Here is a 55,639-nt window from a genome sequence, read left to right as displayed (position 1 = left end):
ACGAGGTGCGGCTGCTCCGCCGCGGCGCCCAGGCCGCCGAGGTGCGGGCCTCGAACGCCGGGGTGATCGCCGGTCTGCTCAACGGCCTCACCCCGGCCCGGCTGTTGATCACCGCCAGCGCGTTCGTGCTGTTGCTGAGCGCCTACGTCACCAACGGCGGGGTCTGACCCCCGGCCCGGTCAGCGCTGTCCCCGCTGACCGGGCCACACCCAGGCCAGGCCCGCCGCTCCTCCTCGGGCCGGGATCAGCCGGCGAGCAGGGCGTCGAGGCGCTGGTAGCCCTGCCGCACCCCGCTCTCCATGCCGCTGGCCAGGAAGCCGTCCCGGCCCTCGAAGGAGTCGACGAGCGAGGTGGCGGTGAGCCGGGTGCGCCCGCCGGGGAGCTCCTCGAGCACGAGCTTCTCCAGCGCGACGCCGTCCGGGAAGCCCTCGTAGGTGAAGGTCTGCACGATGAGCTCGGGGGAGCGGACCTCGTGGAAGCAGCCGTGGAAGCCGTGCTCCTCGCCGCCCTGGACGTGCACGTAGCGGTAGGAGCCACCGGTGCGGCAGTCGTAGTGGTCGATCCGCGCCTCGAGGCCGTTCGGGCCCTGCCACTGCACGACCAGGGCCGGGTCGGTGTGCGCGCGGAAGACCTTCTCCCGGGGCGCGTCGAACTCTCGGGTGATCCGGACGAGCGGGACGTCGGGGTCGGCGACGATCTGGGTCTCTCGGGTGCTGGTGCTGGTCATGACGGGTCTTCCTGTCCAGGGGTGGGGGAGACGTCGTCCGGCATGGCAGCCAGGACGTCGTCCAGTCGGCGGTAGCGCTGCTCGGCCTCGCGGCGGTAGCGCTCGATCCACTTCGTCATCAGGTCGAAGACCTGCGCCTCCAGGTGCACCGGGCGGCGCTGGGCCTCCCGGCTGCGGCTGACGAGGCCGGCGTCCTCGAGCACCTTGAGGTGCTTGGACACCGCCTGCAGGCTCACGTCGTAGGGGGCGGCGAGTTCGTTGACCGTGGCGTCGCCGAGGGCGAGCCGGGCCACCATGTCGCGCCGGGTGGGGTCGGCCAGGGCCGAGAACACCCGGGACAGGGCATCTGCCGCCACTGCGCCTCCTCTCTTCCTCAACCAATCGGTTGATTGGAAGAGCGTGGACCTGTCTGCAGCACTTGTCAACCGGTCGGTTGATGAAGAGCCGTGAAGTCGAGGACCATCCAGCGCACCCAGCCGGCGGGGGTGGAGCGTTCCCAGCTGGCCGTCATCGACGTCCCGTCGGCCGCGGCGCGCAGGCGCGCCCGCACGCCGTCGGCGGAGAACACCCAGCGGTGCACCACCCAGCCCCCGCCGGGCATCAGCTCGTAGACGTCGGTGCCGGTGATCTGCGCGGTCGTCGCGCCGTCGTCGTCCAGGACGGCGCCGCTGGTACGCCACCGGCCGAGCAGGGGGGTGAGGGGATCGGTCCAGGCTGCTCCGGGCACGTGCACCTCCGACGACGACGGATGCTGACGTCAGCAGGGACCGGCGCACCCCGGGAGACTCATCGGCTCACGGTCAGTCCTGGTGGTCGCTGCCGGTGGCCAGGCGGAGGGTGTCGACGTCGAGCCGGCCGCTGATCAGGTCGGCGGCGACGTCGTCCACCACCTGACCGGTGGCGAAGGCATGGGCCTTGAGCACCGCCAGCGCGTCGGCGGTCTCCAGGCCCAGGGCGACGTCGACCATCCCGGTCGCCTGCCAGACCCGCGCCCGGCTCAGCGCGTCCGGCCCGTCCCACCAGCCGCGACGGCCCTCCGTGATCGGTGCACCGAGGGCCGCGGCCACCATGGCCCGGGTCAGCGCGATGGTCACGTCGGCGACGTCCTCCCGGTCGGTGGTCGGCAGCGCGGCGAGCTCGCGCACGTAGAGGTCCAGCACCACCAGCGGCCCCAGCGGCGGGAGCAGCGGCACCGACAGGACGGCGCGGAACGGCGTCTCGCCGACCAGCGCGTCGTGCAGGTCGGGCCAGTTGCGGGCGATCTCACCCTCGTCGAAGGCGATGGCGGTGCCGTCGTCATGAGCCCGCAGGCAGGGACCCGCGCCGTGGGTGAACTGCAGCCGCTCGGCCCGGGACGCGGTGGCGTCGCTGGCGCCGATCGGCGTCCGCAGGCCACTCGGGTCGTGGACGCTCAGCCCCGCTCCGTCGATCGGCAGGGCGGCCACGCAGGCCCGGGAGAGCCGGACGGCGAGCATCTCCGGCCCGCGCAGCTCCGGCGGTGGCAGCTGCTCGAGTGCGTGGGCGAACTCCTGTGCCGCAGGCCCGGGCCGGGTCATGACGCCTCCTGTCGGTGCCGGCGTCCGTCGTCAGCACCCCGGGTCACCCTGCCCGTGCCAGCGGTTGGGCACCACCCCGGGACGTCAGCCGAACGCGTCGAGCCCGAGGCGGACGGCGAGGGCCAGCCCGGCGACGGCGATCAGCCGGCGCAGCAGCGTCTGCGGCACCCGGCGGACCACCCGCGGGCCGAGCCGACCGCCGAGCAGGAAGCCGATCGCCAGGGGGAGGGCGGCCAGCCAGGCGACGTCGGCGAAGAAGGCGTAGCCCACCGCGGCCACCCCGTTGGCCAGCGCCAGGACGACGTTCTTCAGTGCGTTGCTGCGCGGCACCCCCTCGCCGGTGACCAGCAGGTACATCGCCAACAGCACGACGCCGGCGGCAGCTCCGAAGTAGCCGGCGTAGACGGAGGCCCCGAAGGTGCCCAGCACCAGGCCCCAGTGGTCGCGGTGCCGTTGCCCGGTCGCCGCACCCTCGGCGGCCAGCTCCCGGGGCGGGCGCTGGACGAGGATGGCGACCGAGGCCCCGGCGATCAGGAAGGGCACCAGCCGCTCGAAGGCCGTCGCCGGGGTGAGCAGCAGCAGGACCGCACCGGCGACGCCACCGAGCAGCCCGGCGGCCCCCAGCCGCACCAGCCGGTCCCGTTGGCCGGTCAGCTCCGGCCGGGACGCGCTCACCGCGCCGACGCCGCTGAGCACCAGCGCCACGGTGTTGGTCACGTTGGCCGTCACCGGCGACAGGCCCGTGGCCAGCAGCGCGGGGTAGCTGATCAGGGACGCCAGCCCGGCGATGCTGCCGATCAGCCCGGCACCCAGCCCGGCCAGCACCAGGAGCCCGAACTCCAGGACGCTCATCGGCGCAGCAGCACCCAGATCGCGATCAGCCCGAGCACCACGATCGCCGTCCGCAGCAGCGCCGCGGGCAGCCGCCGTCCGAACGTCGACCCGACGTACCCGCCGACCAGTGCGCCGCCGGCCACCAGGGCGGCCGCGCGCCAGTCGATCCGCTCCGTCGCCACGATCACGTAGGCCAGCGCCGCCACCGCGTTGACGGCGAGGGTCAGCACGTTCTTGATGGCGTTGAGCCGCTGCAGCGGCTCGCGGAGCAGCAAGCCGAAGATGCCGATCTGCAGCACCCCCTGGCTGGCGGCGAAGTAGCCGCCGTAGGTGCCGGTCGCGTAGGCGCCGGCGAACAGCCCGGCCAGCCGGCCGGGGCCGATCCCCTGCTCCTCCTCGACGGTGCCCGCTCGGGCCCGGCGCGCGGCCAGCCGGCGCTGCAGCAGCGGCTGCACGGCGACCAGGACGACGGCCAGCCCCACCAGCGCCGGCACGATGGCCTCGAATGCCGACGCGGGCAGGTGCAGGAGCAGGAAGGCGCCGGTGAGGGCCCCGAGCACCGACGCGGGGAGCAGTTGCAACAGCATCCGGCGCTGACCCTGCAGCTCCCGGCGGTAGCCGATCGCCCCGGTCAGGTTGCCGGGGACCAGGCCGAGGGAGTTGGTGATGGTCGCGGTCACCGGCGGCAGTCCGACGGCCAGCAGCACCGGGAAGGTGACCAGCGTGCCGGAGCCGACGACGGCGTTGATGCCGCCGGCGGCCAGCCCGGCGGCGGCCACCGCGACCATCTCCCACGCCGTCATGCCCGCATCGCCGCGAGGGTGTCACAGCGGCCTCGTGTGAGCCCGCGCACGGACGGTCAGGCCGGGGTGAGCGCTCCGGCGCTGACCGGCGGCGGGGAGCCGGCGACCCGCACCCGGTTCTTGCCCGCCGCCTTGGCGGCGTACATCGCCAGGTCGGCCTGCTGCAGCGTGCTGGTCCAGGAGACGCCGGGCAGCACGCACGCGGCGCCCACGCTGGCGCCCACCCGCGCCGTGCCGGCGGCCAGCTGGACCGGCGTGGAGGCCACCTCGACCAGTCGACGGCCCAGCGTCTCGGCGTCCCCGGCGTCGGCGGCGTGCACCAGGACGGCGAACTCGTCGCCGCCCAGCCGGGCACACAGGCCGGGCGCACGGACGACGCCGGCCAACCGGGCGCCCACCGCGCGGAGCAGCTCGTCGCCCGCGGCGTGCCCCAGCCGGTCGTTGACCAGCTTGAAGTCGTCCAGGTCGAGGAACAGCACCCACGGGTCGCCGTCCGTGCCGGAGGTCGCTGCCGCCAGCGCGGCGGAGAAGGTGCTGCGGTTCGCCAGGCCGGTGAGGGCGTCGGTGCGCGCCTGCACCTCCAGCTCGCGGTACGCGCTGGTCGCCCGCACGGCGAGGGCCGTCTGGGCCACCAGCGACTGGACCAGGGCCACGCCCTCGGCGTGCAGCACGCTGCCGCCCAGCAGGAGGTACCTGCCCGGCTCGTCCGGCATCGGGATCGCCGCCCAGCTGCGCGCTCCGCCGGCCGACGTCACGAGCTGCTGCGGAGCCGTGATGCGCCGGGGCTCGTGCGCGCCGGCGGCAGCGGCCAGGCCTGCGGCGGCCGGAGCGCGGTCGAGGGTGCCGGGCAGCTGCTGGACCGGACCGACGGACCGCTGCACGACCAGGTGGGCTCCGTCGTCCTCGACGACGACCACGGACAGCCCGGGGGTGATCCGGCAGATCTCCGCCGCGGCCTCCCAGCCGTGCTGCCTGATCTGCGCGACGTCGGTGACGCCGAGCAGCTGGGTGGTCAACCGCGCGAGCGTGGCGTCCCAGGCCTGCGCGTCCTGGTGCTGCTGCAGCACCGAGACCAGGTGCCGGGAGACCACGGCGAGCAGCGGGGCGATCGGCAGTGCGCCGAGCAGCGGGGCGGCCGGGGCAGCGCCGACGTGCCCGGGGACGGTCTCCCACAGCGCGAGCGCGGCGACCAGGCCGGCGCACTGGGCGGCCGTGTAGGCCCAGGTCTCCCAGGTGCGGCCGTAGACGGCGCGGAACCACAGCGCGGAGAAGGTCACGCCGAGGGCCACCGCGGGCACCGGCGAGGCGAGGGCGAACACGCAGACGGCCACGGCGTCGAGGAGGTCCAGGGCTATCGACCCGCGGCGGGCCGTGTAGCGGTGCAGCCAGGAGGCGAGCAGTGCGGTCACGGAGACCGCGATGGCCGTCAGGCGCCAGGTGTCCGCACCCGCCGCGGCACCGAACGAGGTGAGCACCAGGGAGACGACGGCGCAGGCCCCGAACAGCCAGCGGGTGCGCTCGACCAGGTCGGCGGGGCGACGGAAGACCGACCGGCGCATCGCCGGCCGCGTCGCCGGGAGTGGGGGCATGTCGGTCCTCGTCCTCGGGCCCGGCTCGGCTCGCCGGTGCGTCCACCGAGGTCTTCGGCGCCTGGGGGCGGAACCTGGATACCCCGATCGGGTCGCCCGCGCCGTCGGTGCGCTGCCGGCCTCGGGGTCGGCGTGGACAGCCCCCGCACGGGTGAGGAGAGTGCCGGTCGTGCCCACAGCCCCGCCCGCGTACTGCTTCGTCACCGTCTGGCGGGTGCCCGGCACGATCGCCGAGGTGCGGGCGGTGCTCAGCGACAGTGCTTCCCTGCCGCGGTGGTGGCCGGCGGTCTACCTCGACGTCGTGCCGGTCGCTGACGGCGGGCCGGACGGGGTCGGGCGCACGGTCGAGGTCTTCACGACCGGATGGCTGCCCTACACGCTGCGCTGGACGCTGCGGATCACCGAGACGATGACCGACACCGGGTTCGCCCTCGCCGCGGTCGGTGACCTGGTGGGCAAGGGCCGCTGGACCTTCGCGCAGGAGGGGCCGGAGGTGGTCATCACCTACGACTGGCAGGTGCGCGCGGCCAAGCCGCTGCTGGCCCGGCTCAGCTGGCTGCTGCGGCCGGCGTTCGCGGCCAACCACCGGTGGGCGATGGCCCGCGGCGAGGAGAGCCTGGCGCTGGAGCTCCGCCGCCGGCGCGACCCGACCGCCGTCGTCCCCCCGCCACCCGGCCCCACGTTCCGCCGTCCGGCCCCGTCCAGAGGCTCGTCCCGAGCTCGCGAGGGATGAGGAGGACGGGGTCCTTCTTCAGTCCTTGCGTCCGGCGTCGAGCAGCCGCATGACCAGCACGCCCTCCTCGTCGGAGGCGTCCAGGTCGATCTCGGCGTCGAAGCCCCAGTCGTGGTCGCCGGCCGGGTCGTCGAGGATCTGCCGCACCTGCCACAGCCGCGGCTCGGACTTGTCCACGATCAGCAGGGCCGGGCCGCGGGCGTCGCCGCCGGTGTTCAGCTCGGCGTGCTCGGCGAAGTAGGCCTGCACGACCTCGCCCCACCGCTCGGCGTCCCAGCCGGCGGCGGAGTCGAGCTCGCCGAGGTCGTACCAGCGCCGCCGGGCGATGAGCTCGACCCGGCGGAACAGCGCGTTGCGGATCATCGCGGTGAAGGCCCGCTCGTTGCCGGTCAGCGGGCGCGGCCGGGCCGGGACGGCGACCGGGGCGTCCAGCGGCTGGTCGGCGCTGGTCAGCTGCTCCCACTCGTCCAGCAGCGAGGAGTCGACCTGGCGCACCAGCTCACCCAGCCACTCGACGAGGTCGGTGACCTCCTCGGTGCGGGCGTCGGCGGGCACCCCGGAGCGCAGCGCCTTGAACGCGTCGGAGAGGTAGCGGAGCACCGCGCCCTCGGAGCGGGTCAGGCCGTAGTGGTTGACCAGCTCCCGGAAGGTCATCGCCTGCTCCCACATGTCCCGGACGACGGACTTGGGGGAGAGCTGCGCGTCGCGCGCCCACGGGTTGCCGGCGGAGTAGATCTCGAAGGCGTGGTCGAGCAGCTCCTTGAGCGGCTGCGGGTAGGTGATCTCCTCCAGCAGCTCCATCCGCTCGTCGTACTCGATGCCCTCGGCCTTCATCTGCGCCACGGCCTCGCCCTTGGCCTTGTTGAGCTGCGCGGAGATGATCTGGCGCGGGTCGTCCAGCGTCGCCTCGATGACCGAGACGACGTCCAGGGCGTAGGTGTCGTTGCCCTCGGCGTCCGGGCCGGGGGTGAGCAGGTCGATCGCGGCGAGCGCGAAGGTCGACAGCGGCTGGTTGAGCTGGAAGTCCGGCGGCAGGTCCAGGGTCAGCCGGTAGCGGCGGCCGTCGGGCTCGGGCACCTCGAGCCGCTCGATCACCCCGGCGGTGACCAGTGACCGGGCGATGCCGATCACCTCGCGGACGTGCCGCAGCTGACGCGAGCGGGGCTCGTGGTTGTCGGTGAGCAGGTGCCGCATCGCCGCCACCGGGTCGCCCGGCCGGGCCAGCACGTTGAGCACCATGCCGGTCGACACCCGGAAGTGGCTGCTCAGCGGCTCGGGGTCGGCGTTGATCAGCCGCTGCTGGGTCGACTCGCTCCACGGCACCATGCCGTCGGGCACCTTGCGGCGCACCAGCTTGCGGCGCTTCTTCGGGTCGTCGGCGACCTTGGCGAACTGCTTGAGGTTCTCCACCTCGTGCTCCGGCGCCTGGACGACGACGGTGCCGGCGGTGTCGTAGCCGGCCCGGCCGGCCCGCCCGGCGATCTGGTGGAACTCCCGGGCGTTGAGCAGCCGGGTGCGGGTGCCGTCGTACTTGCTCAGTGCGGAGAACACCACGGTGCGGATCGGCACGTTGATGCCCACGCCGAGGGTGTCGGTGCCGCAGATGACCTTGAGCAGGCCGGCCTGGGCCAGCTGCTCCACCAGGCGCCGGTACTTGGGCAGCATCCCGGCGTGGTGGACGCCGATGCCGTGCCGCACCAGTCGGGACAGCGTCGTCCCGAAGGCGGAGGAGAACCGGAAGCCGCCGATCAGGTCGGCGATCGCCTGCTTCTCCTCCTTGGTGGAGACGTTCACGCTCATCAGCGCCTGGGCGCGCTCCAGCGCGGAGGCCTGGGTGAAGTGGACGACGTAGACCGGCGCCTGCCGAGTGTCCAGCAGCTCCTGGATCGTCTCGTGCATCGGCGTCGTCGCGTAGTAGTGGTGCAACGGCACCGGCCGCTCGGCGTGGGCGACCAGCGCGGTGGGCCGGCCGGTGCGCCGGGTGAGGTCCTCCTGGAGGGCGGTGACGTCGCCGAGGGTGGCGCTCATCAGCAGGAACTGGGCCTTCGGCAGCTCGATCAGCGGCACCTGCCAGGCCCACCCGCGATCGGGGTCGCCGTAGAAGTGGAACTCGTCCATGACGACCAGGCCGATGTCGGCGTCCGGCCCCTCGCGCAGCGCGATGTTGGCCAGCACCTCGGCGGTGCAGGCGATGATCGGGGCGTCGGCGTTGACGCTCGCGTCGCCGGTGAGCATCCCGACGTTCTCCGCACCGAAGACGCCGCACAGGGCGAAGAACTTCTCGCTCACCAGCGCCTTGATCGGCGCGGTGTAGAAGCTGACCCGGTCGGAGGCCAGGGCGGCGTACTGCGCGCCGGTGGCCACCAGTGACTTGCCCGACCCGGTGGGGGTGGCGAGGACGACGTTGGCGCCGCTGACCAGCTCGATCAGCGCCTCCTCCTGCGCCGGGTACAGCGTCGTGCCGGAGGCCTCGGCCCACTCGGCGAACCGGGCGAAGACCGCGTCCGGGTCGTCGCCGAGGGCGAACAGCTCCGAGAGGTCGCCGGGGTCGGAGATCAGCGCCGGCACGTCCGGCGAGGGCAGGGCGGCGGCGGGGGAGTCGGTCGGGGTCGAGTCGGTGCCGGCAGGAGAGAGCGTCATCGTGCTGTCCAGGGTGCCCGATGCCGGTGACGTTCCTGCGCAGAGCGTGCGTCACGGGCTCGGCGCACGCTCGTGATCACGATCTGGTCACGACAGGTCGGTCGAGTGCGTGAGGTGGACGCAGCTGGGACAGTAGGTGAACGGAAGGTTAACGAGAGGTGGATGAGACATGCGTAAGAACTCGTACCCGGAGTGCCGTTGGGTGCACGTCGTCGACCGCACGGGCCGCCGTCACCTGGAGATGCGGTGGGAGCTCTCGGGCCGTCCCGTGGCCGCTTTCCCCAGCCCGGCAGCGTCGCTGACCAGTCGGGCTGCCTGACGGTCGCGAGGGTCTGGTTCGCTGGTCCGCCGCAGGGGTAGGCGGGAGCACGTTGCGGCACCGGGCCGGCGCGGAGGACGCGCCGGCTGCGTGAGCAGAGCGCTGGGGTGCCGCCGTCCGGACCTTGCAGGAGGAACCACCGTGTCGTCACCCCGCCCCGAGTCCCAGCCCGAGCAGCAGCAGACCCCGCCCGGCAGGCTCGGCGAGATGGACCCCAAGCCCGACCACGGCGAGGAGAGCTACCGCGGCTCCGGGAAGCTGACCGGCAAGCGCGCCGTGATCACCGGCGGCGACAGCGGGATCGGCCGCGCCGTCGCCATCGCCTTCGCCCGTGAGGGCGCCGACGTCCTCATCTCCTACCTCGACGAGCACGAGGACGCGCAGGAGACCGCGAAGTACGTCGAGGAGGCCGGCCGGAAGTGCGTGCTCGTGCCCGGGGACCTCGCCGACCGGGCGCACCAGAAGACGATCATCCCCAAGGCCCTCGAGGAGCTGGGCGGGATCGACGTCCTGGTCAACAACGCGGCCTTCCAGATGAGCCACGAGTCCCTCGACGAGATCACCGACGACGAGTGGGACCACACCGTCGCGCTGAACCTGACCGCGATGTTCACCCTGATCCGCGACGCCGTGCCGCACATGCAGCCGGGCGCCTCGATCATCAACTCCTCGTCGGTGAACTCGGACAACCCGAGCCCCACCCTGGCGCCCTACGCGATGACCAAGGCCGGCATCGCCAACTTCACCGCCAGCATGGCCCAGCTGCTGGGGGAGAAGGGCATCCGCGCCAACAGCGTGGCGCCCGGCCCGGTGTGGACGCCGCTGATCCCCTCGACGATGCCGCCGGAGAAGGTCGCCGCCTTCGGGGGCGACACGCCCCTCGGCCGCGCCGGGCAGCCGGCTGAGCTGGCGCCGGTCTACGTGCTGCTGGCCAGCGACGAGTCCAGCTACGTCTCCGGGGCCCGGGTCGCCGTCACCGGCGGCCGGCCGATCCTCTGACCCGGTGGTCTTCATCTGGGGCTGGGGTGGCGGCGGGCCACGGCGGCGACGCAGTGGCTGGGGCCGTCCCCGCCGCGGCTACGGCCCGGGCTACGGGCGGGGGTACGGCCCGCCGCGGGGGTACGGCGGCTACGGGCCCGGCTACGGGTACCGCCGCAACGGGTCGTGTCTGCAGAACCTGTTCTTCCTGAACACCGGCTGCTGTCTGGCCCAGGCGCTGGGCTGCGGGATGGACCTGCTGCTGGTGGCCCCGACCACGGTGCGCCGGCTGCGGGCGGAGAGCCCGGGCGGGCAGCTGGCCGATCGGCTCATCGGCGCCGTCCGGCTGTACCAGCGTGAGGTCAGCCCACGGCGTCGTCCGTGCTGCCACTTCACGCCGACCTGCTCGGCGTACGCGATCGAGACGCTGGAACGGCACGGGGCGCTGCGCGGCAGTTGGCTCACCGCGCGCCGGCTGGTGCGCTGCCGGCCGGGAGGCGCCCGCGGGGAGGACCCGGTGCCCGCCTAGAGGTCACCGGCTCGCCGGCCGAGTGAGCAGTTCCGGTCGCTGACGACGGCGTGTCCGGGCGTGTCGGCGACCGGTACTGCTCAGTCGTGGGGGAGTGGGACGGCGTCGGCGAGGGCGCGGACGTCGTCCGGTCGCACCCGGCAGCACCCACCCACCAGCCGGGCGCCGGCGGCCAGCCACCCCGACACGTCGCCGACGCCCGGCCGGCCGGTCCACCGGCGGGCGGTGGCGTCCCACACCTCGCCGCTGTTCGGGTAGGCCACTCCCGGCTTCCCGCTGGCCGCGGCGGCGGCCACCGCGGCAGGCACCCCGGCCGGGTCGGTGCAGTTCACCCCGACGGCGATGACCGCGTCGACGTCCCGGGCCATCGCGCAGATCTCGTCCAGCCGCTCGCCCCGCCGGGTGCGCGGCACCCCGTCCGGGCCGGTCGCCGAGGTCAGCGACAGCCAGGCGGGGACACCGAGCTCGTCCAGTTCGGTCAGCAGCGCCTCCACCTCGGCGGCGGCGGGCAGCGTCTCGCAGGCGAGCACGTCGGCCCCCGCCTCGGCGAGCACGGCCAGCCGCGGCCGGTGGAACGCGCGCAGCTCGGCGACGGAGACGTGCTCGACGTAGTCGCCGGTGTACTCCGAGCCGTCGGCCAGGAAGGCGCCGTAGGGCCCGATCGACGCGGCCACCCAGCCGTCCCGGCCCGCTTGGGCCAGGCCGTCGCGGGCCAGTCGCACCGAGCGGGTCATCAGCGCGCGGGCCTGCGAGCCGTCGATGCCCGCGGCGGTGAAGCCGGGGAAGGACGCCTGGTAGCTGGCGGTGGTGGCGACCTGGGCGCCGGCGCGCGCGAAGGCGGCGTGCGCGGCGGTGACGGCCGCCGGGTCGTCGCGGAGCAGGCGGGCCGACCACAGCGACGAGGTGACGTCGTGCCCGCGGGACTCGAGCTCGGTGGAGAGGCCGCCGTCGGCCACGACGGTCCCGGTGCGGAGTGCCTCGGCGAGGGTGCTCATGCCCCTGGACTCCGCGATCCGGGGAGAGCCTGCTCCGCGCCCCGCTGCGCCTGCGCGGTGTGCGCACGCTGGTGCGCCGTCCACGAGGCCAGCAGGCGCATGCCGTCGTGCGAGGCACTGCCCGGCTCGGTGCTGTAGACGAACAGCGTCTGGTCGGGGTCGCCGGGCAGTGCGAGCGCCTCGTAGTGGATGACCACCGAGCCGATCGCCGGATGCCACATCCGCTTGGTGCCGTGGGTGCGCTCGTGCACGCGTCGGTCCTGCCACCAGCCGCGGAACTCCGGGCTCTCGACGGACAGCTCGCCGACGAGGCGTTCGAGCAGCGGGTCGTCGGGGTGGCGGCCGGCGTCCAGGCGCAGGTTGCCGACGGCGTCGGCGGCGACGGCCGTCCAGTCCTCGTAGGTCCGCCGGGCGGCGGGGTCCAGCAGCAGCCACCGGGTGTAGTTGCGGTGCCGGGCCGGGAGTGCGTCCCAGTCGGCGATCAGCGCCCGGGCCAGGGGGTTGGCGGCCAGGACGTCGGTGCGCCGGCCGATGAGGAACGCCGGGTGGTCGACCAGCGAGTCGAGCATCTGGTGCACTGCGGGCCGCACCCGCTGCGCCTGCTGGCGTTCGGGCCGCCCGCGCCCCGGCCGGGCGAGGTCGGCCAGGTGGGCCCGGGCGGCGGGGTCGAGCCGCAGCGCCCGGGCGAGCGCGTCGACGACCGCTGCGGAGGGGCTGGCATGCCGCCCCTGCTCCAGCCGGGTGTAGTAGTCCACGCTGACCCCGGCCAGGTGCGCGACCTCCTCGCGACGCAGCCCGCGGACCCGCCGGCCGGACGTCACGGCGTCGTCCAGTCCGACCATGTCGGGCGTCACGTCGGCGCGGCAGCTGCGGAGGAAGTCGCCCAGCTCGGTGCGTCCTGCCATGCCCCCAGTGTGCCGCCCGCGCGGCCGGCCGTGGTCTGCCTGGGTGGGCACACCGTTCCCTGGCAGGCCGTTCCCGGGCAGCGCTGGGCCTGCTCGGCGGCTCCGCTGCGGCGTATCGGCCAGCAGGCTCGTCCATGTCCCGGAGCGAGCAGCGGTCGTGATCGGGGCGCTGTCGTCCGCAATCGAAGAGGAGATCCCCGTGACCCCGTCCGTCCCCACCCCCGCCACCTGGTTCGTCACCGGCACGTCGCGCGGCCTCGGTCTGGAGCTGGTCCGCCAGCTGTTGCAGCGCGGCGACAACGTGACCGCCACGACCCGGTCGACCGAGCGCCTCACCACGGCCCTGGGCGACGTGGACACCGCGCGGCTGCTCCCCGTCGAGCTCGACCTCACCGACGAGCAGGCGGTCGCCGACGCGGTCCGCCGGACGACCGAGCGCTTCGATGCGCTCGACGTCGTGGTCAACAACGCCGGCTACGGCTTCCTCGCCGCCGTCGAGGAGGTCACCGACGCGGAGGCGCGGGAGATGTTCGACGTGCAGGTCTTCGGCGTGTGGAACGTCCTGCGCGCCGTGCTGCCGCTGTTCCGCGCCCGCGGCCGGGGCCACGTCGTCAACGTCTCCTCGATCCTCGGTCTGACGGCCTTCCCGGGATGGGGGCTCTACTGCGCCGGCAAGTACGCGCTCGAGGGACTGACCGAGTCACTCGCCGCCGAGGTGTCCGGCTTCGGCGTCCAGGTGCACCTGGTGGAGCCCGGCTACATGCAGACGGACTTCCTGCGGCCCTCCTCGCTGGGCCTCCCGGCCAGCACGACGAAGGGGTACGACGCGATCCGGGAGATGACCGAGGCGCACCTGGCGATGCCCGGCACCCAGCTGGGCGACCCGGCCAAGGCCGCCCGGGCGGTCATCACCGTCGCCACGTCCGGGGACGCACCTCTGCACCAGCTCCTCGGGTCGGATTCCTACGGCCTGGCCCGCGCCCGGGTCGAGGCGCTGGCCGCCGACGTCGAGGCCTCCCGGGAGCTCGCGTACACGACCGACATCACGCCGGTGTGACCGGCAGAAGGCCCGTCAGGCGCGGCGGGCCGGCCCGCCGCGCCTGACGGTCACCGGGACCGGCGCCGCCGGTCGGCTGCCACGAAGGTGACGGCCAGGGCGAGGGGGATGGCGGCGGCCATGCCGGTCATGGTCAGGACGTCGGCGAGGCCGGCCGTCGACCGGGCGGAGGAGGACAGCAGCGCCCAGCCCAGGCCGCACAGCGGCACGGTGACCAGCCCGGTGCCCAGGGCCAGCCGGATGCGGGCCGCGCGCCCGTCGTACCGGGCGAGGAACCCGGCCAGGACGGCCGGCACGGCGACCACTGCGCAGCGCGCCAGGAGGTCACCCGGCCCCTCGTAGCCGGCGAAGGAGGCCAGCGACACGGTGGCGGCCAGCGAGACCACGGCCGCCCCGCCGAGCAGCGCCCACCAGGTCTGGGCGGCGGTGGCCGAGCGCAGGGTCGCCGCCGGGCGGGTCAGCCGGCCGGCGGTCCAGATGCACAGGACCGCACTGAGCAGCAGGAAGGTCACCAGCGACTGCGGGACGTCGGCGACCGCGCCGCCGTCGCGGGTGGGCAGCTGCCACGGCTGGCGTCCCAGCAGGGCGAGGACGACGGTCAGCACCGCCCCGACCGCGACCAGACCGGCCGGGTGCAGCGGGCGCGCGGTGGTCTCCGCGGCGACCCGGGCGTCCAGGGCCTCGGCGCGGCGCAGCAGGTCGGCCATCACCGGGTTGTCGGCAGCGACCTCCGCCGGCTGGGGACCGGCCGGTCGTGCGCCGTCCGGGAGCGGGGCGACGGAGTTGCCGGTCACCAGGTGCAGCCGGGGTGAGGCGTCCTGAGTCACTCGCCCAGCGTCACACCCAGTGACGAACCCGGCCAGGTGAACCGCGGGGCTTCAGCCGACCGGGCGACAGCTGGACCGCGTGACGCTGCTGACGGCCCCCGTGGACGGTGGCCGTTCACCCGACCGGGGCGTGCGGCGTTCCGCTCAGTCGCTGCCGGGCACCGCGAAGGCGGACAGCCGGGCTGCGCCGGGGCCGATGGTGGAGAACGGCGTGCTCAGGTCGAGGACGGCCACCCCACCGGCCGGGAACCCGCTCGCGGAGCCGCGCCGGGCCGCGTCGTCCCCCTGCCCGTCGTCGAGGAGTGCCACGAGCACGCTGATCGAGGGGTTGTGGCCGACGACGGCCAGCTGGTCCACCTCGTCGGGGGTCTCCCGCACCACCGCCAGCAGCGCCTCGACGGTGTTGTCGTAGAGCCGCGGGTCCAGGACGGGAGCCACCCCGCCGGCCCGCTCCCAGGTCTGCACGGTCCGGCGGGCGGGGGAGACCAGCGCCCGCGCAGGTGTCATCCCGTTGTCGGCCAGCCAGGCGCCGATCGCGGTGGCCCGGTGGGCGCCGCCGGCGGTCAGCGGGCGGTCGGCGTCGACGGCGGCGGAGCCCGCCTCGGCGTGGCGGACGAGCACGAGGCGGCGGGTCGACACCGCCTGAGTCTGGCACCGGAGCGGGAACTCGGTCGTGACGGCGACCGCCGTCCGGGAGACTGTGCGACGTGCCCGGAGACGATGCGTTCGGCGACCTGCCGGTGAGCGACCGTCTCGTCGTCCCGGCGGGGGCGCTGTCGTGGCGGTTCTCCCGGTCCTCGGGGCCCGGTGGGCAGGGGGTCAACACCGCCGATTCCCGGGTGGAGCTCGCGGTGTCGCCGTTGCAGCTGCCCGGGCTGACCGAGACCCAGCGCCAGCGGCTGGTCGAGCGGCTCGGCGACCGGCTGGTCGACGGCGTGCTCACCATCGCCGCCAGCGAGCACCGCCAGCAGCTGCGCAACCGGGAGGCCGCCCGAGCCCGGCTCGCCGCGCTGCTCCGCGGGGCGATCGCGCCCCCGCCCGCGGCCCGGCGGAAGACCAAGCCGACCCGCGGCTCGAAGGAGCGGCGGATCACGGCGAAGAAGCAGCGCGGGGAGACCAAGCGCCTGCGCGGCCGGTGGGACTGAGCGACCGCGCCTGGGCCGGTGCCCCGCGGTCCGTGCGGGCCGTCGTCCTCGGGTACGTGCTGCTGCTCGCCTTCGGCACGGTCGTGCACGTCGTCCAGCTGGGCGTCGGTGGCCTGGATCCGTACCCCGGGCTACCGGCCTGGCTGCGGCTCTACTTCGTCAGCTTGACCCTGGCCGACCCGCTGGCCGCGGTGCTGCTGTGGCAGCGGCGGCGCAGCGGCGTGGTGCTCGCGGTGGCGGTCTTCGTCACCGATGCCGCGGCCAACGGGTGGGCCAACTACGCCCTGGACCCGACCGGCGGCGTGACCGTGGGCCGGGTCGGGCAGGCGGTGATCGCCGTCCTGGCGGTGGTCCTCCTCGTACTGGCCCCACGGCTGTGGCGGCATGCGGATCCGGGGTAGGACCAGCACATGCGCATCGACCGGATCGACCACCTGGTGTTGACCGTGGCCGACCTCGACCGGACCCTCGCCTTCTACACGCAGGTGCTCGGCATGACCGCGGAGACCTTCGGGGAAGGGCGGACGGCGCTGCGGTTCGGCCGGCAGAAGATCAACCTGCACGTGCGCGGCGCCGAGTTCGAGCCCCGCGCCGCACGCGCCGGCACCGGCACGGCCGACTTCTGCCTGGTCACCGAGGACCCGCTGGACCAGGTGCGGGACGAGCTCGCCGCGCACGGTGTGCCCGTCGAGGTCGGGCCGGTGACCAAGCAGGGGGCGCTGGGCGCGATGCGCAGCGTGTACGTGCGCGACCCGGACGACAACCTGGTGGAGATCTCCCGCTACTGAGCGCCGGACGTCCGGGACGGTGCCCTAGCCGGCGTGGCCGGCCAGCCGGTCCCGCAGCCAGTCCACCTGGTACTCCGGGACGGCGAGCTCGAGGCGGCCCTCGGGGGTCCGGACGGTCAGCACCCGGGACCTCGCCGCCTGCATGCGCCACCACTCACGAGGTCGCGGCCGGCGGGTCTGCGGGTCGACGGCGAGCACCGCGACCGCGTGTCCCGCCCCGTCGCGCCGGAACCTGCGACGCAACACCAGCTCGCCCAGCCGCGGCGTCGCGAGGTAGGTCCGCCAGCTCCGCGTCAGGGAGAGGCCCCAGCCGTCCGGGGAGCGCGCGGACAGCTCCGTGCGGCCTTCGCGCATCCGGCGCCGCAGCCGCTGGTGCCGCAGCCGCCGGCCGAACAGCCCGCCCACCCCAGCACCGATCGCCGGGATCAGCAGGGCCAGGACCTCGCCCCCGTCCTCGAACACCGGATCAGACTGGCACGGATCCCGGACGCATCGGGTGGAGCTCAGCGCCGTCGGGCCACCCGGGTGCCGACGAGGACGCCCATCAACGTCCAGAAGGACCCCACGCCGACCCCGGCCAGCACCACCCAGAAGGGCACCCGCATCTCGTCGGTCGCCACCTGCACCAGCCGCTGCTCGGTCTGCTCGTCCACGGCGGACAGCCTGCCCCGGAGCCGGGACGCACACCAGCCTCCCCGGCCCGGAACTCGATGGTGCGGCGGGCCGACGAGGCGTCAGTCCGGTCCCGACCCACCGATCACGTGCTCGACCGGCAGGCCGAAGGACCGCTCGATCCGGCTCGGCAGATCGGCCCGCAGCCAGCGGGAGACCCCCCGGTGCAGGGTCGACACCACGACCTCGTCGGCGGCGAACCGGCGCAGTGCCAGGCGTACGGCCTGCAGCGGATCGGGGTCGCCGACCTCGCCGTCCGCGGGCGCGCCGAGTCCGCGGATCTGGTCCAGCGTGTCGGTCAGGCGCTGGGTGGCCACGGCGCGCGCCGGGTCGGCCGACGTGCCGTTCCCGACGGTCGCCCGCTCCTGGTGGGCGACGGGCGTGGCGGGGACGACGACGTAGAACTCGTGCTGTCGGGCGGCCATCCGCTGCTGGATCGTCTCCAGCAGGCGGGGCCCACCGAGGGTCTGGTTGGCGAGCACCAGGCACCGTCGCATCGTCTCCACCTCCGCCTGTCGATCGTGACCGCGTGGCTCGACGGTAGGACGTCCATCGGCGCGGAGGCGAGCCGTGCCCACAGGACGACGCATCGAGTGACAGCGCAGCGGGCTCCCCGGGCCGCGGAAGCCCGCTGCACTGTCACTCGCCGTGCCGGGCGGGCGCCGGGCGGGCGGGTGGAACGGTGCACCGTCCTGGGCGCTCCGGTGTGAGGCCGACGGAACGCGACCTTGACCTCAGCGCCCCCACCGGGAAACGGCGCCCCCGCACGCTCGCAGATGTGTCCGCCGCCGTCTCGTTGCCCACCCCCGGCGTCGGCACGCGCACCACCGCCACCCACTGCCCGTACTGCTCGCTGCAGTGCGGGGTCACGATGACCGCCGGCGACCGCCCGGCCACCCTGGTGCCGGCCGACTTCCCGACCAACCGCGGCGGGCTCTGCTCCAAGGGCTGGTCGGCTCCGGAACTGCTCGACCACCCCGAACGGCTCACCCGGCCGCTGGTGCGCGCCGACCCCACCGACCGCACCAGCCCGCTGGTGGAGAGCAGCTGGGAGGTCGCCCTAGACCGGGTCGTCGCGGCTGTCCGGGCCACCCAGCGCGACCACGGCCGCGACGCGGTCGGCTGCTTCGGCGGCGGCGGGCTGACCAACGAGCAGGCCTACCAGTTCGGCAAGTTCGCCCGGGTGGCGCTGCGCACCAGCGCCATCGACTACAACGGCCGGTTCTGCATGTCCTCGGCGGCCGGTGCGGCGATCCGGGCGTTCGGGCTCGATCGCGGCCTGCCCTTCCCGCTGGCCGACATCGCCGAGGCCGACGTCGTCGTGCTGGTGGGCAGCAACCCGGCCGACACGATGCCCCCGGCGATGCAGTACTTCGACGCCGGCCGGGTGCGGGGTGCCGAGCACATCGTCATCGACCCGCGCCGCACCAACACCGCCCGCAACGCCACGCTGCACCTGCAGCCGCTGCCGGCCACCGACCTGGCCCTGGCCAACGGGCTGCTGCACATCGCGCTGGCCGAGGGGCTGGTCGACGCGGCCTACGTCGCCGCGCGCACCACCGGCTTCGACGCCGTCCGGGCCGGGGTCGCCGGGTACTGGCCCGACCGGGTGGAGCGGCTCACCGGGGTGCCGGTGGAGCAGCAGCGCCGCACCGTCTTCGCCCTGGCCCGGGGACGGCGGTCGATCATCCTGACCGCCCGGGGTGCCGAGCAGCACCGCAGCGGCGTCGACACCACCCAGGCGTGGATCAACCTGGCCCTGGCGCTCGGCCTGCCCGGCCGCGAGGGCAGTGGCTGGGGCACCGTCACCGGGCAGGGCAACGGGCAGGGCGGGCGGGAGCACGGGCAGAAGGCCGACCAGCTGCCCGGCTACCGGAAGATCACCGACCCGGCGGCGCGGGCGCACGTGGCCGCGGTCTGGGGCGTCGACCCCGACGACCTGCCCGGCCCCGGCCGCAGCGCCTTCGAGCTGCTCGACTCCCTCGGCACCGAGGACGGGGTCCGCACGCTGCTGGTGATGGCCTCCAACGTCGCCGTCTCCGCCCCGGACGCCCGCCGCGTGATCAGCCGGCTGCGCGACCTGGACTTCCTCGTCGTCAGCGACTTCTTCCTCTCCGAGACCGCCGAGCTCGCCGACGTGGTGCTGCCCAGCGCCATGTGGGCGGAGGAGGAGGGGACGATGACCAACCTGGAGGGCCGGGTGATCCGCCGCCGCCGGGCGATGGACCCACCCGCCGGCGTCCGTGACGACCTCCAGCTGCTCGCCGAGCTCGCCGACCGGCTCGGCGTGCCGGGCTTCAGTGGGGACGCCGAGACCGTCTTCACCGAGCTCGGCCGGGCCAGCGCGGGCGGCGCGGCCGACTACTCGGGCATCACCTACCGGCGGATCGACGACGAGCAGGGCCTGTTCTGGCCCGTCCCGCACCCCGGCCACCCCGGCACGCCGCGGCTGTTCACCGACCGGTTCGCCACCCCCGACGGGCGGGCCCGGTTCTGGCGGGTCGAGCAGGTCGACGCCCACGAGCGCCCGGACGCCGAGTACCCCTACGTCCTCACCACCGGCCGGGTCCTCGCCCAGTACCAGTCCGGCACCCAGACCCGCCGCTCCCGCAGCCTGCAGCTGGTCGCCCCCACCCCGCGGGCGGAGATCCACCCCGACCTGGCGCGCACCCTCGGCATCGCGCAGGACGACGTCGTCGAGCTGTCCACCCGCCGTGGCCGGGCACGCTTCCACGCGCTGATCACCGACGCGATCCGCCCGGACGTCGTCTTCGCCCCCTTCCACTGGGGCGGCGGCTACAGCGCCAACGCGCTCACCGACCCGGCGCTGGACCCGACCAGCCGGATGCCGGCCTTCAAGGCCTGCGCGGTCGCCGTCGCCCGGGTCGGCGAACCCGAGGAACGCATCCAGCCACCGGAACCGGCCACCCAGCCCCAACCCGGCCCGCACGTCCGACCGACGGCCCACACCCCGCACGCCCCATCCCGGAGGAGGACCACCAGCGTGAAGAGCACCCCGCGCTTCCTGCACGGCGTCTACCCGATCACCGGCGAGGGACTGGGCAAACCCGGCCCGCTGGACCCCGCCCTGCGCTACCAGGTCCCGGAGGGCAAGAGCGCCCAGGCGCTCTACTTCCGCGGCGGCAACTCCACCGGCGAGCTCGTCTACGTGCTGCTGGTGCGCGACGGCCAGCCGATGCGCTGGTTCCCGATCGGCGCCAAGGGCGACTGCCACGTGCCGCTGCGGGTGGTCGAGGACCTCGACGGCGGCACCGTGGTCGAGCTGCACGCCGCCGCACCGGTGGGCGTCACCGGCGAGCTGGTGCTCGACCTGGGCCTGGTGGAGGTCTGATGACGGCGGTGCTCGGGGGCCGCCCCGAGGGCATGAGCACGCTGCACTTCGCCATGGACGACGCCGACGGCATCGACTCCCGGCAGCGGCTGGTCGTGGTCGGCAACGGCATGGCCGGGGCGCGGGTGGTCGAGGAGGTGCTCGAACGCGGCGGCGGCGACCAGTTCGCGATCACCGTGTTCGGCGAGGAGCCGCACGGCAACTACAACCGGATCATGCTCAGCCACGTCCTGGCCGGGGAGGAGCACGAGGACGACATCGTGCTCAACAGCCACGACTGGTACGCCGACCAGGGCGTGACGCTGCGGGCCGGGGTGCGGGTCGACCGGATCGACACCCACGCCAAGATCGTCTACGCCGACGACGGGACGACGACCGCCTACGACCAGCTGGTGCTGGCCACCGGCAGCCGCTCGTTCATCCCGCCGATGACCGGCCTCTACACCGCCGGCGAGCAGCTGCTCCCCGGTGTCTTCGGCTTCCGCACCATCGACGACACCCGGGCGATGCTGGCCGCGGCTGCAGAGCACGAGCGGGCGATCGTCGTCGGCGGCGGGCTGCTCGGCCTGGAGGCCGCGCGTGCCCTGCAGGGGCACGGGCTGCAGGTCGAGGTGGTGCACGCCGGCACCCACCTGATGAACCAGCAGCTGGACCCCGACGGCGGGGCGATCCTCAAGCACAGCGTCGAGGCCCTCGGCATCGTCGTCCACCTGGCCACCCGCACCACCGAGGCGATCGGTCCGGACCGGGTGCGCGGCGTCGTGCTGGCCGACGGCCGGGCGATCGACGCCGACATGCTCGTCATCGCTGCCGGCATCCGCCCGGTCACCGAGGTGGCGCTGCTCAGCGGCCTGGAGGTGGAGCGCGGCATCGTCGTGGACGACCAGCTGCGCACCGACGACCCCGACGTCTACGCCGTCGGCGAGTGCGCCCAGCACCGCGGCGAGCTGTACGGGCTGGTCGCCCCGGTCTGGGAGCAGGCCCGGGTGCTCGCCGACCTGCTCACCGGCACCGACCCGGACGCCGAGTACCACGGCTCCCGGACGGCGACGAAGCTCAAGGTCGCCGGGGTCGACGTCGCCACGATGGGCGTCAACCGGCCCGAGCGGGACACCGACGAGTTCCTGGTGATCTCCGAGCCCCGCCGCGGGGTGCACCTGTCGGTCGTCGTCCGGGACGACAGGCTGATCGGCGCCACGCTGCTCGGCGACACCCGCAAGGTCGCCTTCCTGACCCAGGCCTTCGACCGCGGCACCCCGCTGCCGGCCGAGCGGATCAAGCTGCTCGTCGACCTCTCCGACGGTGCGGCGGAGGTGGGAGTCGCCGACCTGCCCGGCGACTCGCAGGTCTGCAACTGCAACGGCGTGACCAAGCAGGCGCTGGTCGACACCGTGAAGGCGGGGACGACGAGCGTCGGCGGCTGCATGGACGCCACCCGCGCCGGCAAGGGCTGCGGCTCGTGCAAGCTCCTGGTGAAGCAGGTCGTCGAGTGGGCCGCCGACGGCGACGTCACCGAGGACGCCTCGGCGAACTGGTACGTGCCGGGCATCCCGCTGGCCAAGCCCGAGCTGATCGCCGCGATCCGTGACCAGCAGCTGCGCAGCGTCTCCGCCGTCTTCACCGCCCTGGCCCCGGGCGGGGAGGAGGACGCCAAGTCCAAGATGGGGCTCACCTCGCTGCTGCGGCTGGTCTGGGGCGCGGAGTACGAGCAGGAGAACGACGCCAAGTTCATCAACGACCGGGTGCACGGCAACATCCAGCGCGACGGCACGTTCTCGGTCGTCCCGCAGATGAAGGGCGGGGTGACCACCCCGGCCCAGCTCCGGACGATCGCCGACGTGGCAGAGAAGTACGAGGTCCCGATGGTCAAGGTCACCGGCGGCCAGCGGATCGACCTGCTCGGGGTCCGCAAGGAGGACCTGCCCGCCATGTGGGCCGACCTGGGCATGCCCTCGGGCTACGCGTACGGCAAGAGCTTCCGCACCGTGAAGACCTGCGTGGGCACGGACTTCTGCCGGTTCGGCCTCGGCGACTCCACCCAGCTGGGCATCGACCTGGAGACCCGCTTCCAGGGCATCGAGAGCCCCGCCAAGATCAAGATGGCGGTGGTCGGCTGCCCGCGGAACTGCGCCGAGGCCTACGTCAAGGACGTCGGCGTCGTCGCGGTCGGCAACGGCAAGTGGGAGGTCTACGTCGGCGGCGCGGCCGGTGCCACCATCCGCAAGGGCGACCTGCTGGCCACCGTCGACTCCCCGGCGGCGGTGATGGAGCTCAGCGGCCGCTTCATCCAGTACTACCGGGAGAACGCCAACTGGCTGGAGCGAACCTACGACTTCGTGCCCCGGGTCGGGCTGGCCGAGATCAGGGCGGTGCTGCTGGAGGGCAGCGCGGAGGTCCTCGCCGAGCTGGACGCCGGCCTGCAGCGCTCGATCGACGCCTACACCGACCCGTGGGGCCAGGACGGCGGGCAACCGGCCACGCCCGGCCAGTTCCGCACCGCGCTGCCGCTGGTCGACCTGCCGAAGGTGCCGGTCCGATGATCGCGACCCGCTCCGACGCCCCCGAGGCGCCCACCACCGCACCGGCGAAGGCCGGCACGCCGGCCACCGAGGTCGCCGACGGTGCTGCTGCCGGGGGAGCGGGCGTACCGCACGTCGTCGGCCGGGTGGACGACGTGCCGCCAGGGGAGGGCCGGGCGTTCGTGGCCGGGGGCGTGCAGGTCGCCGTCTTCCGGCTGCGCGACGGGTCGCTGCACGCCACCCAGGCGGCCTGCCCGCACTCCGGCGGGCCGCTGGCCGACGGGCAGACCGACGCCTCCGTGCTGGTCTGCCCGCTGCACCTGTACGCGTTCCGCTGGTCCGACGGCGCCGGCACCAGCGGCGCGCCGCCGGTGCGGCTCTTCCCGGTCGCCGAGCGCGACGGCGCCCTCGTCGTCACCGTGTAGTTCGGCCTCCGCGCATGGGCCCGCCGCGAGCTTGCGAGCGGTGGGGGGCGAGGGGGTCCTTCACGGGTGCATGCGGGCGCCCTTCATGACCTTGTCGACGGCGTTCCTCGGGCCGTGGACGGCGAGGCCCACGAGGTCCAGGTCGGCGCCGGCGACCGCGCGGACGGCGGCCCGGTTCTGCTCGTCACCCGGCGTGCTGAACAGCTCTGCGGTGAAGACGGCGGGGGTGAGCGAGCGTTCCAGTGCCCGGGTGCGGGCCGCGCGCAGCAGCTCGGCCGCACCGGCGAGCACGAGCACCGGCTGGCGCAGCATCGGCAGGTAGCCGGTGCCGTCGGCGTCCTCGTACGGCTCGCCGACCAGCTCCGGACCGGTCGCGGTGATCCCGCTGACCAGGAACGCGGTGACGTTCAGCGCCTGCCAGGTCGCGAGGTCCTCGCGCAGCAGGACGGCGATCTTCGTGGCCCAGCGGGGTGCCTCGGCGGGGGTGTCCATGGTGCTCAGCGTCGGGCTCCGTCGTCCGCCGGGTCTTGTACGTTCCTGACGTGAGCGAGGTGGTCGCCTGGCGGCCGGACGTGCCGGGGCTGACCGAGGTCTTCCACGCCCACTTCACCGACCACGTCTACCCCTCGCACACCCACGAGTCCTGGACGCTGCTGCTGGTCGACGACGGCGTCGTCCGCTACGACCTGGACCGGCACGGGCACGGCGCCTCCCGGGCCGAGGTGACCCTGCTGCCGCCGGGTGTGCCGCACGACGGCCGGTCGCAGTCGCCCGACGGGTTCCGCAAGCGGGTGCTCTACCTGGCCGCCGACACCCTCGGCGCCGGCCGGGTCGGCAGCGCCGTCGACCGGCCGGCGTTCGACGACGCCGCGCTGCGCGCCCGGCTCTCCGCGCTGCACGCGGCGGTGCGGCCCGGTGGCGACGCGCTGGAGGCGCAGAGCCGGCTGGCGTTCGTGCTGGAACGGCTCGGTCAGCACCTGGACCGCGCCGTGGCGGCTCCACCCCAGGTGCGGGACGACGCGCTGGCCGACCGGGTGCGGGACCTGCTGGACGCCCGGGTGGCCGAGGGGCTGGCGCTGGAGGAGGCGGCGGCGCTGTTCGGCGTCTCCGCCACGCACGTCGTACGGGCGTTCACCCGGCGGCACGCGCTGCCGCCGCACCGCTACCTGACCGGACGGCGCATCGACCTGGCCCGGCGGCTGCTGCTGGACGGGATGCCGGCCGCCGAGGTGGCCGGCGCGGCCGGGTTCGCCGACCAGTCGCACCTGACCCGGCACTTCCGCCGGATGATCGCGACGACGCCGGTGGCGTACGCGCGGTCCGCGGTGCGCTCCACCGGCTGACGTCCGGCCCGGGCAGCGCCCCCGGGCAGCAACGGCACCCGGATGAGCCCGTTGTCAGGGAACCGGGACCGTCGCCGTCGCCTCGTGCGGCCCGCCGCACTCCGCGCTGCCGCCGACCCGGACCCAGTCGAGGTCCAGGTCGGCCCGGCCGAGCGGAGCACCGTCCGCAGCGAGCACGGCGACCGTGACGGACCCCGGCGCGCCCATGATGGGCACGGACGTGATGGGCACGGACGCCGTGCCGCCGGCCAGGGGGACGGTGAACGCGTCCGGCTCCTCCGCGGACGGGGCCATCGCCACCGGGCCGCACGGTGACGTGCACTCGACCCGGACGGCGTCTGCAGCGGGCCAGCCGTCGGCCAGCTCGACGGTGAGCCCGTTGCTCCAGCCGATCGCCGGGCACGCCTGGCCCACCGGGCCACCGGTCCAGACGGCGGCCAGCACCACCGCCACCAACCCGACGACGAAGGCGAGGAGGCCCTTCACGACGCCGGTGTCATCGCGGGGAGCACCTCCACCGGCCGCAGCCGCGGCGGACGGCTTCGGCGCGCGGCGGTCCCGCGGGAACGCGCCTCCTCGGCCAGCTGGCGGGCGGCGATCACGGAGGCCGGCTCCGGCGTCGCCACGTCAGTTCCCGCCCGACGGGATGGACTCGAGCGACTCCATGCCGACGTGTCCCATCGGCTCGGTGCGGCCCAACGACGTCCCGTCGGGCGCCAGGAACTCCACGGCGGTGAGGTCCTCGAACGGTTGCAGCACCGCGACACCGCCGACCAGCGGCTGCGCGGTCGCCTGGGAGCCGGTGCCGTCGACCAGCAACGCGGTGGTGGCCGCCGACGGACCGACGAGAACCAGGCTGTCGACCGGCTCGGTGCCCTCGAGGAACGGCGTGCTGCACTCCACCGCGAACAGCTGCTCGGCCAGCGGTGGAGCAGCCGGGCGGAGATCGGTCCCGCACCAGGTGCTGACGACGGACCCGTCGGGCAGGTCCCGGCCGAGGAGCGCCGTCAGGTGCACCGCACCCGAGGGCAGGGTGGCGCCGAGCAGCTGCACCCGCGCCGTCTGCCCGCTCGGGGCCGGAACGTCGCCGGCCCACACGACGCTGAAGGCGACGTCGTCCGGGGACAGCCCGGTGCTCGTCAGCGCGTCGTCGATCCCACGGTCGAGGACGGCGTCGGCACCGGTCGATCCCGCCGTTCCGCGCAGCCACTCGATCGGCACCTCCGGCGTCGTCCGGGACCAGTCCGAACGGTGCGTCGTGGGCATGGCGGTGACCACCTCGGCGCCGTCCCGCACCACCCGGAAGCGCAGTGCCTCGGCGTAGGTGCCCGACGCGGGGGGCAGCGCCAGCACCGCCACGCCGTCCGGCGCGTCGACGGGCTCGAACTCGCGGCTGACCGTGCCGTCGGCGGCCACCAGCGGGCGCTCGGACACCTGGATCTCGTCGCCCGGTGCGGCGACGACCACCAGCGCTCCCGTCGAGGCGTCCGAGAGCGCCAGCGACATGGTGGTGTCCACCCCGCCCGACAGGCCGGCAGGCTGGAGCTGGTCCGCGGTGGCGCCGGGCGGGCCGGTGAACCAGGCCGCGGCCAGGCCGGAGCCGACGGGCGGCTCGGGCTGGATCGTGTCCTGCCCGAGCACCAGTGCCCAGCGCCCGCCGGTCACGTCGCCGGCGAAGACCACCTGCCGGCTGTCCAGCGGCGGCTCGGTCGCGGCCGTGGGCCGGTTCGGGTCGTCTGCCTCGGTCCAGCTGAGCCGGCGCGCACCGTCGACGAACGCAGCATCGCCGGCCAGCGAGCCGCGGGCCGGGCCGGCCAGGACGTCGACCGCCGCGGCCGCGGACTCCGGGCCCGCCGCGTCGGCGCCGATCGCGGTGGCCGGCTCGGCCGACGGGCCGTCCAGGACGGTCGAGGTCAGCACGACGAGGCCGGTCACCGCGGCGGCCACCGCCGCCGTCCCGATGTTCTGCCGACGCTGGGTGCGGTGCCGGGCCACGACCACCTGGGCCAGCTGCTCGCGCGGACGGGGCGCGGTGCGCTCGGCCAGCCGGGCCAGTCGTTCCTGGAGCTCGACGTCGTCCATCACGCACCCTCCTCGGCGTGGGTCAGCACGGGGTCGGCCAGCGCCGCGCGCAACCGCTGCAGGCCGCGCGCCGTCTGGGTGTTCACGGTGCTGGGGGAGCAGCCCATCGCCTCGGCGGCCTGCTGCTCGGAGAGGTCGGCGTAGTAGCGCAGCACGACGGCGGTGCGCATCCGCGGGGGCAGTGACCGCAGCGCGGCGCGGAGCTCCTCGTCGGTGTCCGGGGCGACCGTGGGGTCGGCCCGGTCGGGCAGCGCCTCGACGACCTGCTCGGTGGTCGACAGCCGCCGTCGCCAGCTGGTGTGGGTGGTGACCAGCACCCGCCGCACGTACGCCGTCGGCTCGCCGGAGCGGGTGATCCGGCCCCAGTGCCGGTAGGTCTTCAGCAGGGCTGTCTGCACCAGGTCCTCCGCATGGCCGCGGTCACCGGCGAGCAGCACGGCCAGCCGCAGCAGGCCGGGCTGTTCCCGGGACACGAAGTCCTCGAAGCCCGCGCCGTCCACGCCGTCCGTCCCCTTCCGCCGGTCTCTCACCCCTCTACACGCGGTGAGCGGCACAGCAGACCCACAGCGCCGATCACGAGGTGATCACGATGCGGCGCACGGTTCAGGCGGGCGGCAGCTCGAGGTCGGCGAGCGCGGCGGCGACGTCGTCCTCGCGGACGAAGTCCAGCGCCAGCAGCCGGTGCACCAGCACGCCACGGCGGGTCAGTCGCAGGTCGGTCGGGCGCAGCCGGGGCCGGACGGCGCCGGGACGGGAGACGACCGGCGCCGGGTCCAGCAGCCCGCTGCACTGCAGGTCCGACACGTCCTCGCGGGCCCCCCACGCCCGCCAGCCGCGTGGGTCGTCCTCCAGGGCGCCCAGCGGCAGCGGGGCGCGGTCGCGCCGGCCGACGGCAGCCAGGAACACCAGTTGCCGCCAGCTGCACGACTCGGCCAGCTGCAACGCCCGGGCGGCCAGCGCCACGTCGATGTCGGGGGAGACGACGACCTCGGCGACCAGGTAGCCGAGGTGCCGGACCCGGCGTTCCTCGGTGGTCTCCCGGGCGGCCTGGACGACGTCCTCGACCAGCCGCTCGGCGGCCGACCGGGCCGCGGTGCTCACGCTGAAGAAGCCGTCGCTGCGCACCGGGCGGCCCTGATGGGCGCGGGTGACCGACAGCTCGGCGGCGAAGGCGAGGGCGGCGCCGGCCCGCGCGCGTTCCCAGGTCAGCGGCAGCTCGGCGGCCGAGGTCGCGGCGTCGCGGAGGCAGGCGGCCAGCCGCTCGTCCAGCCGCAGCGGGCTGGAGCCGGGCTCGAAGAGCAGCCCGGCGACGGCCCGGGTCATCGACCCGGCGACCAGCTCCCCGGTCTCGACCAGGTCCCGGCCGGGCACGCGCTCATCGCCGATGGAGTCCCTCACGCCGTGATCATGGCCCGCCGCGCCCGGTGACGCACCTGGCGCGGGCCCCGTCTCACCACGGCGGGGCAGCGCACGGCCGCCCCGCACCCGGGGTCGGGTGCGGGGCGGCCGGGGACGATCGGTCAGACGCCGGCCTGCTGCATCAGGGTGCCGCGGCGCAGGTAGACGAACCAGGTCACCGCGACGCAGGCGATGTAGAAGCCGCAGAACGCGCCGAGGGCGGTCACCACGCTGCCGGTGGCGAGGTAGGACTCCGACACGATCCGCGGGATGAACACCGCCCCCAGCGCACCGACCGCGGAGATGATCCCGACGGCGGCGGCGGTGTCCCGCCGCGCCCGGTAGAGGACCTGTGCGGGGGAGTCCGTGGACCGCGACGCGGCCGCCTCGGCCCGGTAGATGATCGGGATCATCCGGTAGGTCGACCCGTTGGTCATGCCCACGACGGCGAACAGCACCAGGAAGCTGGCCAGGAACCCGCCGAAGCTCCCCGCCCCGAGTGCGGCGATGGCGGCGCCGATCGCCACGGCCTGGCCGATGAACGTGACGATCGTGACCTTCGCACCGCCCACCCGGTCGGCGAGCCACCCGCCGAAGGGCCGGGACAGGGAGCCGACCAGCGGCCCGAGGAAGGCGTAGCGGTAGGTGTCGGCGGCGAACTCGTTGGCCAGCACCAGCGGGAACGCCCCGGAGAAGCCGATGAAGGAGCCGAACGCGCCGATGTAGAGGAAGGACATGATCCAGGTCTGCTTGCGCCGGGCGATCGCCGCCTGGTCGGCGATGTTGGCCTTCGCCCCGGACAGGTTGTGCATCCCGAACCAGGCCCCGGCGATCGCCAGGACGATGAACGGCACCCAGATCAGGGCCACGTTCTGCACGTACCGGGCGTCACCGCCGGCCGTCGTCCCGGTGCTCCCGCCGATCACCGCGATGGTGCCGGCGGTGACGGCCAGCGGGCCGACGAGCTGGATGATCGCCACGCCGATGTTGCCGCCGGCGGCGTTCAGGCCGAGCGCGAAGCCCTTCTCCTTGTCCGGGTAGAAGAAGGAGATGTTGGCCATCGAGGAGGCGAAGTTGCCGCCGCCGAAGCCGCAGGTGACCGCGGTCAGCACCCAGAACCAGTAGGGCTGGCCGGTCGTCGCGGCGACCACGAGCATCGTCACCGGCACCAGCAGCAGGGCCGCGCTGACGACCGTCCAGTTCCGGCCACCGACCAGGGCCGGCATGAAGGTGTAGGGCACCCGCATGATCGCGCCGACCAGGCCGGCGGTGGCCACCAGCCAGAACAGCTGGTCGCTGGTGAAGCCGTAGCCGATCGAGGCCAGGACGGCGGTGGCGACGCTGAACATCTGCCAGACGCTGAACCCGATGTTCTCCGCGAGCACCGACCACACCAGGTTCCGGCGGGCGACCGGCTTGCCCTGCGGTGAGGCCCAGAACGCCGGGTCCTCGGGGGTGTAGTCGTCGATCCACCGGCTGCCCCGGACTGGCGGGGACTGGCCGGCGGGGGGTGCGGCGGTGGGTGCGCCCGGGCGGTGGAGCTGGGTCTCGGTCATGAGGTCATCCCTGGTCAGCGGCCGGTCGGCGGGGCGCCCGCCCGGCTGGGACGGCGCCGGGGACGACGCTAGGAACAGGGCGTTTCCACCCGACCGCAGCGGCGTGACCGGTGCGGTACATGCCCCGCACGGGCAGCCGGACGATGCTGTGAGGCCCGGGAACCCCCCGGTGCGGGGCGGGTGGTCCTACCGTCCAGGGGCATGACGGACCGACTCGTGCTGCCCGTGCTGCTCCGCGGCTGGGACGAGGCACGCGGACGACTGGACCAGCGGCTGGCCGGGCTGGACGACGCCGAGTACCTCGACGAGCCGGTGGACGGCGCCTGGTCGGTGCGCCGCGGGGACGACGGCAGCTGGACCGCGGACTGGGCCCACCCGGCCCCCGACCCGGCGCCGGTCACGACGATCGCCTGGCGGCTGTGGCACCTGGCCTCGGACTGCTTCGCCGACTACCTCGCCCAGACGCGGTCCGGGCGGCCGTTGGCGGTGACCGGCCGGGAGTGGCACGGCGACGCGGCCTCCGCGCTGCGGGACCTGGACACGGCCGCGACCGCCTTCCGCACGGCGATGACCGGTCTGGGGGAGGAGGGGATGTGGCGGCCCCTCGGACCGGACTGGGGGCCCTACGCCGACTCCAGCTGGGCCGACCTGCTGGTGCACGCCACCGACGAGCTGGCCCACCACGGTGCGGAGATCGCCCTGCTCCGCGACCTCTACCGCTGGCGCTGACGCGGGCCCGGCGGACCGACGACGAGGCGGCCGCTCCGGAGAGAGGCCGCCTCGTCGTCGTGCCCTGCGCGCCGCCGGCGCCGGTCAGGGGTCAGCGGGCCCCGACCGTGGTGGTGTCGGCGGCCGCGGCCGCGGCCGTGGTGTCGGCGGTCGTGGTGTCGGCCGTGGTGGTGTCGGCCGTCGTGGTGTCGGCCGGCACGGCGAGCACCGGGAGGACGGCGGCGTTGCGGGGGGCCGCGGTGCGGGCGTGGGTGGCGTACAGGGTCAGCCCGACGAAGGTCACCCCGCCCACCAGGTTGCCCAGCACGGTCGGGATCTCGTTCCAGATCAGGTAGTCCGAGACGGAGAAGTCGCCGCCCAGCATCAGGCCGGAGGGGAACAGGAACATGTTCACGATCGAGTGCTCGAAGCCCATGTAGAAGAAGACCAGGATCGGCATCCACATGGCCACGACCTTGCCGGTCACCGACGTCGACATCATCGCGGCGACGACCCCGGTGGAGACCATCCAGTTGCACAGCACCGCGCGCAGGAACAGCGTCAGCATCCCGGCGGCGCCGAACTCGGCGTACCCGACCGTGCGGCCCTCGCCGATGGAGCCGATCGCCTGGCCCACCTCGCTCGGCGGCATGGCGAAGCCGTAGGTGAAGATCACCGCCATGATCACGGCGATGGTGATCGCCCCGCCGAAGTTGCCGAGGAAGACCAGCCCCCAGTTCCGCAGCATGCCGCGCACGGTCACGCCCGGCCGCTTGTCGAACAGGGCCAGCGGCACCAGGGTGAAGACCCCGGTCAGCAGGTCGAAGCCGAGCAGGTAGAGCAGGCAGAAGCCGACCGGGAAGAGCAGCGCCCCGACGATGGGCTGGCCGGTCTGCACGGTGACGGTGACGGCGAAGGCCGCGGCCAGCGCCAGGATCGCCCCGGCCATGAACGCCCGGATCAACGTGTCGCGGGTGGCCATGAAGACCTTCGCCTCACCCGCGTCGATCATCTTGGTGGTGAAGTCCTTGGGGCTCACGTAGGACATGAGGTGCTCCTCGGCTGTGCGGAAGGGGTGGCCGGGCACGCGGGCGTCGCGGCGGGTGGCGGTGCGGGGACTCCGGTCACCACCGGTAGTCCAGGAACTTCCCGTCGAAGGTGACGACGACCCGGTCGCCGTCCGGGTCGGGCCGGCGGGCGATGTCGACGCGGAAGTTGATCGCGCTCATGATCCCGTCGCCGAACTCCTCGTGGATCAGCTCCTTGAGCGCCGGCCCGTAGACCGACAGCGCCTCGTGGAACCGGTAGACCGTGGGGTCGGTCAGGGTGGCCGGGTCGGCGCCGCGGGAGGGCTGCAGGCGCAGGCTCTCCTCGACGCTCTCGTCCAGCCCCAGCAGCAGGCAGGCGCACCGTGCCTGCTCCTGGGTCATCGGGTGCTGGCCCAGCAGGGCGGCGGTGGTCCAGACGACCGGCGCGCCGATCTCCTCGGCGAGCTGGGCCCAGGTCAGGCCACGCCTGATCCGGGCGGCGACCACCAGGGCGGCGGCGTCGGACTTCGGGAGGACGGGGGTCATCGAGCTCCTCGGGTGCGGTCGGCCGGGTCGTCCGGCCGGGCAACGCGAACGCTAGGGAGGAGCCGTTTCGGGACGGACGCGGCGACGTGACCCGCACGGAACAACGGCCGCACCGGCCCGGAGGCACCGGTGTGAGGGCCAGGACACGCGTTCGACCCCACCGGTCAGCGACGTGCCGGCCCGGCCGGCCGGGCGGTCCAGGAGGTCCAGCCGGCGAGGTGGTTCAGACGGCGGGGTGGTTCAGACGGCGAGGCGGTAGCCGCGCTTGACCACGGTCTGCACCACGGGCGCGCCCAGGGCGGCGCGCAGCCGGGTCACGGCCATCTCCACGGCGTGCGCGTCGCCGCCACCGGAGAGCTCGCCCAGCAGGTCGGCGCGGGAGACGACGACGCCGGGACGCCGGGCCAGGGCACGCAGCACCGCCATCGGTCCCGGCGCCAGCTCCACGAGCCGGCCGTCCAGGACGACGGCGTGCCCACGGACCTGCAGGCTGTGCGGACCGGAGTGCAGCACCGGGTGCCGGGCCGGCAGCTCGGCGACGACCGAGCGGGCCAGCGCACCGAGCCGGGCCCGCTCGGGCTGGACGGACCGGACGCCGGCGGCCTCGAGCGGAGCAGCGGTGACCGGGCCGACGGCGACCGGGAGCACGGCGTCGGTGAGGGCACTGAGGACGCCGGCGTACACGCCCTCCTCCTCGGCCACCTGCAGCAGGCTGGCGGCGGCCGGTGCGCTGGTGAAGGTGACCGCGTCGACGGCGCGCGCGGCGATCACCGCGACCAGGCGGCGCAGCGGAGCGGTGTCCTCGGGCAGCACCCAGCGGTAGACCGGCACCCTGATCACCTCGGCGCCGGCCCGCACCAGCCCGGCGACGAGCTCGGGCAGTGGGTCGCCGTGCAGCTGGACGGCGATCCGGCGGCCGGGCAGCGGGCCCTCGGCCCCGGACAGCAGGTGCGACAGCACCTCGGCCGAGCTCTCCGACTCCGGTGACCAGGCATCGACCAGGCCGGCCCCGCGGATCGCGCCGCGGGCCTTCGGTCCACGGGCCAGCACCCGGGCGGTGGCCAGGTGCTCGCGCAACGGCAGGTCCCAGGCCTCGGCGGCCTCCAGCCAGCCGCGGAAGCCGACCCCGGTGGTGGCCACGACCAGGTCGACCGGTGCGGCCAGCACCTCCCGGGTGGCGGTGACCAGGTCGGCGTCGTCGGACAGCGGCACGATCCGGATCGCCGGGGCGTACAGCACCCGGGCGCCCCGGCGGTCCAGCAGTGCGCCCAGCTCCTCGCTGCGGCGGGCCGCGGTGACCGCGACCGTGTAGCCGGCCAGCGGCAGCAGGTCCGGCACCGGGGGCTCTCCGGCAGGGCTGGCCACGGGGTGGTCGAGCTGGCTGTCGGTCACCCGTCCATGGTGCGTCCTCGGTGTTCCATCCGTGTGACGTGCAGCCCCACACCCCGGACGTCCGGGGCGCGGGAGGCGGCGTCGCCGTCCCCACCTGCACGTCTGCGCCGCGCCCGCTGGAGCGGGCAGGATGGTGACGTGCCCGCCCATCCCACGCCCTCCCCGGTCTCCGCCGTCCCGCGCCGGTTGCGGGTGATCACCGCGCTGATGGCGGCCGGCCTGGTGCTCGTGATGAGCGTGGTCGCCGTCCTGCTGAAGGAGTCGACCACCGGCGTGGTGTCCTTCCGGACCGCCGACCAGGTCGCCATGGTGGGGCTGGGCGTCGCGATGGGGGCCGGGGTGATGCTGCTGGGCCGGTCCCGGGTGGACGCCGACGCCGACGGTGTGCGGATCCGCAACGTCGTCATCAACCACGAGGTGCCCTGGTCGGCGGTGCGCGCCGTCCGCTTCGACCAGCACTCGCCGTGGGCGAGCCTGCTGCTGGGCAACGACGACGAGGTGGCCATCGGAGCCGTCCAGGCAGCCGACGGGGAGCGGGCGCTGACCGCCGTCCGGGGGCTCCGGGCGCTGCTCGCCGACCACCAGGCGCGCAACCCCGCGCCGCAGGAGGAGCTGCTGTACCCCCGGGAATGACGGCGGGGGCCCGGGCGCTGTACTGTGGGCGTGCCTCCCCCCGCTACATCGAGGCGCGAGAACCACAGCGGCCGCGGTCTGCAGAGACCGTTGCCGCTGACCAAAGAGGAGCCCGCTCCCACCTGGCGCCGCACAGGCGCTCAGGTCCCCGGTTCGCGCAGGTCGGCCCCGGTCGACTCGCGCGGCCGCACGAGCACCCCCGCCCCGGGGTGCCCGCTGCGGTGACCCGGCGAGTGGGCCCCGTGAGCACCAGCTCACGGGGCCTTTCTGCGTCGGAGCCCGGGACGGGTGCGACTCCTCCCCGCAGCAGCAGAGGAGAGGCCATCACCGAGCCCCGCATCAACGACCGTATCCGCGTTCCCGAGGTCCGCCTGGTCGGACCGGAGGGCGAGCAGGTCGGCATCGTGCCGATCGGCGAGGCGCTGCGCCTGGCCCAGGACTCCGAGCTCGACCTGGTCGAGGTCGCGCCCATGGCCCGGCCCCCCGTCGTCAAGCTCATGGACTACGGGAAGTTCAAGTACGAAGCCGCGCAGAAGGCCCGTGAGGCCCGGCGGAACCAGGCGCTCACCGTCATCAAGGAGATGCGGCTGCGCCTCAAGATCGACCCGCACGACTACGAGACCAAGAAGGGCCACGTCGAGCGCTTCCTCAAGGGCGGCGACAAGGTCAAGATCACCGTGATGTTCCGCGGTCGCGAGCAGTCCCGCCCCGAGATGGGCTACAAGCTGCTGCAGCGGCTGGCCGGCGACGTCGCCGACCTCGGGGTGGTGGAGTCCAACCCGAAGCAGGACGGCCGGAACATGGTCATGGTGATCGCGCCGCACCGGAACCAGGCGGCGACCGACGACGCGCGGCGCTCCGCCAAGGCCGAGAAGCAGGCGGCATCCGGCGAGCAGGCCCCCCCGGCCTGAGCCGGGAGAGGGCCCCGCACCACCGAGACGGCCCGCGCCGGGAGCAGCCCCCTGCTCCCGGCGCGGACACACACGCAGACGAGGACGAGGACATGCCGAAGAACAAGACCCACAAGGGCGCGGCCAAGCGCATCCGCGTCACGGGCACCGGGAAGCTGGTGCGTGAGCACACGAACAACCAGCACAAGTTCGAGCACAAGTCCTCGAGCCGGAAGCGCCGGATCAGCGGCATCGAGGTGCTCTCCCCGGCGGACAACAGCCGGATGAAGAAGCTCCTCGGTCTCTGACCGTCCCCTTCCGTAACCAGCAGACAGGAGCTCTCACGTGGCACGCGTGAAGCGGGCGGTCAACGCCCAGAAGAAGCGCCGTACGACCCTCGAGGCAGCCAGCGGTTACCGCGGCCAGCGCTCGCGGCTGTACCGCAAGGCCAAGGAGCAGATCCTCCACTCGGCCACCTACAACTACCGCGACCGCAAGGTCCGCAAGGGTGACTTCCGCAAGCTGTGGATCACCCGGATCAACGCCGCGGCCCGGCAGAACGACATGACCTACAACCGGTTCATGCAGGGCCTCAAGCTGGCCGGCATCGAGCTGGACCGTCGCGTCCTGGCCGAGCTCGCCGTGAACGAGCCCGCCACCTTCGCCACCCTGGTGGAGTCCGCCCGGGCCGCGCTCGCCGCGAACCCCGAGGCGGCCGGCACCCAGGCCCCCACCCAGGCCGCCTGAGCACCCCCGTACCACCTGACGACGCCGTCGCCGGTGGGTCCCCGAGACCCACGGGTGGCGGCGTCGTCGTCTGCGCCCACCCGCCGAGAGGAACCCCCGTGCCCGACATGCTGACCGAGCGCTCGGCGCGGATCGCCACCGCCCGCAAGCTCACCCGGCGCAGCGGTCGGGACGACGCCGGGGCCTTCCTCGCCGAGGGGCGGCAGGCGGTCAGCGAGGCACTGGCCGAGGCCCAGGACGACCCGGGCGCCGTCCTCGAGCTGTTCGTCACCGAGGCCGCGGCGACCGCCCACCGGGACCTGCTGGCCGCTGCCCGGGTGCCCGTGCACGTGGCCACCGACCGAGCGGTCGCCTCGCTGTCGGAGACGGTGACGCCGCAGGGGCTGGTCGCCGTCTGTGCGCTGCGCGACGTGCCGGCCGAGACGCTGGTGACCGATCCGCCGCGGCTGGCGGTGGCCCTGGCCGAGCTCGCCGACCCCGGGAACGCCGGCACGGTGCTGCGCACCGCCGACGCCTGCGGCGCCCGCACCGTGGTCTTCGGCGCCGGCTCCGCCGACCCCTACAACGGCAAGGTGGTGCGCAGCAGCGCCGGCAGCCTGTTCCACGTCGACGTCGTGCGCAGGGCACCGCTGGCCGAGCTCGTGCCGCAGGTGCAGGCCGCGGGGACGACCGTGCTGGCCGCCGACGGCGGGGGAGAGGTGGCCCTGGACGCCGCCGGGGACGAGGGGCTGCTCGGCGGGCCGGTGCTGTGGTTGTTCGGCAACGAGGCCCGCGGGTTGGACCCCGCGCTGGCCGCGCTCGCCGACGCGCGGGTGCGCATCCCGATGCGGGGCCGGGCGGAGAGCCTCAACCTGTCGGTGGCCGCCTCGATCTGCCTCTACGCCACGCAGCTCGCCGAGTAGCTCAGAGGCCGGCCGGGTGCTTGGCGGCGTACATCCGGGCGTCGGCCCGGTGCAGCAGCGGGCCGAACTCGGCGCCGTCGTCCGGGTGGACGCTGATCCCGACGCTGGCCTGCACCTGCACGGTCTGGGTGCACAGCACCACCGGTTCGGTCACCGCCGCCACCAGCTGCTCGGCCACCTGGCCGGCCTCGCGCAGCGCCGTCGACGGGTCCAGCCCGAGCAGCCCGACGAGGAACTCGTCGCCGCCGAGCCGGGCCAGCAGGTCTCCCCGGCGCAGCCGGCCGCGCAGCCGGTCGGCGACCACCTGCAGCAGCTCGTCCCCGGCGGCGTGGCCCAGGGCGTCGTTGACCGCCTTGAATCCGTCGAGGTCGAGGAAGAGCAACGCAACCGCTGAGCCGTCGAGCCGGGCCTGCCACAGCGCGGACTCCATCCGCTCCTCGAAGCGGCGCCGGTTGGGCAGCGCGGTGAGCGGGTCGGTGTAGGCGAGCTCCTCGATCTGCGCCAGGTGCTGGCGGGTGCGGTCGCGCTCACGGAGCAGCTCCCGCTCCGCGGTCACCCGGCCGGTGACGTCGGTCTGCACGCCGATGTACTGGACGACGTCGCCGGCGGCGTTGAGAACCGGGGCCAGGTGGATCTCGTTCCACCACGGCTCCCGGCCGGGCCCGCGGTGGTTGAGCAGCGTGGCCCGGAACTCCGCGCCCTCCCGGATGGCCTGGCGCATGCGGTCCACCGTGCCCGGGTCGGTGTCCGAGCCCTGGAGGAAGCGGCAGTTGCGGCCCAGCACCTCCCCGGCCTCCAGGCCGGCGAGCTGTTCGAAGGCGGCGTTGACGTACACCAGTGGCTGGTCCGGCGCCGTCATGTCCGCGATCGTGACCCCGCTGGTCGTCGCCGCCAGGGCGCGCTGCAGGAGCACCTCGTCCGGCGTGCGGCCGGCGGCGTCCGCGGCGGCCGGGGCAGCCGTCGGGACGGCGACCTCCGGCACCGTCTCGACTGGGAGCGGCTCGGCGGCGACCCGCGCGACCAAGGAGACCCCCGCGCGTTCGACCGTCCGCCGGTCGTAGGTGAGGGCGTACTCGTAGCGGCGCTGCATGTCCGGGCCGCCGTCGCCGAGGTCCCGGGCCAGCAGCGCGGCACTGAAGTGCGGGCTCAGCACGACGACGTCCCACTCCCCGCGCACCGGGTCGGCCGGCGCGAGGTGGGCGCCGCGCACCCCGGGCAGCGGCTCGACCGGCAGGTCGGCACCGAGCGCGCACACGAAGCCCGTGCGGGCGACCAGGTCCCGGTAGCGGAGCCCGGTCGCGGGGGTGAAGTGCCGGGCCTCCTGGAAGGTGGCGGCGACCACGCAGGTCTCACCGAGCCGCATGGCCTGGCGCTCCAGGTGCTTGCTCAGTTCGATGAGCAGCGCCTTCGGTGCGGTGCGCAGCTTCGTCCCGTCCGGCAGGCAGCTGAACGGGGAGGTCTCCGCGTTGCCGACCGCGCCGCTCGTGCCGGGCAGCTCCAGCCGGCCGACCTCCCGGTCCGGCACCGCGGTGGCGCCCGGCCGGCCGAAGTGCCAGCCCTGCCCGAGGCTGGCGCCCAGCGCGCGCGCCATCGCCAGGTGGGCCTCGTCCTCGATCCCCTCGGCCAGGATGAGCGCCCCGGTGCGCTCGGCGTAGCCGTTGACCGCGTTCATGATCTCGGCGACCGCCGGGCCGGGCCGCTGCTGGACCAGGCGCAGGTCGAGCTTGACCACGTCGGGACGCAGCAGCGGCATGAAGGCCAGGGACATCGACTCGGCCCCGACGTCGTCCAGGGCGATGCCCCAGCCCACCTCACGGACCCGTTCCACGGCACGAAGCAGGTCCGCCGGGCGGGTGGCCAGCGCCCGCTCGGTGATCTCCACGACGACCCGCAACCCCGCCGGGGCGGTGGTGGCGATGGCCAGCAGCTCCTCCAGCGGCGCGGACTCCAGCACCTGCGGCTCGACGTTGACGAACACCGTCAGCGGCGGGCCGAGCTCCGCGGCGACCGCACCGCGCAGCGCGGCGGACCGGCACAGCGCGTCCAGCTCGGCGAGCCGGCCGGCCGACCGGGCGGCGGCGAAGAGGGCGTCGGGGGTGTGCAGCGGTCCCTGCGGGCCGCGGGCGAGCGCCTCGTAGGCGACGACGCGGCCTGAGTCCAGCTCCACGATCGGCTGGTACAGGCTGTGCACGCTGCCGGAGGCGAGCACCGCGTCGATCGTCGCGACAGGGGCGTGGGTCGAGGTCACGACCGGGGGATCGGCGTCGGCGGGCCCGAACCCACAGGTCGCGGGTCGCAGTACCACCCCTGGGGGTGAGCCCGGGGTCCGTCGTCCGGGGCCGTCGCCGTGATGGTGGCGCCCGACCCGGGCGCGCCGAGCCGGTGCGTCCGGGCAGAATGGCCTCCCGTGTCTGGCGCCAACGACCCCTATGACCCCAAGCAGGTCGCCGCGCTGTCCGCGGAGGCCCTCGACGCGGCGGTGCAGGCAGCGATCGATGCCTTCTCCGCCGCCGGTGACCTGGAGGCCCTGGCCGCCGTCCGCCCCGCGCACCTGGGCGATCGCGCGCCGGTGCTGCTGGCCCGCCGCGAGCTCGGCGCGCTGCCCCCACACGCCCGCTCGGACGCCGGCAAGCGGGTCAACGCCGCCCGCGTCGCGGTCACCGAGGCCCACGCCGCCCGGCTGGCGGTGCTGGAGGCAGAGCGTGACGAGCGGGTCCTCGCCGAGGAGCGCGTCGACGTCACGCTGCCCTGGGACCGTGCCCTGCCCGGCGCCCGGCACCCGCTCACCACGCTGACCGACCGCATCTCCGACGTCTTCGTCGGGATGGGCTACGAGATCGCCGAGGGCCCGGAGCTCGAGGCCGAGTGGCTGAACTTCGACGCGCTGAACACCGGCCCGGACCACCCGGCGCGGTCGCTGGCCGACACCTTCTTCGTCGCGCCCGAGGACTCCGGGCTGGTGCTGCGCACGCACACCAGCCCGGTGCAGGCGCGCACGATGCTCGAGCGCCGGCCGCCGATCTACGTGGTCGCGCCCGGCCGGGTCTACCGCACCGACGAGCTGGACGCCACGCACACCCCGGTCTTCCACCAGGTCGAGGGCCTCGCCGTCGACCGCGGCCTGACCATGGCCCACCTGCGCGGCACCCTGGACCACCTGGCCCGCCAGCTGTTCGGCGCCGACGCGCTGACCCGGTGGCGGCCGCACTTCTTCCCCTTCACCGAGCCGTCGGCGGAGTTCGACGTCTGGTTCCCCGAGCACCGGGACGGGCCGCGCTGGGTGGAGTGGGGCGGCTGCGGGATGGTCAACCCCCGGGTCCTGGTCGCCTGCGGCATCGACCCCGAGGAGTACACCGGCTTCGCCTTCGGGATGGGCATCGAGCGGGCGCTGCAGTTCCGCTCCGGGGTCGGCGACATGCGCGACATCGTCGAGGGCGACGTCCGCTTCACGAGTGCGTTCGGAGTTGAGCAGTGAAGGTCCCCGTCAGCTGGCTGAGCGAGCACGTCGACATCCCCGCGGGGACGACGGTCGAGGAGCTGGACGAGGCGTTCGTCCGGCTCGGCTTCGAGGTCGAGGAGGTGCTCCGGCCACCGGTCACCACCGGCCCGCTCGTGGTCGGCCGGGTGCTGGAGATCGAGGAGCTCACCGGCTTCAAGAAGCCGATCCGGTACTGCCAGGTCGACGTGGGGGAGGAGGCTTCGCCGGGGGCTGGTGGGCGGGATGTACGAGGCATCGTCTGCGGCGCCCGCAACTTCGCCGTCGGCGATCTGGTCGTCGCGGCGCTGCCCGGTGCGGTGCTGCCCGGGGACTTCGCCATCGCCGCCCGGACGACCTACGACCACGTCTCCGACGGGATGATCTGTTCGGTCCGCGAGCTGGGCATCGGGGAGGACCACGCCGGCATCCTGGTGCTCGGGCAGGAGGGCTTCACCCCCGGGAAGCCGGCCGCCGGCGTCCTCGGTCTGGACGAGGTCGTCTTCGACCTCGAGGTGACCCCCGACCGCGGCTACGCGATGAGCCTGCGGGGCATCGCCCGAGACCTGGCCGGGGCGCTCGGCGTCGACTGGCGCGACCCGGCCGCGCTCACGCCCCCGGCCTGGTCCGGTGAGCCGGGCTGGGCCGTCGAGGTGGCCGACCCGGGCCGCTGCGACCGCTTCTCCATGGTGGCGATGGAGGGCCTGGACGCGACCGCGCCCAGCCCGTGGGAGCTGCGCCGGCGGCTGGCCCAGTGCGGCATCCGCAGCATCTCCCTCGCCGTCGACGTCACGAACTTCGTGATGCTCGAGCTCGGCCAGCCGATGCACGCCTTCGACCGCGACACCGTCACCGGGTCGATCACAGTGCGCCGGGCGGCCGACGGCGAGCGGCTGACCACGCTGGACGGCGTCGACCGGGCGCTCACCGGCGACGATCTGCTGATCGCCGACGAGTCCGGGCCGATCGGGCTGGCCGGGGTGATGGGCGGCGCTTCGACCGAGATCGGCTCGACCACCACCGCGGTGCTGCTGGAGGCCGCGCACTGGGAGCCGGCCGGCATCGGGCGCGGGGTGCGCCGGCACAAGCTGCCCAGCGAGGCGGCCAAGCGCTTCGAGCGGGGCACGGACCCCGACGTCACCGTCGTGGCGCTCGCCCGGGCCGCCGCGCTGCTGGCCCAGTACGGCGGCGCCCACGTCGTCGGTGCACCCGTCGACCTCGACGTGCGCGGCCCGCGCCCGGTGATCGCGCTGGACGCCGGCCGGCCCGGCCGGATCGCCGGCGTGGAGTACCCGCGGTCGCAGGTCGTGGAGGTGCTGCAGGCGATCGGCGCGACGGTCGAGGGGGACGGCCAGCAGCTGCAGGTCACGCCCCCGTCCTGGCGCGGTGACCTCACCGACCCGGCCGACCTGGTCGAGGAGGTCGTCCGCTACCTGGGCTTCGACGAGATCCCCTCCGTGCTGCCGACCGCGCCGCCGGGTCGTGGGCTCACCGAGCGCCAGCGCCGCCGGCGCAGCATCGGCCGCGCCCTCGCCGACGCCGGCTACGTCGAGGCGCCGTCCTACCCGTTCGTGGGGGAGGCGCAACTGGACGCCCTCGGCCTGCCCGCGGACGACGCCCGGCGGTCGCTGATCACGCTGCGCAACCCGCTGTCGGAGGAGGCCCCGGCGATGCGGACGACGCTGCTGCCCGGGCTGCTGGCCACGCTCGCCCGCAACCTGGCCCGCGGGCAGCGCGACGTCGCCGTGTTCGAGCACGGTGCGGTCTTTCCGGGCGGGCCGCGCACCCAGGCCCCGGTGCCCGGGGTCGACCGGCGCCCCGGCGACGACGTGCTGGCGGCGCTGCTCGGCGCGGTGCCCGAGCAGCCCTGGCACGTGGGCGTGGTGCTGGCCGGGAACCTCGAACCCCGCGGCTGGTGGGGGCCGGGCCGCCCGGGCACCTGGGCCGACGCCGTGCAGGCGGCGCGGACCGTGGCCGCCGCGGCCGGTGTCGAGCTGACCGTGCGGGCCGGTGAGCTGGCGCCCTGGCACCCGGGCCGCTGCGCGGAGCTGCTCGTCGGCGACCGGGTCGTCGGCCACGCCGGGGAGCTGCACCCGCGGGTCTGCTCGGCGCTCGACCTCCCTGCGCGCACCTGCGCCATGGAGCTCGACGTCGACGCCCTGCCCGCCGCGCCGGTGGCCGTCGGGCCGCACGTCTCGACCTTCCCGCCGGTACACACTGATCTGGCAGTCGTGGTGCAGCGGGAGATCCCAGTGGCGGATGTCGAGGCAGCACTTCGTCGTGGTGCGGGCGACCTCCTCGAGAGCATCGACCTCTTCGACGTCTACGAGGGGGACCGAGTCGAGGAGACGGATAAGTCTCTTGCCTACGCGCTAACCTTCCGGGCCGCGGACCGCACGTTGACTCGCGGCGAGGTGGCCGAGGCCGTCGCTGCTGCCCTGAGCGCTGCAGCTGCTGATGCAGGCGCCATTCTTCGTGGAGCAATTGGAGAGGCGGGCTCGCGTGACTGACTTGAGCGGCACGGTCGCGCTGGTCACCGGGGCGTCGGCCGGGATCGGCCGGTACCTGGCGCAGGGGCTGGCCGAGCGCGGCGCAACCGTGGCCGGGCTGGCGCGGTCGGCCGACCGGCTGCACGCGGCGATGGCCGAGGTCGCCGACGCCACCGGTGTCCGCACCCTGGCGGTGGCCGCCGACGTCACCGACCCCGGCGCGGTGCAGGCCGCGGTCACCCAGGTGACCGCAGACCTCGGGCCGGTCACCCTGCTGGTCAACAACGCCGGCCTCATCGACGCCGCCGAGGTGCCGCTGTGGGAAGCCGACCCCGACCAGTGGTGGCAGGTCGTGGAGAGCCAGGTGCGGGGGCCGTTCCTGGTCTCCCGCGCCGTCGTCCCCGGGATGATCGCCGCCGGCGGTGGCCGGGTGATCGGGCTGGCCAGCGGTCTGGGCACCCGGGGGAGCGACGTCTACAGCGCCTACTCGGCCGGCAAGACCGCGCAGATGCGGATCACCGAGGCGATCGACCTGGCCGGCGCGGCGCACGGGGTGCGCGCGTTCGACCTGGCGCCGGGCGTGATCGACACCGAGATGACCCGGGCGATGCCGATGCACGCCGGGCGCACCGAGTGGACCCGCCCGGAGGACGTGGTGGCCCTGGCCCTGGCGATCGCCGCCGGTGAGCTGGACCAGTGGTCGGGGCGGTTCTTCCGGGCGGGCGCCGACGACCTCGACGTGCTGCGCGCCACCACCCCCGAGGGCACCGCCCGCCAGTTGCGCCTGCGGCCGTACGGAGCCGACGACCCGGTCGGCTGAGCCACCGCGGTGGCCGAGGCCGTCAGCCGACCGCGGGGCCGAGACGGTCAGCGGTCTGCGGTGCCCGCCGCGGTCAGCAGACCGCGGCGAAGAGCACGGCGGCGCCGGTGACCTCGAGCATCCGGCGGACCAAGGGGGAGGGCCGGCGGAGCTCGGGCAGCTCGCCTGCCCGGCGGGCATGCTCGGTCTCCCGCACCAGCAGCCGCAACGCCCGGCCGTCCAGGAAGGTGGCCGCCGAGAGGTCGACGGCGCCCGCCCCGGGGGTACGCGGCCCGCCGGCGTCCCAGGCCTCGACCACCAGGCTGTCGACCTCCCCGCACAACCGGAGCACGGTCACGCCGTCCTCCTCGACCAGGTCGATCCCGCCGGACGGCTGCTGCTGGACCTCGTGCATGGCGGTGTTCCTCCCCTGCCCGGCGTCGTTCGCCGGGCACGGGGGACTCTGCACCGCCCTGCTGACAGAACGCCCTCAGCAGTCCGAGGACCGGCTGTGCGGCGACCGTCAGGAGGCCGGTTCCTCGACGACCCAGATCGTGTTGCCGTCGGGGTCGCGGACCGCGAACAGCAGCGGCGCGCCGGGCACCCGGGTCGGGGCCGGGTCGAGGTCGACGTCCCCGCGGGCAGCGAGCCGACGGTGCTCGGCGAGCACGTCGGTCGACTCGACCCCGACCGAGCCGCCGCCGGGGGAGCCGCCCATCGGCGGGTTCAGCGCCAGCCGGGCGGAGGAGCCGGGCGGGGCGACCTCCAGCCAGCGGTCCGCGCCGTCCGCACCGAAGCGCTCGTCGCCGCGCACCTCGAAGCCGAGCACCTCGGTGTAGAAGGCCCGGGCGGCGTCCTGGTCGCTGACGGAGAACATGGTGACCGCGAGCTGGGTCAGGGTGGTTGTCAGGTCCTGGGTCTGCGTCATGCCGGTCAGACCGGTGGCGACGGCCCAACTCATCGGTGGACGGCCGCGCACAGCCGGTCAGTCCTCGATGACGTCCCGGCCCTCCGCCCGCAGCAGTGCCAGGTGGTCCAGCATCCCCTGGAGCGCCTCCGGGTCGTGGCCCTGCCAGCTGTCCAGCTCGCTGACGACGCGCAGCGGGTGGCGGGTCCGGTAGGACCGGGTGGGGTTGCCCGGGAACCGCTTGTCGGTCACGTTCGGGTCGTCCTCGAACGGGCCCAGGGGCTCCACGACGTAGATGCGTCCCGGCTCCCCGCCACCGGCGAGTGCAGCCGCCAGCTCCGCGCCCCAGGCGGCGGTGTCCACGAGCGCGGTGAAGTAGACGTGGTTGGACACCCGGCCCTCCTGGAAGTTCGAGCCGTGGCCGGGGACCAGCTCGACACCGGCCACCAGGGCTGTCCTGGTCCCGTGGAAGAAGGGGCCTGGGACGTGCCCGCAGCTGTCGTAGGTCGCGGGGACGGGGAGGCTGCTCTCGTCCATGGCCGGATCTCCTCGGGGTCGTCTCGGTCGGCTGCTGCGCTGCGGTGTCAGCCGGACCAGCCTGTCGCGGACTGGCCGGCCTGCGGGCGGCGTGACCTCCTCGCCACCTGGGACCCCCGCGGGTCCCGCGCGTCAGAACACGGTGGCCAGCGCCCGTGGCGCGATGTCCACGGTGACCAGCGTGTCGGGCTCGAGCTCCACCAGCTCGCCGTCCAGCTGCAGCGGCATGGGGACCAGGGTGGTGAAGGCGTAGTGGGTCGCGCTCGGCTGCCGGCCGAGCCCCCGGGTCGCGGCGCGCAGCGCGGTGCTGAGGACCCGGAGCTTCCCGGTCCGTCGCTGGGCGATCACCTCGAACCGGCCGTCGTCGGGGCGGGCGCCCTCGCTCAGCGTGGCCACCTTCGCCATCTGGGCGATGTTGGCGAAGAGCAGGCTGTCGATGGTGCGCTCCTCGCCGTCCTCCTGGCGGATCGGGAAGGGCCGGAAGCGGGTGAAGCCGCGGAGCACCGAGAGCGCCTCCCGCCACGAGCCCTTGCCGCCCTTCTCGATGTCGACCGCGATCACGGGGGTGAGCCCGGCCCCGATGTAGGAGTGGGCGTACCGCACCTGGGCGTCGCTGCCGCTGCCGAGCGTGAGCCGCAGCAGGTCGATCCGCCGGACGTCGCCGGCCACGATCGCGTCGGCCAGGTGGTGCTCGCGCGTCGTCCGCCGGTGGTCGTTGGCGTTGCCGGCCGCCCGCACCGCGCAGACGGCGTCCGGGTTGCCGGCCTGCATGACGCCGTCGACGACCTCGTTGTAACCGCCGTCCCCGCTGACCGAGACCAGCAGCGGCCGCCCCGTGGCAGCGGCCTCGCGGGCCAGCTCGCGGGCGTGGCCGGCGCGCTGGGTCGGGCAGAGCTCCACGGGGACGGCGGGGAGCCGCTCGGCCAGCTCGGCACGCAGTTCCTCGGCCGACTCCGGTGCCTCGCCGGTGCTGTGTGGGTTGAAGATGACGACGATCCGGTCGAACACGCTCACAGGTGCGGGCCTCCTCGGCGATGGACGGGCTCGGCTGCCCGTTCGCTCCCTGCCCGGGAACGCGGTCCGGCACGCACTGGCCCACCTCAGACTGCACAGTCATGCACGGCCAGGTATGGTCATGCATCGTGAACAGCGAACAGACGTGGACGGTCGGGGTCACCGGCGCCACCGGGTACGCCGGGGGTGAGGTGTGCCGGCTGCTGGCCGGGCACCCGAACCTCCGGCTGACCGGGGTGCATGCCAACTCGAGCGCCGGCCGACGCCTGGGTGAGCTGCAGCCGCACCTGCTGCCCTACGCCGACCTCGAGGTCCAGGGCAGTGACGCGGCCTCGCTGGCCGGCTACGACGTCGTCGTGCTGGCACTCCCGCACGGGGAGTCCGCGGCGATCGCGGCCCAGCTGCCCGCCGACACGTTGGTCATCGACTGCGGCGCCGACCACCGGCTCAACGACCCGGCCGCCTGGGCCCGCTGGTACGGCGGCGAGCACGCCGGCCACTGGCCCTACGGGCTGCCCGAGCTCCCCGGCCAGCGGGAGCAGCTGACCGGTGCCCGGCGGATCGCCGTCCCGGGCTGCTACCCGACCTCGGTCACCCTGGCGATGGCCCCGGCGCTGGCCGCCGGGCTCGTGACGCCGGACGTCGTGGTGGTCGCGGTGAGCGGCACCTCCGGGGCGGGCAAGAGCGCCAAGACCCACCTGCTCGGCAGCGAGGTGATGGGCTCGGCCAGCGCCTACGGCGTGGGCGGGGTCCACCGGCACACCCCGGAGATGGTGCAGAACCTGGCGCAGGCCGCCGGGGAGCCGGTCCGGATCAGCTTCACCCCGACCCTGGTGCCGATGAGCCGGGGCATCCTGGCCACCTGCTCGGCCCCGCTGGCCGACGGCGTGGACGCCGCCCGGGCCCGGGCCGCGTACCAGGAGGCCTACGGCGACGAGCCGTTCGTGCACCTGCTGCCCGAAGGCCAGTGGCCCACCACGGCCGCGGTGCTCGGTGCGAACACCGTGCAGCTGCAGGTGGCGATCGACCCGGACGCCGGCCGGCTGGTCGTGGTGGCCGCCGTCGACAACCTCACCAAGGGCACCGCCGGCGCCGCCCTCCAGTGCGCCAACCTAGCCCTGGGCCTCCCCGAGACCACGGGTCTCCCGACCGTCGGAGTCGCACCGTGAGCGTCACTGCCCCTCAGGGGTTCCGCGCGGCCGGCGTCGCCGCCGGCCTGAAGTCCAGCGGCGCGCCGGACGTCGCACTGGTCGTCAACGACGGGCCGGACGACGCTGCGGCCGCCGTCTTCACCACCAACCGGTTCCCGGCAGCCCCCGTGCTGTGGAGCCGGCAGGCGCTCGTCGACCACCGGCTGCGCGCGGTCGTGCTCAACTCCGGCGGCGCCAACGCCTGCACGGGGCCCGAGGGCTTCGGCGACACCCACACCACCGCCGAGCACGTCGCGGCCGAACTCGGGCTCGGTGCCGTCGACGTCGCGGTGGCCTCCACCGGCCTGATCGGCGTGCGGCTGCCGATGGACACGCTCCTCGCCGGGGTCGGCGCCGCGGTCGCGGGGCTGTCCGCCGACGGCGGCCCGGACGCCGCCCGGGCGATCATGACCACCGACTCGGTGCCGAAGACGACGGTGCAGACCGGGGACGGCTGGACCATCGGCGGGATGGCGAAGGGCGCGGGCATGCTGGCCCCCTCGCTGGCCACGATGCTCGTCGTCCTCACCACCGACGCCGTCGTGCCGGCCGAGGTGCTCCAGCCGGCGCTGCGGGCGGCGACCAGCGTCAGCGTCGAGCGCGTGGACTCCGACGGCTGCCTGTCCACCAACGACACGGTGATCGTGCTGGCCAACGGCGCCAGCGGGGTCACGCCCAGCGCGGAGGAGTTCACCGCCGCGCTCACCGCGGCCGCCACCGACCTGGCGATGCAGCTCCTCGCCGACGCCGAGGGCTCGACCAAGGACATCGCGATCACCGTCCGCAACGCGGCCAGCGTCGCCGACGCGGTCACCGCCGGCCGGGCCTGCGCCCGGAACAACCTGCTCAAGACCGCGCTGTTCGGCAACGACCCCAACTGGGGCCGGGTGCTGGCCGCGATCGGCACCACCGACGCGGCGTTCGAGCCCGACCAGGTGGACGTGACCATCAACGGCGTCACGGTCTGCCGCGCCGGCGCGATCGGCGACCCGCGCGAGGGCGTCGACCTGTCCGGCCGGGCCATCACGATCGACGTCGACCTGCGGGCCGGCAGCGAGCAGGCCACGATCTGGACGAACGACCTGTCCCTCGCCTACGTCCACGAGAACTCGGCCTACTCGACATGACCACTGACCCGACCAGCAGCGACAGCCCGGCGCAGGACCCCACCCCGCCCGACGTCGCCCCCGATCTCGCCACCCCGCCGGCCCGGCGTTCGGTGGGCACCCCCCGCGTCATGCGCACGCACGACCCCGAGGGCGACGCGCGCAAGGTCGCCGTCCTCACCGGTGCGCTCCCCTGGCTGCGGGAGTTCCACGGCCGGATCGTGGTGGTGAAGTACGGCGGGCACGCCATGGTCGACGAGCAGTGCCGACGCGCCTTCGCCGAGGACATGGTGTTCCTGCGGACCTGCGGGATCCTGCCGGTCGTCGTGCACGGCGGCGGCCCGCAGATCAACGGCATGCTCAGCCGGCTGGGCATCGAGAGCGAGTTCCGCGGCGGGCTGCGGGTCACCACCGAGGAGACGATCGACGTCGTCCGGATGGTGCTGACCGGTCAGGTGGGCCCCGAGGTGGTCGGCCTGATCAACTCCTACGGCCCGCTGGCCGTGGGGCTGTCCGGTGAGGACGGCGGCCTGTTCACCGCCGAGCGCACGCACGCGATCATCGCCGGCGAGCCGGTGGACGTCGGCCTGGTCGGTGACGTCGTCGCGGTCGACCCCGCCCCGGTCCACGCGCTGCTCGAGGCCGGGCACATCCCGGTCGTCGCCACCGTCGCACCGGACGCGCACGGCCAGGTGCACAACGTCAACGCCGACACCGCCGCCGCGGCGCTCGCGGTCGCCTTGGGCGCGGTGAAGCTGGTCGTGCTCACCGACGTCGAGGGGCTCTACGCCAACTGGCCCGACCGCGACTCGCTGGTCCAGAAGATCGACGCGACCGAGCTGGCCGAGATCCTCCCGACCCTGGACGCCGGGATGATCCCGAAGATGGCCGCCTGCCTGCGGGCGGTCGAGGGCGGCGTCCGCCGGGCCACCGTCATCGACGGGCGCCTCCCGCACGCCCTGCTGCTGGAGACCTTCACCACCGAGGGCACCGGGACGATGGTCGTCCCGGCCGGCACCGACACCACAGCACCGACACCGGAGGGAGTGACCGCACCATGACGCACACCGAGGAGCTGGCCACCCGCTGGTCGGCCGTGATGATGGGCAACTACAAGACCCCGCCGGTGGCACTGGCCCGCGGCGCGGGTGCGACCGTCTGGGACGTCGACGGGCGGGAGTACACCGACCTGCTCGGCGGGATCGCCACCACGATCCTCGGGCACGCCCACCCGGCGGTCGTGCACGCGATCACCGCCCAGGCGCAGCTGCTCGGCCACGTGTCCAACCTGGCCATGCACGAGCCGGGGGTGCTGCTGGCCGAGCGGCTGCTGGAGCTCGCCGGCCGGCCGGGGCGGGTCTTCTTCTGCAACTCCGGGGCCGAGGCCAACGAGGCCGCGTTCAAGCTCAGCCGGCTGACCGGGCGGCCCGAGGTGGTCACCGCGATCGGCTCCTTCCACGGCCGCACCATGGGCTCCCTCGCGCTCACCGGGCAGCCGGCCAAGGCCGCCGCCTTCGCCCCGCTGCCCGGCGGCGTGCAGCACGTCCCGTACGGGGACGCCGACGCGCTGTCGGCCACCGTGGGCGAGCAGACCGCGATGGTGCTGCTGGAGCCGATGCTGGGGGAGGGCGGCGTGCTGCCGGCCCCGCCCGGCTACCTCGCCGCGGCCGCGGAGACCGCCCGCGCCGCGGGTGCCCTCTTCGCCGTCGACGAGGTGCAGACCGGCAGCGGGCGCACCGGGCAGTGGTTCGCCCACCAGTCCGACGGCCTGCAGCCCGACGTCGTGACCCTGGCCAAGGCCCTCGGCGGCGGCCTGCCGCTGGGCGCCACCCTGGCCTTCGGCGCAGCCGCGGACCTGATGACCGCGGGTTCGCACGGCTCCACGTTCGGCGGCAACCCGATCGTCGCGGCCGCCGCACTGGCGGTGCTGGACACCATCCGGGACGAGGGGCTGCTGGAGCGCGCCAAGGAGATCGAGCACCGGGTCGCCGCCGGCGTCGACGCGCTGGGCCACGAGGGGATCAGCGGCGTCCGGGGCCGGGGCGCGCTGCTCGGCGTCGTCCTCACCGCGCCGGTCGCCGCCGCGGTCGAGACCCACCTGCGGGCGGCCGGTTTCCTCGTGAACGGGGTGGCCGCCGACGTCGTCCGGCTGGCGCCGCCGCTGGTCGTCACCGACGCCCAGCTCGACGCGTTCGTCGCCGCCCTCCCCGCCGCACTGGACGCCGCCCTGCGGGACGCGGACCAGTGACGGTCCGGCACCTCACCCGGGACGACGACCTCACCCCAGCGGAGCAGGCGGAGGTCCTCGCGCTGGCCGCGCAGCTCAAGGCCGGCCGGCACACCGCTGCCGCGCCGACCCCGCTGCGCGCGGACAACGGCACCCAGCGCACCGTCGCGGTGCTGTTCGACAAGCCCTCCACCCGCACCCGGCTCTCCTTCGCCGTCGGCGTCACCGAGCTCGGCGGGCAGCCGCTGGTCATCGACGGCGCGGCCAGCCAGCTCGGCCGCGGGGAGTCGGTGGAGGACACCACCCGGGTGCTCGACCGGCAGGTCGCCGCGATCGTCTGGCGGACCTCGGGCCAGGAGCGGATGGACGCGATGGCATCGGTCAGCCGCGTCCCGGTGGTCAACGCGCTGACCGACACGTTCCACCCGTGCCAGGTGCTCGCCGACCTGCAGACGGTGCTCGAACGGCGCACGCAGCTGGCCGGGCTGACCCTCAGCTACCTGGGCGACGGCGCCAACAACATGGCCCACTCCTACCTGCTGGGCGGCGCCCTGGCCGGCATGCACGTGCGGATCGGCTCGCCGGAGGCCTTCCAGCCCGACCCGGCCGTGCTGACCCGGGCGGGGCAGATCGCGAAGGAGACCGGTGGGTCCGTGCAGTGGACCGCCGACCCGGCCGCCGCCGCCGACGGCGCCGACGTGCTGGCCACGGACGCCTGGGTGTCGATGGGCCAGGAGTCCGAGCACGCCGCCCGGACCGGCCCGTTCGTGCCGTACGCCGTCGACGAGCAGGCGCTGACCCGGGCCGCCGACGACGCCGTCGTCCTGCACTGCCTGCCGGCCTACCGCGGCAAGGAGATCGCCGCCTCGGTCATCGACGGGCCGCAGAGCGCCGTGTGGGACGAGGCGGAGAACCGGCTGCACGCGCAGAAGGCCCTGCTGCTGTGGTTGCTGGAGCGGTCGGGGTGACCACCGCGCTGACCCGCTCCGCCCGGCACGCCCGGATCGCCGAGCTGATCACCGCCGGCCCGGTCACCTCACAGACCCAGCTGGCTCGCCTGCTGGCCGAGTCCGGGGTCGACGTCACCCAGGCGACGCTCTCCCGCGACCTCGAGGAGCTCGGCGCGGTCAAGCTGCGCGGGTCCGACGGGGCGCCGGCCTCCTACGTGCTGCCGCCGGAGAACGCCCCGCTGCGCCCGGCGCAGTCGGCACCGGCCCGGCTGACCCGGCTGCTGGCCGACCTGCTCACCAGCGCCGAGGGCAGCGCGAACCTCGCCGTCGTCCGCACGCCGCCGGGCGCCGCCCAGTTCCTCGCCTCCGGGCTGGACAAGGTGGGGCTGCCCGACGTGCTGGGCACCATCGCCGGGGACGACACTCTGATGGTCGTCTCGCGCGACCCCCATGGGGGCCCCGCGCTCGCCGCCCGGCTGCGCGCGCTCGCCGAGCGCGCCCGGCCGGCGCACGGGGACGACACCGACCTGCAGGCCGACGTGGAAGAGAGCGCAGAGTGACCGAGGGCAACGCCGGCAGCCAGACCCGACTGTGGGGCGGCCGTTTCGGCGGCGGCCCGTCACCGGCGATGGCGGCGCTGTCGAAGTCCACCGACGTCGACTGGCGGCTGGCGCCCTACGACCTGGCCAGCTCACGGGCGCACGCCCGGGTGCTGGAGCGGGCCGGGCTGCTGACCGTCGACGAACTGGCCAGGATGATCGGCGCGCTCACCGAGCTGTCCGCCGAGGTCGGTGACGGCACGTTCGCCCCGATCGAGGCCGACGAGGACGTGCACGAGGCGCTCGAGCGGGGCCTGCTGGAGAAGCTCGGCCCGCTGGGCGGCAAGCTCCGCGCCGGCCGCAGCCGCAACGACCAGGTCGCCACCGACCTCCGGCTGTACCTGCGGCACAACGTGCGCCGGCTGGTCGGCGAGCTCGCCGCGCTGGAGAAGGCGCTGGTCGGGCTGGCCCTGCGCTACCGCGACGTCGCCGCCCCGGGGATGACCCACCTGCAGCACGCCCAGCCGGTGCTCATCGCCCACCAGCTGCTCGCGCACGCCCACTCGCTGGCCCGCGACGTCGACCGGCTGCTGGACTGGGACCGGCGGGCAGCGGTCAGCCCGCTGGGCTCCGGCGCGCTGGCCGGGTCCTCGCTGGCGCTGGACCCCGACGCCGTCGCCGCGGAGCTCGGCTTCGACCGGGCCGCCGACAACAGCATCGACGCGGTCAGCGACCGCGACTTCGCCGCGGAGTTCTGCTTCGTCGCGGCCCTGCTCGGCGTGCACCTGTCCCGGCTGGGGGAGGAGGTCGTGCTCTGGACGTCGACCGAGTTCGGCTGGGCGCGGCTGGACGACGCCTGGGCGACCGGGTCGTCGATCATGCCGCAGAAGAAGAACCCGGACATCGCCGAGCTGGCCCGGGGCAAGGCCGGCCGGTTCGTCGGCAACCTGACCGGGCTGCTGACCATGCTCAAGGGCCTCCCGCTGGCCTACGACCGTGACCTGCAGGAGGACAAGGAGCCGGTCTTCGACTCGGTCGAGCAGCTGCTCCTGCTGCTGCCTGCGGTCACCGGGATGGTGGCCACCCTGACGCTGCGCCCGGAGGTGATCGAGGCCGCCGCCCCCCAGGGGTTCGCGTTGGCCACCGACGTCGCCGAGTGGCTGGTGTCCAACGGTGTCCCGTTCCGGTCCGCGCACGAGATCAGCGGCTCGATGGTCGCCTTCTGCGAGGAGGCCGGCCTCGAGCTCGACGAGCTGGACGACGACCAGCTCGCCGGCATCGACGAACGGCTCACCCCGGAGGTGCGGTCGGTGCTGACCGTCCCCGGTGCCCTGGCGGCCCGGCAGGCCCGCGGCGGGACGGCGCCGGAGCGGGTCGCCGAACAGCTCCGGTCGCTCTCCGAGCTCGCCCGTGAGCACACCGAGTGGGCGTCGTGGTCACCGGTGGCCGGGGCCCTCTAGCCCGCGTGGTCGCCGACCTCCCGCCGTCCGACCGGCCCGGGCCGGGTCCGCTCCTCACCGAGGAGGACCTGCTCGGGCCGGTCGACGAGGTCGCCCGGTCGCTGCTGGGGTGCTGGGTGGTGACCGACCGGCCGGACGGGCGGGTCGCGCTGCGGCTCACCGAGGTGGAGGCGTACTCCGGGCAGGGGGAGGACCCGGCGTCGCACGCCCACCGGGGCCCGACCCCGCGGGCGGAGATCATGTTCGGCCCGCCTGGCCGGCTGTACGTCTACTTCAGCTACGGGGTGCACTGGTGCGCCAACGTCGTCGTCGGCCCCGCCGGTCGCGGCTCAGCGGTCCTGATGCGTGCCGGTGAGGTGGTGGTGGGGGAGTCGCTGGCCCACTCCCGTAGGCCGGCCGCACGGGTCGCGCGGGACCTGGCCCGCGGCCCGGCCCGGCTCACCCAGGCGCTGGCCATCGGCCCCGACGACCGGGGGACCGACCTGCTCGACCCCGCCTCATCCGTTCGTCTGCACGCCGGGGGAGCGCCCGCCGGTGTCTCGGCCGGCCCGCGGGTCGGGATCAGCGTGGCCACCGAGCTCCCCTGGCGCTTCTGGGAGACCGAGGCCCCTTCGGTGAGCGTCTTCCGGGCGGGCGGGAAGCCGCGGCGCCGGGCTGCCAGGCAAGATGGGCGACCGTGACCTCCGCACCTTCTGTGATCGACGAGCTGCACCGCCGCGGGCTGATCGCCCAGAGCACCGACGAGGAGGCGCTGCGCGCCCATCTCGCGGAGGGGCCGGTCACGTACTACTGCGGCTTCGACCCCACCGCGGCGAGCCTGCACGTCGGTCACCTGATCCAGTTCATGGTGCTGCGGGCCCTGCAGCGGGCCGGGCACCAGCCGATCGTCCTGGTCGGTGGCGCCACCGGGCTGATCGGTGATCCCCGGCCGTCGTCGGAGCGCCAGCTGAACGACCCCGCGCAGGTGGCCACCTGGGTGGACGGGATCCGCCGCCGGGTGGCTCCCTTCCTCGACCTGCCGGCCGCCGAACAGGGGCTGCGGGAGCCGATCTACGTCGACAACCTGGACTGGACGTCGCCGCTGTCGGCGATCGACTTCCTGCGCGACCTCGGCAAGCACTTCCGGGTCAACCGGATGCTGGCCAAGGAGGCCGTCTCGGCTCGGCTGAACTCCGACGCGGGGATCAGCTACACCGAGTTCAGCTACCAGATCCTGCAGGCCAACGACTTCCGTGAGCTGTTCCGGCGGCACGGCTGCACGCTGCAGAGCGGTGGCTCCGACCAGTGGGGGAACATCACCGCCGGCACGGACCTGGTGCGGCGGACCGAGGGGGCGTCGGCGCACGCCCTGGCCACCCCGCTGATCACCACGGCCGACGGCAAGAAGATCGGCAAGACCGAGGGCGCCACCATCTGGCTGGACCCGGAGCACACCAGCCCGTACGCGTTCTTCCAGTACTGGCTGAACATCGACGACGTCGACGCCCGGGCCTGGCTGCCGCTGTTCTCCGAGCGCCCGGCCGAGGAGGTGGCGGCGCTGATCGCGGAGTCCGCGGAGCGTCCGGCGTCCCGGGCACCGCAACGCGCGCTGGCCGAGGAGCTCACCCGGCTCGTGCACGGCCCTGCGGAACTGGCCCAGGCGGAGGCCGCCGGCCGGGCCCTGTTCGGCCGGGCCGAGCTCACCGAGCTGGACCCGCAGACGCTGACCGCAGCCCTGACCGAGGCGGGCGCGGTCGAGATCGAGGACCCTGCGCTGTCGGTCGCCGCCCTGTTCCAGCGGGCGGGGCTGGCGTCGTCCCTGACCGATGCGCGGCGCACGGTCAAGGAGGGCGGCGCCTACGTCAACAACGTCCGGGTCACCGACGCCGACGCCGCACCCGCCCCCGGGGACTGGTTGACCGGGGGGTGGCTGGTGCTGCGGAAGGGCAAGCGGCTGGTGGCCGGCGTGCACTGTCCCGGGACCGGTCCGGCCACCTGAGCTGGGCGATCGCCGGCCGCACGGACCGGGCGTCCGTGGCGTGTGAACGCCAGGTGACGGCCATGTCTCGGGCAGGTGGCGCGCGTCACCCGACCCGGGTTTGACACCTCCGGCAGAGCCACGTAACTTTCTCTCTGCGCCGGGAACGACCGCGAGGCCGGGACCGGGCGCCGAGCAGGACAACACAAGCCGGAGACGACGACCTGAAAGGGTCTGGTTCGCCGCGCGTCCGCTCCTTGAGAACTCAACAGCGTGCCGAAAGTCAGTGCCAAGTATCAATACCCCCATTCGGCGTCCTTCGGGGTGTCGTTGGGATTCCTTTGGTTGATTGAACGAGAGTGCCAACTCTC

At 74.5% G+C, this 55,639-nt stretch carries 59 protein-coding genes (1 of these 59 cut by a window edge); 30 read left to right on the top strand and 29 right to left on the bottom strand.

What is annotated here, in order from left to right; all coding sequences use genetic code 11:
• Positions 1 to 167, top strand: partial view of a hypothetical protein gene (locus O2W15_RS15095; RefSeq protein WP_269165516.1) — the end only. 466 nt of this gene lie to the left of the window's left edge; the window shows 167 of its 633 coding nt (coding positions 467–633); its start codon lies beyond the left edge, outside the window; its stop codon occupies positions 165 to 167.
• Between the two features lie 77 nt (positions 168 to 244).
• On the opposite strand, the gene O2W15_RS15090 is transcribed toward O2W15_RS15095, so the two are convergent.
• From O2W15_RS15090 to O2W15_RS15060, 7 genes are all read right to left on the bottom strand, one after another.
• Positions 245 to 727 (bottom strand): SRPBCC family protein, encoded by a 483-nt coding sequence (locus O2W15_RS15090; RefSeq protein ID WP_269179982.1) that lies wholly within the window; start codon positions 725 to 727, stop codon positions 245 to 247.
• Positions 724 to 1,083, bottom strand: coding sequence for an ArsR/SmtB family transcription factor (locus O2W15_RS15085; protein ID WP_269179981.1), 360 nt, complete (start codon positions 1,081 to 1,083; stop codon positions 724 to 726). Before O2W15_RS15085 ends, O2W15_RS15090 begins: the two co-directional genes overlap by 4 nt.
• A 65-nt stretch (positions 1,084 to 1,148) precedes the next feature.
• Positions 1,149 to 1,454 (bottom strand): hypothetical protein, encoded by a 306-nt coding sequence (locus tag O2W15_RS15080; protein WP_269179980.1) that lies wholly within the window; start codon positions 1,452 to 1,454, stop codon positions 1,149 to 1,151.
• A 73-nt stretch (positions 1,455 to 1,527) separates the two neighbouring features.
• A complete protein-coding gene (locus tag O2W15_RS15075; RefSeq protein ID WP_269179979.1) occupies positions 1,528 to 2,283 on the bottom strand; it encodes a hypothetical protein in 756 nt (251 codons plus the stop codon).
• Positions 2,284 to 2,367: 84 nt separating this feature from the next.
• Positions 2,368 to 3,135: a sulfite exporter TauE/SafE family protein gene (locus tag O2W15_RS15070; protein ID WP_269179978.1), complete on the bottom strand. Its 768-nt coding sequence runs from the start codon at positions 3,133 to 3,135 to the stop codon at positions 2,368 to 2,370.
• Positions 3,132 to 3,920: a sulfite exporter TauE/SafE family protein gene (locus O2W15_RS15065; protein WP_269165508.1), complete on the bottom strand. Its 789-nt coding sequence runs from the start codon at positions 3,918 to 3,920 to the stop codon at positions 3,132 to 3,134. The genes O2W15_RS15070 and O2W15_RS15065 overlap by 4 nt, the downstream gene beginning before the upstream one ends.
• Positions 3,921 to 3,976: 56 nt before the next feature.
• On the bottom strand, positions 3,977 to 5,509 hold the full coding sequence (locus tag O2W15_RS15060; RefSeq protein ID WP_269179977.1) for a GGDEF domain-containing protein: 1,533 nt from the start codon (positions 5,507 to 5,509) through the stop codon (positions 3,977 to 3,979).
• Positions 5,510 to 5,678: 169 nt separating this feature from the next.
• Here O2W15_RS15060 and O2W15_RS15055 point away from each other — a divergent pair, with 169 nt between their 5' ends.
• Positions 5,679 to 6,242, top strand: coding sequence for an SRPBCC family protein (locus O2W15_RS15055; protein ID WP_269165506.1), 564 nt, complete (start codon positions 5,679 to 5,681; stop codon positions 6,240 to 6,242).
• Positions 6,243 to 6,260: 18 nt separating this feature from the next.
• Here the strand turns inward: O2W15_RS15055 and O2W15_RS15050 are convergent, their stop codons facing one another.
• On the bottom strand, positions 6,261 to 8,882 hold the full coding sequence (locus O2W15_RS15050; protein WP_269179976.1) for a DEAD/DEAH box helicase: 2,622 nt from the start codon (positions 8,880 to 8,882) through the stop codon (positions 6,261 to 6,263).
• 460 nt (positions 8,883 to 9,342) lie between these two features.
• Between O2W15_RS15050 and O2W15_RS15045 the strand changes: the two genes are divergently transcribed.
• Together O2W15_RS15045 and yidD are read left to right on the top strand one after the other, a co-directional pair.
• Positions 9,343 to 10,200 (top strand): SDR family oxidoreductase, encoded by an 858-nt coding sequence (locus tag O2W15_RS15045; protein ID WP_269179975.1) that lies wholly within the window; start codon positions 9,343 to 9,345, stop codon positions 10,198 to 10,200.
• Between the two features lie 4 nt (positions 10,201 to 10,204).
• Entirely contained in the window at positions 10,205 to 10,708 is a 504-nt protein-coding gene (yidD, locus tag O2W15_RS15040) for a membrane protein insertion efficiency factor YidD (protein ID WP_269179974.1), read from the top strand.
• An 80-nt stretch (positions 10,709 to 10,788) separates the two neighbouring features.
• Here the strand turns inward: yidD and mmuM are convergent, their stop codons facing one another.
• A complete protein-coding gene (gene mmuM / locus O2W15_RS15035; protein ID WP_269179973.1) occupies positions 10,789 to 11,703 on the bottom strand; it encodes a homocysteine S-methyltransferase in 915 nt (304 codons plus the stop codon).
• Positions 11,700 to 12,608 carry a helix-turn-helix transcriptional regulator gene (locus tag O2W15_RS15030; RefSeq protein WP_269179972.1) on the bottom strand — a complete coding sequence of 303 codons (909 nt, stop codon included), beginning with the start codon at positions 12,606 to 12,608 and terminating at the stop codon, positions 11,700 to 11,702. Before O2W15_RS15030 ends, mmuM begins: the two co-directional genes overlap by 4 nt.
• Before the next feature lie 199 nt (positions 12,609 to 12,807).
• On the opposite strand from O2W15_RS15030, the gene O2W15_RS15025 reads away from it, so the two are divergent.
• Positions 12,808 to 13,665, top strand: coding sequence for an SDR family NAD(P)-dependent oxidoreductase (locus O2W15_RS15025; RefSeq protein ID WP_269179971.1), 858 nt, complete (start codon positions 12,808 to 12,810; stop codon positions 13,663 to 13,665).
• Positions 13,666 to 13,715: 50 nt separating this feature from the next.
• Here the strand turns inward: O2W15_RS15025 and O2W15_RS15020 are convergent, their stop codons facing one another.
• Entirely contained in the window at positions 13,716 to 14,492 is a 777-nt protein-coding gene (locus O2W15_RS15020) for a hypothetical protein (RefSeq protein ID WP_269179970.1), read from the bottom strand.
• A gap of 144 nt (positions 14,493 to 14,636) precedes the next feature.
• Complete coding sequence (locus O2W15_RS15015; protein ID WP_269179969.1) at positions 14,637 to 15,131, bottom strand: SixA phosphatase family protein; 495 nt, start codon at positions 15,129 to 15,131, stop codon at positions 14,637 to 14,639.
• Between the two features lie 68 nt (positions 15,132 to 15,199).
• Between O2W15_RS15015 and arfB the strand changes: the two genes are divergently transcribed.
• The 3 genes from arfB to O2W15_RS15000 are packed head-to-tail and all read left to right on the top strand — an operon-like array spanning position 15,200 to position 16,425.
• On the top strand, positions 15,200 to 15,637 hold the full coding sequence (arfB, locus tag O2W15_RS15010) for an alternative ribosome rescue aminoacyl-tRNA hydrolase ArfB (RefSeq protein ID WP_164703235.1): 438 nt from the start codon (positions 15,200 to 15,202) through the stop codon (positions 15,635 to 15,637).
• A 32-nt stretch (positions 15,638 to 15,669) separates the two neighbouring features.
• Positions 15,670 to 16,038, top strand: a complete 369-nt coding sequence (locus O2W15_RS15005; protein ID WP_269179968.1) for a hypothetical protein — start codon at positions 15,670 to 15,672, stop codon at positions 16,036 to 16,038.
• Positions 16,039 to 16,047: 9 nt separating this feature from the next.
• The gene (locus O2W15_RS15000; protein ID WP_269179967.1) at positions 16,048 to 16,425 is read left to right on the top strand and encodes a VOC family protein; all 378 of its coding nucleotides are present in this window, start codon (positions 16,048 to 16,050) and stop codon (positions 16,423 to 16,425) included.
• Between the two features lie 24 nt (positions 16,426 to 16,449).
• On the opposite strand, the gene O2W15_RS14995 is transcribed toward O2W15_RS15000, so the two are convergent.
• The 3 genes from O2W15_RS14995 to O2W15_RS14985 form a co-directional block, all read right to left on the bottom strand.
• The gene (locus tag O2W15_RS14995; protein ID WP_269179966.1) at positions 16,450 to 16,887 is read right to left on the bottom strand and encodes a hypothetical protein; all 438 of its coding nucleotides are present in this window, start codon (positions 16,885 to 16,887) and stop codon (positions 16,450 to 16,452) included.
• Positions 16,888 to 16,928: 41 nt separating this feature from the next.
• Positions 16,929 to 17,078 (bottom strand): hypothetical protein, encoded by a 150-nt coding sequence (locus O2W15_RS14990; RefSeq protein WP_269165494.1) that lies wholly within the window; start codon positions 17,076 to 17,078, stop codon positions 16,929 to 16,931.
• Positions 17,079 to 17,159: 81 nt separating this feature from the next.
• Positions 17,160 to 17,594 carry a hypothetical protein gene (locus tag O2W15_RS14985; RefSeq protein ID WP_269179965.1) on the bottom strand — a complete coding sequence of 145 codons (435 nt, stop codon included), beginning with the start codon at positions 17,592 to 17,594 and terminating at the stop codon, positions 17,160 to 17,162.
• A gap of 281 nt (positions 17,595 to 17,875) precedes the next feature.
• Here O2W15_RS14985 and O2W15_RS14980 point away from each other — a divergent pair, with 281 nt between their 5' ends.
• The 3 genes from O2W15_RS14980 to O2W15_RS14970 are packed head-to-tail and all read left to right on the top strand — an operon-like array spanning position 17,876 to position 23,393.
• Positions 17,876 to 20,449: a molybdopterin oxidoreductase family protein gene (locus tag O2W15_RS14980; protein ID WP_269179964.1), complete on the top strand. Its 2,574-nt coding sequence runs from the start codon at positions 17,876 to 17,878 to the stop codon at positions 20,447 to 20,449.
• Positions 20,449 to 22,989, top strand: a complete 2,541-nt coding sequence (nirB, locus tag O2W15_RS14975; protein ID WP_269179963.1) for a nitrite reductase large subunit NirB — start codon at positions 20,449 to 20,451, stop codon at positions 22,987 to 22,989. The genes O2W15_RS14980 and nirB overlap by 1 nt, the downstream gene beginning before the upstream one ends.
• The gene (locus tag O2W15_RS14970; protein ID WP_269179962.1) at positions 22,986 to 23,393 is read left to right on the top strand and encodes a Rieske (2Fe-2S) protein; all 408 of its coding nucleotides are present in this window, start codon (positions 22,986 to 22,988) and stop codon (positions 23,391 to 23,393) included. Before nirB ends, O2W15_RS14970 begins: the two co-directional genes overlap by 4 nt.
• Before the next feature lie 60 nt (positions 23,394 to 23,453).
• Here O2W15_RS14970 and O2W15_RS14965 read toward each other — a convergent pair whose 3' ends face one another.
• On the bottom strand, positions 23,454 to 23,885 hold the full coding sequence (locus O2W15_RS14965; protein WP_269179961.1) for a DUF2000 domain-containing protein: 432 nt from the start codon (positions 23,883 to 23,885) through the stop codon (positions 23,454 to 23,456).
• Positions 23,886 to 23,935: 50 nt separating this feature from the next.
• Between O2W15_RS14965 and O2W15_RS14960 the strand changes: the two genes are divergently transcribed.
• On the top strand, positions 23,936 to 24,736 hold the full coding sequence (locus O2W15_RS14960; protein ID WP_269179960.1) for an AraC family transcriptional regulator: 801 nt from the start codon (positions 23,936 to 23,938) through the stop codon (positions 24,734 to 24,736).
• Positions 24,737 to 24,790: 54 nt separating this feature from the next.
• On the opposite strand, the gene O2W15_RS14955 is transcribed toward O2W15_RS14960, so the two are convergent.
• From O2W15_RS14955 to O2W15_RS14935, 5 genes are all read right to left on the bottom strand, one after another.
• The gene (locus O2W15_RS14955) at positions 24,791 to 25,222 is read right to left on the bottom strand and encodes a hypothetical protein (RefSeq protein WP_269179959.1); all 432 of its coding nucleotides are present in this window, start codon (positions 25,220 to 25,222) and stop codon (positions 24,791 to 24,793) included.
• A gap of 141 nt (positions 25,223 to 25,363) precedes the next feature.
• Positions 25,364 to 26,818 carry a hypothetical protein gene (locus tag O2W15_RS14950; RefSeq protein ID WP_269179958.1) on the bottom strand — a complete coding sequence of 485 codons (1,455 nt, stop codon included), beginning with the start codon at positions 26,816 to 26,818 and terminating at the stop codon, positions 25,364 to 25,366.
• Positions 26,818 to 27,318 (bottom strand): SigE family RNA polymerase sigma factor, encoded by a 501-nt coding sequence (locus tag O2W15_RS14945; RefSeq protein WP_269165485.1) that lies wholly within the window; start codon positions 27,316 to 27,318, stop codon positions 26,818 to 26,820. Before O2W15_RS14945 ends, O2W15_RS14950 begins: the two co-directional genes overlap by 1 nt.
• Before the next feature lie 103 nt (positions 27,319 to 27,421).
• Positions 27,422 to 28,216: a hypothetical protein gene (locus tag O2W15_RS14940; protein ID WP_269179957.1), complete on the bottom strand. Its 795-nt coding sequence runs from the start codon at positions 28,214 to 28,216 to the stop codon at positions 27,422 to 27,424.
• Positions 28,217 to 28,338: 122 nt separating this feature from the next.
• The gene (locus tag O2W15_RS14935; protein WP_269165483.1) at positions 28,339 to 29,772 is read right to left on the bottom strand and encodes an MFS transporter; all 1,434 of its coding nucleotides are present in this window, start codon (positions 29,770 to 29,772) and stop codon (positions 28,339 to 28,341) included.
• A 201-nt stretch (positions 29,773 to 29,973) separates the two neighbouring features.
• Here O2W15_RS14935 and O2W15_RS14930 point away from each other — a divergent pair, with 201 nt between their 5' ends.
• Entirely contained in the window at positions 29,974 to 30,501 is a 528-nt protein-coding gene (locus O2W15_RS14930) for a DinB family protein (protein ID WP_269179956.1), read from the top strand.
• A 91-nt stretch (positions 30,502 to 30,592) separates the two neighbouring features.
• On the opposite strand, the gene O2W15_RS14925 is transcribed toward O2W15_RS14930, so the two are convergent.
• From O2W15_RS14925 to O2W15_RS14915, 3 genes are all read right to left on the bottom strand, one after another.
• Complete coding sequence (locus O2W15_RS14925) at positions 30,593 to 31,528, bottom strand: formate/nitrite transporter family protein (RefSeq protein ID WP_269179955.1); 936 nt, start codon at positions 31,526 to 31,528, stop codon at positions 30,593 to 30,595.
• A 76-nt stretch (positions 31,529 to 31,604) separates the two neighbouring features.
• On the bottom strand, positions 31,605 to 32,054 hold the full coding sequence (gene cynS, locus O2W15_RS14920) for a cyanase (RefSeq protein WP_269179954.1): 450 nt from the start codon (positions 32,052 to 32,054) through the stop codon (positions 31,605 to 31,607).
• A 240-nt stretch (positions 32,055 to 32,294) separates the two neighbouring features.
• A complete protein-coding gene (locus O2W15_RS14915; RefSeq protein ID WP_269179953.1) occupies positions 32,295 to 33,446 on the bottom strand; it encodes a uroporphyrinogen-III synthase in 1,152 nt (383 codons plus the stop codon).
• A 138-nt stretch (positions 33,447 to 33,584) separates the two neighbouring features.
• Here O2W15_RS14915 and O2W15_RS14910 point away from each other — a divergent pair, with 138 nt between their 5' ends.
• The 5 genes from O2W15_RS14910 (at position 33,585) to O2W15_RS14890 (ending at position 36,618) form a co-directional block, all read left to right on the top strand.
• Entirely contained in the window at positions 33,585 to 34,079 is a 495-nt protein-coding gene (locus O2W15_RS14910; RefSeq protein ID WP_269179952.1) for a PH domain-containing protein, read from the top strand.
• A 233-nt stretch (positions 34,080 to 34,312) separates the two neighbouring features.
• Positions 34,313 to 34,990, top strand: coding sequence for a translation initiation factor IF-3 (gene infC / locus O2W15_RS14905; protein ID WP_331253879.1), 678 nt, complete (start codon positions 34,313 to 34,315; stop codon positions 34,988 to 34,990).
• 92 nt (positions 34,991 to 35,082) lie between these two features.
• A complete protein-coding gene (rpmI, locus tag O2W15_RS14900; RefSeq protein ID WP_036336530.1) occupies positions 35,083 to 35,277 on the top strand; it encodes a 50S ribosomal protein L35 in 195 nt (64 codons plus the stop codon).
• Positions 35,278 to 35,314: 37 nt separating this feature from the next.
• Positions 35,315 to 35,716: a 50S ribosomal protein L20 gene (rplT, locus tag O2W15_RS14895; RefSeq protein ID WP_269165477.1), complete on the top strand. Its 402-nt coding sequence runs from the start codon at positions 35,315 to 35,317 to the stop codon at positions 35,714 to 35,716.
• A gap of 107 nt (positions 35,717 to 35,823) precedes the next feature.
• Positions 35,824 to 36,618, top strand: a complete 795-nt coding sequence (locus O2W15_RS14890) for a TrmH family RNA methyltransferase (RefSeq protein WP_269180269.1) — start codon at positions 35,824 to 35,826, stop codon at positions 36,616 to 36,618.
• Position 36,619: 1 nt separating this feature from the next.
• On the opposite strand, the gene O2W15_RS14885 is transcribed toward O2W15_RS14890, so the two are convergent.
• The gene (locus O2W15_RS14885) at positions 36,620 to 38,866 is read right to left on the bottom strand and encodes a diguanylate cyclase domain-containing protein (protein ID WP_269179951.1); all 2,247 of its coding nucleotides are present in this window, start codon (positions 38,864 to 38,866) and stop codon (positions 36,620 to 36,622) included.
• Positions 38,867 to 39,025: 159 nt separating this feature from the next.
• Here O2W15_RS14885 and pheS point away from each other — a divergent pair, with 159 nt between their 5' ends.
• The 3 genes from pheS to O2W15_RS14870 are packed head-to-tail and all read left to right on the top strand — an operon-like array spanning position 39,026 to position 43,402.
• A complete protein-coding gene (gene pheS / locus O2W15_RS14880) occupies positions 39,026 to 40,093 on the top strand; it encodes a phenylalanine--tRNA ligase subunit alpha (protein ID WP_269165475.1) in 1,068 nt (355 codons plus the stop codon).
• The gene (gene pheT / locus O2W15_RS14875; protein ID WP_269179950.1) at positions 40,090 to 42,603 is read left to right on the top strand and encodes a phenylalanine--tRNA ligase subunit beta; all 2,514 of its coding nucleotides are present in this window, start codon (positions 40,090 to 40,092) and stop codon (positions 42,601 to 42,603) included. The genes pheS and pheT overlap by 4 nt, the downstream gene beginning before the upstream one ends.
• Positions 42,596 to 43,402 (top strand): SDR family NAD(P)-dependent oxidoreductase, encoded by an 807-nt coding sequence (locus O2W15_RS14870; protein ID WP_269179949.1) that lies wholly within the window; start codon positions 42,596 to 42,598, stop codon positions 43,400 to 43,402. Before pheT ends, O2W15_RS14870 begins: the two co-directional genes overlap by 8 nt.
• A gap of 73 nt (positions 43,403 to 43,475) precedes the next feature.
• Here O2W15_RS14870 and O2W15_RS14865 read toward each other — a convergent pair whose 3' ends face one another.
• The 4 genes from O2W15_RS14865 to O2W15_RS14850 form a co-directional block, all read right to left on the bottom strand.
• Positions 43,476 to 43,796, bottom strand: a complete 321-nt coding sequence (locus tag O2W15_RS14865) for an STAS domain-containing protein (protein WP_269165472.1) — start codon at positions 43,794 to 43,796, stop codon at positions 43,476 to 43,478.
• Between the two features lie 108 nt (positions 43,797 to 43,904).
• Complete coding sequence (locus tag O2W15_RS14860; protein ID WP_269179948.1) at positions 43,905 to 44,342, bottom strand: glyoxalase superfamily protein; 438 nt, start codon at positions 44,340 to 44,342, stop codon at positions 43,905 to 43,907.
• Between the two features lie 24 nt (positions 44,343 to 44,366).
• The gene (gene arr, locus O2W15_RS14855; protein WP_269179947.1) at positions 44,367 to 44,825 is read right to left on the bottom strand and encodes an NAD(+)--rifampin ADP-ribosyltransferase; all 459 of its coding nucleotides are present in this window, start codon (positions 44,823 to 44,825) and stop codon (positions 44,367 to 44,369) included.
• A gap of 132 nt (positions 44,826 to 44,957) precedes the next feature.
• The gene (locus O2W15_RS14850; protein WP_269165469.1) at positions 44,958 to 45,839 is read right to left on the bottom strand and encodes a diacylglycerol/lipid kinase family protein; all 882 of its coding nucleotides are present in this window, start codon (positions 45,837 to 45,839) and stop codon (positions 44,958 to 44,960) included.
• A 128-nt stretch (positions 45,840 to 45,967) separates the two neighbouring features.
• Here O2W15_RS14850 and argC point away from each other — a divergent pair, with 128 nt between their 5' ends.
• Genes argC through tyrS form a run of 9 tightly spaced genes read left to right on the top strand, consistent with a single transcriptional unit; the run spans position 45,968 to position 55,289 of the window.
• Complete coding sequence (gene argC, locus O2W15_RS14845) at positions 45,968 to 47,008, top strand: N-acetyl-gamma-glutamyl-phosphate reductase (protein WP_269179946.1); 1,041 nt, start codon at positions 45,968 to 45,970, stop codon at positions 47,006 to 47,008.
• Complete coding sequence (argJ, locus tag O2W15_RS14840; RefSeq protein WP_269179945.1) at positions 47,005 to 48,156, top strand: bifunctional glutamate N-acetyltransferase/amino-acid acetyltransferase ArgJ; 1,152 nt, start codon at positions 47,005 to 47,007, stop codon at positions 48,154 to 48,156. The genes argC and argJ overlap by 4 nt, the downstream gene beginning before the upstream one ends.
• Entirely contained in the window at positions 48,153 to 49,196 is a 1,044-nt protein-coding gene (gene argB, locus O2W15_RS14835) for an acetylglutamate kinase (RefSeq protein ID WP_269165466.1), read from the top strand. Before argJ ends, argB begins: the two co-directional genes overlap by 4 nt.
• Positions 49,193 to 50,383 (top strand): acetylornithine transaminase, encoded by a 1,191-nt coding sequence (locus tag O2W15_RS14830; protein WP_269165465.1) that lies wholly within the window; start codon positions 49,193 to 49,195, stop codon positions 50,381 to 50,383. Before argB ends, O2W15_RS14830 begins: the two co-directional genes overlap by 4 nt.
• Positions 50,380 to 51,330, top strand: a complete 951-nt coding sequence (gene argF, locus O2W15_RS14825; protein WP_269179944.1) for an ornithine carbamoyltransferase — start codon at positions 50,380 to 50,382, stop codon at positions 51,328 to 51,330. The genes O2W15_RS14830 and argF overlap by 4 nt, the downstream gene beginning before the upstream one ends.
• Positions 51,327 to 51,872 carry an arginine repressor gene (locus O2W15_RS14820; RefSeq protein ID WP_269165463.1) on the top strand — a complete coding sequence of 182 codons (546 nt, stop codon included), beginning with the start codon at positions 51,327 to 51,329 and terminating at the stop codon, positions 51,870 to 51,872. Before argF ends, O2W15_RS14820 begins: the two co-directional genes overlap by 4 nt.
• The gene (gene argH, locus O2W15_RS14815; protein WP_269165462.1) at positions 51,869 to 53,311 is read left to right on the top strand and encodes an argininosuccinate lyase; all 1,443 of its coding nucleotides are present in this window, start codon (positions 51,869 to 51,871) and stop codon (positions 53,309 to 53,311) included. Before O2W15_RS14820 ends, argH begins: the two co-directional genes overlap by 4 nt.
• Entirely contained in the window at positions 53,275 to 53,991 is a 717-nt protein-coding gene (locus O2W15_RS14810) for a DNA-3-methyladenine glycosylase (RefSeq protein WP_269179943.1), read from the top strand. The genes argH and O2W15_RS14810 overlap by 37 nt, the downstream gene beginning before the upstream one ends.
• Positions 53,988 to 55,289: a tyrosine--tRNA ligase gene (gene tyrS / locus O2W15_RS14805; RefSeq protein WP_269179942.1), complete on the top strand. Its 1,302-nt coding sequence runs from the start codon at positions 53,988 to 53,990 to the stop codon at positions 55,287 to 55,289. The genes O2W15_RS14810 and tyrS overlap by 4 nt, the downstream gene beginning before the upstream one ends.
• Positions 55,290 to 55,639 lie beyond the last annotated feature (350 nt).

Source organism: Modestobacter sp. VKM Ac-2979, from assembly GCF_026967995.1.
In the GTDB taxonomy this organism is placed as follows: Bacteria; Actinomycetota; Actinomycetes; order Mycobacteriales; family Geodermatophilaceae; genus Modestobacter.
This window is presented reverse-complemented; position numbering and strand designations above follow the sequence as displayed.

Coding starts and splice junctions, on each gene's coding strand:
- O2W15_RS15090 (WP_269179982.1), bottom strand. CDS start 727: ATGACCAGCACCAGCACCCGAGAGACCCAGATCGTCGCCGACCCCGAC.
- O2W15_RS15075 (WP_269179979.1), bottom strand. CDS start 2,283: ATGACCCGGCCCGGGCCTGCGGCACAGGAGTTCGCCCACGCACTCGAG.
- O2W15_RS15070 (WP_269179978.1), bottom strand. CDS start 3,135: ATGAGCGTCCTGGAGTTCGGGCTCCTGGTGCTGGCCGGGCTGGGTGCC.
- O2W15_RS15065 (WP_269165508.1), bottom strand. CDS start 3,920: ATGACGGCGTGGGAGATGGTCGCGGTGGCCGCCGCCGGGCTGGCCGCC.
- O2W15_RS15060 (WP_269179977.1), bottom strand. CDS start 5,509: ATGCCCCCACTCCCGGCGACGCGGCCGGCGATGCGCCGGTCGGTCTTC.
- O2W15_RS15050 (WP_269179976.1), bottom strand. CDS start 8,882: ATGACGCTCTCTCCTGCCGGCACCGACTCGACCCCGACCGACTCCCCC.
- mmuM (WP_269179973.1), bottom strand. CDS start 11,703: ATGAGCACCCTCGCCGAGGCACTCCGCACCGGGACCGTCGTGGCCGAC.
- O2W15_RS15030 (WP_269179972.1), bottom strand. CDS start 12,608: ATGGCAGGACGCACCGAGCTGGGCGACTTCCTCCGCAGCTGCCGCGCC.
- O2W15_RS15000 (WP_269179967.1), top strand. CDS start 16,048: ATGCGCATCGACCGGATCGACCACCTGGTGTTGACCGTGGCCGACCTC.
- O2W15_RS14985 (WP_269179965.1), bottom strand. CDS start 17,594: ATGCGACGGTGCCTGGTGCTCGCCAACCAGACCCTCGGTGGGCCCCGC.
- nirB (WP_269179963.1), top strand. CDS start 20,449: ATGACGGCGGTGCTCGGGGGCCGCCCCGAGGGCATGAGCACGCTGCAC.
- O2W15_RS14970 (WP_269179962.1), top strand. CDS start 22,986: ATGATCGCGACCCGCTCCGACGCCCCCGAGGCGCCCACCACCGCACCG.
- O2W15_RS14965 (WP_269179961.1), bottom strand. CDS start 23,885: ATGGACACCCCCGCCGAGGCACCCCGCTGGGCCACGAAGATCGCCGTC.
- O2W15_RS14950 (WP_269179958.1), bottom strand. CDS start 26,818: ATGGACGACGTCGAGCTCCAGGAACGACTGGCCCGGCTGGCCGAGCGC.
- O2W15_RS14935 (WP_269165483.1), bottom strand. CDS start 29,772: ATGACCGAGACCCAGCTCCACCGCCCGGGCGCACCCACCGCCGCACCC.
- O2W15_RS14930 (WP_269179956.1), top strand. CDS start 29,974: ATGACGGACCGACTCGTGCTGCCCGTGCTGCTCCGCGGCTGGGACGAG.
- O2W15_RS14925 (WP_269179955.1), bottom strand. CDS start 31,528: ATGTCCTACGTGAGCCCCAAGGACTTCACCACCAAGATGATCGACGCG.
- cynS (WP_269179954.1), bottom strand. CDS start 32,054: ATGACCCCCGTCCTCCCGAAGTCCGACGCCGCCGCCCTGGTGGTCGCC.
- rpmI (WP_036336530.1), top strand. CDS start 35,083: ATGCCGAAGAACAAGACCCACAAGGGCGCGGCCAAGCGCATCCGCGTC.
- O2W15_RS14890 (WP_269180269.1), top strand. CDS start 35,824: ATGCTGACCGAGCGCTCGGCGCGGATCGCCACCGCCCGCAAGCTCACC.
- O2W15_RS14865 (WP_269165472.1), bottom strand. CDS start 43,796: ATGCACGAGGTCCAGCAGCAGCCGTCCGGCGGGATCGACCTGGTCGAG.
- O2W15_RS14860 (WP_269179948.1), bottom strand. CDS start 44,342: ATGAGTTGGGCCGTCGCCACCGGTCTGACCGGCATGACGCAGACCCAG.
- arr (WP_269179947.1), bottom strand. CDS start 44,825: ATGGACGAGAGCAGCCTCCCCGTCCCCGCGACCTACGACAGCTGCGGG.
- argB (WP_269165466.1), top strand. CDS start 48,153: ATGACCACTGACCCGACCAGCAGCGACAGCCCGGCGCAGGACCCCACC.
- O2W15_RS14830 (WP_269165465.1), top strand. CDS start 49,193: ATGACGCACACCGAGGAGCTGGCCACCCGCTGGTCGGCCGTGATGATG.